The 57,671-nt window shown below is 59.4% G+C and carries 47 protein-coding genes and 1 riboswitch (2 of these 48 running past the window's edge); of the genes, 19 read left to right on the top strand and 28 right to left on the bottom strand.

Going from position 1 to position 57,671, the window contains the following annotated elements; translation table 11 throughout:
* Positions 1-657, top strand: the 3' portion of a protein-coding gene (locus tag EDC30_RS12205; protein ID WP_132259118.1) for an outer envelope protein. Its footprint begins 162 nt before the window's first position; the window shows 657 of its 819 coding nt (coding positions 163-819); its start codon lies off the left edge, out of view; the stop codon is at positions 655-657.
* A gap of 96 nt (positions 658-753) precedes the next feature.
* Here the strand turns inward: EDC30_RS12205 and EDC30_RS12200 are convergent, their stop codons facing one another.
* A complete protein-coding gene (locus EDC30_RS12200) occupies positions 754-1,644 on the bottom strand; it encodes a LysR family transcriptional regulator (RefSeq protein WP_165973809.1) in 891 nt (296 codons plus the stop codon).
* 96 nt (positions 1,645-1,740) lie between these two features.
* Here EDC30_RS12200 and EDC30_RS12195 point away from each other — a divergent pair, with 96 nt between their 5' ends.
* Positions 1,741-2,691, top strand: coding sequence for a DMT family transporter (locus tag EDC30_RS12195; protein ID WP_132259116.1), 951 nt, complete (start codon positions 1,741-1,743; stop codon positions 2,689-2,691).
* A gap of 24 nt (positions 2,692-2,715) precedes the next feature.
* On the opposite strand, the gene EDC30_RS12190 is transcribed toward EDC30_RS12195, so the two are convergent.
* Positions 2,716-3,192, bottom strand: a complete 477-nt coding sequence (locus EDC30_RS12190; RefSeq protein WP_132259115.1) for a response regulator — start codon at positions 3,190-3,192, stop codon at positions 2,716-2,718.
* A gap of 244 nt (positions 3,193-3,436) precedes the next feature.
* Here EDC30_RS12190 and EDC30_RS12185 point away from each other — a divergent pair, with 244 nt between their 5' ends.
* The 3 genes from EDC30_RS12185 to EDC30_RS12175 all read left to right on the top strand — a co-directional run bounded on the left by EDC30_RS12185 (position 3,437) and on the right by EDC30_RS12175 (position 6,589).
* Positions 3,437-5,779, top strand: a complete 2,343-nt coding sequence (locus EDC30_RS12185; protein WP_243656756.1) for a hybrid sensor histidine kinase/response regulator — start codon at positions 3,437-3,439, stop codon at positions 5,777-5,779.
* Between the two features lie 146 nt (positions 5,780-5,925).
* Positions 5,926-6,159, top strand: a complete 234-nt coding sequence (locus EDC30_RS12180; protein ID WP_132259114.1) for an oxidoreductase-like domain-containing protein — start codon at positions 5,926-5,928, stop codon at positions 6,157-6,159.
* A 22-nt stretch (positions 6,160-6,181) separates the two neighbouring features.
* Positions 6,182-6,589 (top strand): hypothetical protein, encoded by a 408-nt coding sequence (locus EDC30_RS12175; RefSeq protein ID WP_132259113.1) that lies wholly within the window; start codon positions 6,182-6,184, stop codon positions 6,587-6,589.
* Positions 6,590-6,657: 68 nt separating this feature from the next.
* On the opposite strand, the gene EDC30_RS12170 is transcribed toward EDC30_RS12175, so the two are convergent.
* On the bottom strand, positions 6,658-7,200 hold the full coding sequence (locus EDC30_RS12170) for a hypothetical protein (RefSeq protein WP_132259112.1): 543 nt from the start codon (positions 7,198-7,200) through the stop codon (positions 6,658-6,660).
* Positions 7,201-7,355: 155 nt separating this feature from the next.
* On the opposite strand from EDC30_RS12170, the gene EDC30_RS12165 reads away from it, so the two are divergent.
* Positions 7,356-8,390, top strand: a complete 1,035-nt coding sequence (locus tag EDC30_RS12165; protein ID WP_207907269.1) for a hypothetical protein — start codon at positions 7,356-7,358, stop codon at positions 8,388-8,390.
* Positions 8,391-8,392: 2 nt separating this feature from the next.
* Here EDC30_RS12165 and EDC30_RS12160 read toward each other — a convergent pair whose 3' ends face one another.
* From EDC30_RS12160 to EDC30_RS12100, 13 genes are all read right to left on the bottom strand, one after another.
* On the bottom strand, positions 8,393-8,890 hold the full coding sequence (locus tag EDC30_RS12160) for an adenine phosphoribosyltransferase (RefSeq protein ID WP_132259111.1): 498 nt from the start codon (positions 8,888-8,890) through the stop codon (positions 8,393-8,395).
* A 16-nt stretch (positions 8,891-8,906) separates the two neighbouring features.
* A complete protein-coding gene (locus EDC30_RS12155) occupies positions 8,907-9,872 on the bottom strand; it encodes a DMT family transporter (protein WP_243656755.1) in 966 nt (321 codons plus the stop codon).
* 54 nt (positions 9,873-9,926) lie between these two features.
* Positions 9,927-10,796: a c-type cytochrome gene (locus EDC30_RS12150; protein WP_207907268.1), complete on the bottom strand. Its 870-nt coding sequence runs from the start codon at positions 10,794-10,796 to the stop codon at positions 9,927-9,929.
* Positions 10,793-12,562 carry a GMC family oxidoreductase gene (locus EDC30_RS12145; RefSeq protein ID WP_132259110.1) on the bottom strand — a complete coding sequence of 590 codons (1,770 nt, stop codon included), beginning with the start codon at positions 12,560-12,562 and terminating at the stop codon, positions 10,793-10,795. Before EDC30_RS12145 ends, EDC30_RS12150 begins: the two co-directional genes overlap by 4 nt.
* 2 nt (positions 12,563-12,564) lie before the next feature.
* Positions 12,565-13,341, bottom strand: coding sequence for a gluconate 2-dehydrogenase subunit 3 family protein (locus tag EDC30_RS12140; RefSeq protein ID WP_132259109.1), 777 nt, complete (start codon positions 13,339-13,341; stop codon positions 12,565-12,567).
* Between the two features lie 261 nt (positions 13,342-13,602).
* Positions 13,603-14,160, bottom strand: a complete 558-nt coding sequence (locus tag EDC30_RS12135; protein WP_132259108.1) for an SRPBCC family protein — start codon at positions 14,158-14,160, stop codon at positions 13,603-13,605.
* A 108-nt stretch (positions 14,161-14,268) separates the two neighbouring features.
* Positions 14,269-15,654: an HlyD family type I secretion periplasmic adaptor subunit gene (locus EDC30_RS12130; RefSeq protein WP_165973808.1), complete on the bottom strand. Its 1,386-nt coding sequence runs from the start codon at positions 15,652-15,654 to the stop codon at positions 14,269-14,271.
* Positions 15,647-17,356, bottom strand: a complete 1,710-nt coding sequence (locus EDC30_RS12125; protein WP_132259106.1) for an ATP-binding cassette domain-containing protein — start codon at positions 17,354-17,356, stop codon at positions 15,647-15,649. The genes EDC30_RS12130 and EDC30_RS12125 overlap by 8 nt, the downstream gene beginning before the upstream one ends.
* 71 nt (positions 17,357-17,427) lie before the next feature.
* Entirely contained in the window at positions 17,428-33,423 is a 15,996-nt protein-coding gene (locus tag EDC30_RS12120; RefSeq protein ID WP_165973807.1) for a Calx-beta domain-containing protein, read from the bottom strand.
* Between the two features lie 77 nt (positions 33,424-33,500).
* Positions 33,501-35,270 carry a TolC family protein gene (locus EDC30_RS12115; RefSeq protein WP_132259105.1) on the bottom strand — a complete coding sequence of 590 codons (1,770 nt, stop codon included), beginning with the start codon at positions 35,268-35,270 and terminating at the stop codon, positions 33,501-33,503.
* A 412-nt stretch (positions 35,271-35,682) separates the two neighbouring features.
* On the bottom strand, positions 35,683-36,270 hold the full coding sequence (locus tag EDC30_RS12110; RefSeq protein ID WP_132259104.1) for a phosphorylase family protein: 588 nt from the start codon (positions 36,268-36,270) through the stop codon (positions 35,683-35,685).
* 22 nt (positions 36,271-36,292) lie between these two features.
* Positions 36,293-36,619, bottom strand: a complete 327-nt coding sequence (locus EDC30_RS12105) for an AzlD domain-containing protein (protein ID WP_132259103.1) — start codon at positions 36,617-36,619, stop codon at positions 36,293-36,295.
* Entirely contained in the window at positions 36,616-37,320 is a 705-nt protein-coding gene (locus EDC30_RS12100; RefSeq protein WP_132259102.1) for an AzlC family ABC transporter permease, read from the bottom strand. The genes EDC30_RS12105 and EDC30_RS12100 overlap by 4 nt, the downstream gene beginning before the upstream one ends.
* Before the next feature lie 137 nt (positions 37,321-37,457).
* Here EDC30_RS12100 and EDC30_RS12095 point away from each other — a divergent pair, with 137 nt between their 5' ends.
* From EDC30_RS12095 to EDC30_RS12080, 4 genes are all read left to right on the top strand, one after another.
* Complete coding sequence (locus tag EDC30_RS12095; RefSeq protein WP_165973806.1) at positions 37,458-38,645, top strand: MFS transporter; 1,188 nt, start codon at positions 37,458-37,460, stop codon at positions 38,643-38,645.
* Positions 38,646-38,647: 2 nt separating this feature from the next.
* A complete protein-coding gene (locus EDC30_RS12090; protein ID WP_424446916.1) occupies positions 38,648-39,148 on the top strand; it encodes a c-type cytochrome in 501 nt (166 codons plus the stop codon).
* Positions 39,149-39,338: 190 nt separating this feature from the next.
* Positions 39,339-39,755 carry a nuclear transport factor 2 family protein gene (locus EDC30_RS12085; protein WP_132259099.1) on the top strand — a complete coding sequence of 139 codons (417 nt, stop codon included), beginning with the start codon at positions 39,339-39,341 and terminating at the stop codon, positions 39,753-39,755.
* A gap of 45 nt (positions 39,756-39,800) precedes the next feature.
* On the top strand, positions 39,801-40,274 hold the full coding sequence (locus EDC30_RS12080) for a metallophosphoesterase family protein (protein ID WP_132259098.1): 474 nt from the start codon (positions 39,801-39,803) through the stop codon (positions 40,272-40,274).
* Between the two features lie 25 nt (positions 40,275-40,299).
* Here EDC30_RS12080 and EDC30_RS12075 read toward each other — a convergent pair whose 3' ends face one another.
* The 3 genes from EDC30_RS12075 to EDC30_RS12065 form a co-directional block, all read right to left on the bottom strand.
* Positions 40,300-40,548 (bottom strand): hypothetical protein, encoded by a 249-nt coding sequence (locus EDC30_RS12075; protein WP_132259097.1) that lies wholly within the window; start codon positions 40,546-40,548, stop codon positions 40,300-40,302.
* A gap of 176 nt (positions 40,549-40,724) precedes the next feature.
* Positions 40,725-41,276 (bottom strand): hypothetical protein, encoded by a 552-nt coding sequence (locus tag EDC30_RS12070; RefSeq protein WP_132259096.1) that lies wholly within the window; start codon positions 41,274-41,276, stop codon positions 40,725-40,727.
* A 36-nt stretch (positions 41,277-41,312) separates the two neighbouring features.
* Positions 41,313-42,035, bottom strand: coding sequence for a CBS domain-containing protein (locus EDC30_RS12065; protein WP_132259095.1), 723 nt, complete (start codon positions 42,033-42,035; stop codon positions 41,313-41,315).
* Positions 42,036-42,447: 412 nt separating this feature from the next.
* Between EDC30_RS12065 and EDC30_RS12060 the strand changes: the two genes are divergently transcribed.
* Both EDC30_RS12060 and EDC30_RS12055 read left to right on the top strand, forming a co-directional pair.
* Entirely contained in the window at positions 42,448-42,864 is a 417-nt protein-coding gene (locus tag EDC30_RS12060) for a secondary thiamine-phosphate synthase enzyme YjbQ (protein ID WP_132259094.1), read from the top strand.
* 130 nt (positions 42,865-42,994) lie between these two features.
* Positions 42,995-44,074 (top strand): tartrate dehydrogenase, encoded by a 1,080-nt coding sequence (locus tag EDC30_RS12055; RefSeq protein ID WP_132259093.1) that lies wholly within the window; start codon positions 42,995-42,997, stop codon positions 44,072-44,074.
* Between the two features lie 29 nt (positions 44,075-44,103).
* Here EDC30_RS12055 and EDC30_RS12050 read toward each other — a convergent pair whose 3' ends face one another.
* The gene (locus EDC30_RS12050) at positions 44,104-44,847 is read right to left on the bottom strand and encodes an SDR family oxidoreductase (protein WP_132259092.1); all 744 of its coding nucleotides are present in this window, start codon (positions 44,845-44,847) and stop codon (positions 44,104-44,106) included.
* Positions 44,848-44,869: 22 nt separating this feature from the next.
* Positions 44,870-45,517 carry a DsbA family oxidoreductase gene (locus tag EDC30_RS12045; protein ID WP_132259091.1) on the bottom strand — a complete coding sequence of 216 codons (648 nt, stop codon included), beginning with the start codon at positions 45,515-45,517 and terminating at the stop codon, positions 44,870-44,872.
* A 91-nt stretch (positions 45,518-45,608) separates the two neighbouring features.
* Between EDC30_RS12045 and asd the strand changes: the two genes are divergently transcribed.
* A complete protein-coding gene (gene asd, locus EDC30_RS12040; protein ID WP_132259090.1) occupies positions 45,609-46,490 on the top strand; it encodes an archaetidylserine decarboxylase in 882 nt (293 codons plus the stop codon).
* A 113-nt stretch (positions 46,491-46,603) separates the two neighbouring features.
* On the opposite strand, the gene EDC30_RS12035 is transcribed toward asd, so the two are convergent.
* A complete protein-coding gene (locus tag EDC30_RS12035; RefSeq protein WP_243656754.1) occupies positions 46,604-46,963 on the bottom strand; it encodes a cupredoxin domain-containing protein in 360 nt (119 codons plus the stop codon).
* Positions 46,964-46,965: 2 nt separating this feature from the next.
* Positions 46,966-47,502, bottom strand: a complete 537-nt coding sequence (locus EDC30_RS12030; RefSeq protein WP_132259089.1) for a DUF4142 domain-containing protein — start codon at positions 47,500-47,502, stop codon at positions 46,966-46,968.
* A gap of 146 nt (positions 47,503-47,648) precedes the next feature.
* On the opposite strand from EDC30_RS12030, the gene EDC30_RS12025 reads away from it, so the two are divergent.
* Complete coding sequence (locus EDC30_RS12025) at positions 47,649-48,296, top strand: helix-turn-helix transcriptional regulator (protein WP_132259088.1); 648 nt, start codon at positions 47,649-47,651, stop codon at positions 48,294-48,296.
* A gap of 144 nt (positions 48,297-48,440) precedes the next feature.
* Here EDC30_RS12025 and EDC30_RS12020 read toward each other — a convergent pair whose 3' ends face one another.
* Both EDC30_RS12020 and EDC30_RS12015 read right to left on the bottom strand, forming a co-directional pair.
* On the bottom strand, positions 48,441-49,019 hold the full coding sequence (locus EDC30_RS12020; protein ID WP_132259087.1) for a TMEM165/GDT1 family protein: 579 nt from the start codon (positions 49,017-49,019) through the stop codon (positions 48,441-48,443).
* Positions 49,020-49,152: 133 nt separating this feature from the next.
* Positions 49,153-49,303: riboswitch (yybP-ykoY riboswitch) on the bottom strand.
* Between the two features lie 77 nt (positions 49,304-49,380).
* Complete coding sequence (locus EDC30_RS12015) at positions 49,381-50,508, bottom strand: pyridoxal-phosphate-dependent aminotransferase family protein (RefSeq protein WP_132259086.1); 1,128 nt, start codon at positions 50,506-50,508, stop codon at positions 49,381-49,383.
* A gap of 27 nt (positions 50,509-50,535) precedes the next feature.
* On the opposite strand from EDC30_RS12015, the gene EDC30_RS19765 reads away from it, so the two are divergent.
* Together EDC30_RS19765 and EDC30_RS12005 are read left to right on the top strand one after the other, a co-directional pair.
* Complete coding sequence (locus EDC30_RS19765; RefSeq protein ID WP_243656753.1) at positions 50,536-51,174, top strand: PA2779 family protein; 639 nt, start codon at positions 50,536-50,538, stop codon at positions 51,172-51,174.
* 86 nt (positions 51,175-51,260) lie between these two features.
* Positions 51,261-52,124, top strand: coding sequence for a PA2778 family cysteine peptidase (locus tag EDC30_RS12005; RefSeq protein ID WP_165973805.1), 864 nt, complete (start codon positions 51,261-51,263; stop codon positions 52,122-52,124).
* Between the two features lie 62 nt (positions 52,125-52,186).
* Here EDC30_RS12005 and EDC30_RS12000 read toward each other — a convergent pair whose 3' ends face one another.
* On the bottom strand, positions 52,187-52,912 hold the full coding sequence (locus EDC30_RS12000) for a hypothetical protein (RefSeq protein WP_132259083.1): 726 nt from the start codon (positions 52,910-52,912) through the stop codon (positions 52,187-52,189).
* 385 nt (positions 52,913-53,297) lie between these two features.
* Here EDC30_RS12000 and EDC30_RS11995 point away from each other — a divergent pair, with 385 nt between their 5' ends.
* On the top strand, positions 53,298-54,752 hold the full coding sequence (locus EDC30_RS11995) for a hypothetical protein (protein ID WP_132259082.1): 1,455 nt from the start codon (positions 53,298-53,300) through the stop codon (positions 54,750-54,752).
* Between the two features lie 203 nt (positions 54,753-54,955).
* Here the strand turns inward: EDC30_RS11995 and EDC30_RS11990 are convergent, their stop codons facing one another.
* On the bottom strand, positions 54,956-55,549 hold the full coding sequence (locus tag EDC30_RS11990; RefSeq protein WP_132259081.1) for a hemerythrin domain-containing protein: 594 nt from the start codon (positions 55,547-55,549) through the stop codon (positions 54,956-54,958).
* 201 nt (positions 55,550-55,750) lie between these two features.
* On the opposite strand from EDC30_RS11990, the gene EDC30_RS11985 reads away from it, so the two are divergent.
* Together EDC30_RS11985 and EDC30_RS11980 are read left to right on the top strand one after the other, a co-directional pair.
* A complete protein-coding gene (locus EDC30_RS11985) occupies positions 55,751-56,290 on the top strand; it encodes a CinA family protein (protein WP_132259080.1) in 540 nt (179 codons plus the stop codon).
* Between the two features lie 169 nt (positions 56,291-56,459).
* Positions 56,460-57,413: an endonuclease gene (locus EDC30_RS11980; protein WP_207907267.1), complete on the top strand. Its 954-nt coding sequence runs from the start codon at positions 56,460-56,462 to the stop codon at positions 57,411-57,413.
* Between the two features lie 63 nt (positions 57,414-57,476).
* Here EDC30_RS11980 and EDC30_RS11975 read toward each other — a convergent pair whose 3' ends face one another.
* Positions 57,477-57,671 carry the end of a hypothetical protein gene (locus EDC30_RS11975; protein WP_243656752.1) on the bottom strand. Its footprint extends 381 nt past the window's final position, so the window shows 195 of its 576 coding nt (coding positions 382-576); its start codon lies off the right edge, out of view; its stop codon occupies positions 57,477-57,479.

Here is a 57,671-nt window from a genome sequence, read left to right as displayed (position 1 = left end):
GTCAATTTCACGCACGCCAGCGGCAACCAGTACGGTTCGAATTACCTGAATATCGATGTGCTGCAATCCGACCGCCGCGACGACGATGCCACCGAAGCCTATCTCGTGTATCGCTACACGCTGGATGTGGGCAAGGTGAGCGGCAAGGATTTCCGCTTCGGCCCCGTGCGCGGCTTCGGGCTGACTGCCGGCGTCGACCTCAACACCAAGAACGATCCCGGCTACAGCTCAAGAAAGCGCATGCTGGTGGCCGGTCCGACCCTGATGTTCGACGTGCCGGGCTTTTTGAATGTCAGCGTGCTCGCCCTGTGGGAAAGCAATCGTCCGGTGGGAGTCTCGTCACGCTATGAATACGATTTGCATCCGATGCTGGCGGCGTCATGGAATATCCCGCTGTGGAATGAAAAATGGTCATTCGAAGGCTACCTCAACTACATCGGCGCCAAGGGCTTGAACGAGTTCGGCGGCCCGACCGCGCCGGAAACCAATATCGACATGCAGCTGATGTATGACGTCAGCAGCGCGGCAAACCTCAAGCCGAAATCATTGAAGGTCGGCCTCGAGTACCAGTATTGGCGCAACAAGTTCGGCAACCCGTCGAATGTGCCCGGCAGCACCGCGAGCACGCCGATGGTCAGGGCAGAGTATCACTTTTAATCGCGTCTCCGGATTAGCGCGGAGCACTCTTCCGGGCCAACATTCTTGCGGCACTGTCTTCAGACTATTGCCAGTATAGTTGTTGGCCCCGATCGTTCAGAGATAGGAATGGAAGATCTCCTGGATGAATTCGCGCATCGCAATCACGCGCTGGCTCGCTTTCAGGTCACGGTGATAGACGAGCCAGATAGCGCGTGACAGCGGCGGCTCCCTGGAGCCAAGCCTTTGCAGCGCCGTATCCTGGTCGCCGACGAAGCAAGGCAGCATGCCTACTCCCATGCCCGAGCGGATGGCGGCATGCTGCACCTGCATGCTATTGCAGGACAACACCGGCGCCTTGCCCGGAAATGCGGCGCGCAACCATTTCGCCATCGGCAAGTCCGCCCATGACTCATCCCAGGATATGTAATCCAGCTTTTGCCAGGCTTCCGGATTGTTGCTCTTCTTCGGCGAGACAAGGTTAGACAGGCAGTACGGCGCACAGTCGAGCTTCCCGACCTGTTGAGCAATGTAATCGCCTGCGCCATCATCCCTGCTGGGCTCCACCATCCGCAGCGCCAGATCGGCCTCGCGCCGCGACAAGTTGGCGCGCGAGAGCGAGATGCCGATTTCCAGCTGCAACCGGGGATGCCGTTGCTGAAGCGCGTGGAGGTGCGGCGCGATCAGATGCACGGCCAGCATTTCGGTGGTCGCCAGCCTGACTTTGCCAGTGACTTCCTGCTGGATCGACCCGAGCGCATTGCGTTCCGCCGCCATCATGGCTTGCTCGACGTTTTCCACATGCTTGAGCAGCGCGGAGCCATCGTCCGTCAGCAGATAACCGGTTTGCTGACGTAAAAACAGCGTGGCCTGCAAGCGTTGTTCCAGGGTCGTGATATGACGCGACACCGTCGATGCGCTGGTGCGCAATGCTTTGGCGGCGCCGGTAAGACCGCCTTGGCGGGCCGCGGCCAGGAAGAACTTCAGATCGTTCCAGTCAAAATCCATGTTTTTCATTTTTAGAAAACAGATTTCCGAATTCACTAAACATATACCATATTCAAAAAACTATACTAGCCCTGTACTGACAAAGGAGCAACCACCATGAAACAGGCAGGGATCTATGTGAAGCTGGTATTGACCACGGCATGCTGGGCAGCGGTTTTCCATGCGGGGAAATACGCCGTGGCGTATGTCACGCCCCTCTATGCCAGCGCCTGGCGATTCCTGCTGGCGGCGCTGGTGCTCATCCCGCTCATCGCGGTGATGGAAGGATGGTCTGTCGATGCGCTCAGGCGCAATGCATTCGGGCTGCTGGTGATGTCGGCAATCGGCGTATTCGGCTTCAATGTCAGCATGTTTTACGGATTGCAGCACACCTCCGCCGTCAATGGCGCGCTCATCATGGCGTTCAGCCCTGTGCTGACTGCCGCATTTTCCGCGATGATCAATCGCGAACCGCTGGCCCGGCACCAGTGGATCGGGCTCAGCTTCGGCCTCGTCGGCATTATCGTGGTCGTCAGCAAAGGCTCCTTGCATACATTGGCCACTCTTTCGCTTTCCCTCGGCGACTTGCTGATCCTGATCGCGGCGATTTGCTGGGCGATTTATCCAGTCATTCCTAAGCGCTTTGTAAAGGGGATGTCGACGCTGCAAATCACAGGCAGCACCATTGCCGGCGGCGCCTCGTTGCTCGCGTTCTTTGCGATACAAACCACGCCGACGTTTTTCGTGGCGCCTTCGTGGCCTATCGCGCTGAGTATCGTTTTCATGGGACTGTTCGGGTCGGCGCTTGCCTATCTCTGGTGGAACCAGGGCATTCAGCGTCTGGGGGCAACGACCGTTGCAGGCTTTCTGAATCTGGTGCCCTTGTTTACCACCCTGATCGGGGTTGCGCTTGGCCAGCCGGTTTCACTGGCCCAGCTTTGCGGCGCGGCGCTGGTGATCGTCGGCGTGCTGTATTCGTCCGGAAGCTTGTCGCTGGCCTCATTGATGAGTGTTCAGCGCTCATATTCAGTCGCTGCTCCAGATGCCACGCCGTGCAATAAGGGATGAAGCCAGGCGCCCGCGCCCGACTACTCAGTGGAGCGTTGGGCGCGGCCTCAGGGTCAATCCCGGCGCACCGGCATCCTGTTCTTTGTGCTTCTGGCCATGACGCAACTGCGCGAGTTTGCAGATCGCGTCGATCAGGTTGGCGCAACCGGGCGCTTTCACGATGTAGGCATCGGCGCCGAGCGCATTGCTGCGCAGGATATCCGCTTCTTCCCTGGACGAGGTGAAGATGATGACGCGCAGTTTTTTTAGATCCGGATGGGCACGTATCGCGGCCAGGACTTCCATGCCGTCGACCTTCGGCAGCTTGAGGTCGAGGATCACGAGCGAAGGATGCGCCGCGGGACGATCCTGATATTCGCCTTGGCGAAACAGATAATCCAGGGCTTCCGCGCCGTCGCGGGCCACGTGGATTTCCTTTGCCAGGCCATTCAGCTCTAATGCCACCAGCAGCAATTCCACATCGTTGGGATCGTCTTCAACAAGTAAAATGCGGTCAGGCATGATGCACTGCGGTCCATGACAGGGATAGAACGGCAATTATAGTCGATGACATACCGGACCTAGTCCAAACTGTCTGCCCCTTCAGCTTTGCGCATCGTGATCATCCATCCCTTACCCAAGCCTCCCTCCTTCACACAGTCGCAGCGCAGCGCAGCGCAGCAACATAACGCCTCAACAGGCAGCTTTCCAATACAAGTCAGCCATGCATGCTGTTATAGTTAATCTTTTTCGAAAGCAGCGGGAAATGACTCATAAATCAGCCCCTCAGCAGGGCGACTTCAATGCGCTTCGCCGTATCCAGCTGCTAGTCGAGAAAGTCGCGGATTACGCGATTTACATGCTCAGCCCGGAAGGCGTCGTCACCACCTGGAATGCCGGCGCCCGCCGTTTCAAGGGCTATATGGATGAGGAAATCATCGGGCAGCATTTTTCCCGTTTCTATACGCCGGAAGACCAGTTGGCCGGACTCCCCGCCAAGGCGCTTGCCACGGCAATCAGGGAAGGCAAGTTTGAAGCCGAGGGATGGCGGGTACGCAAGGACGGCAGCCGCTTCTGGGCATCTGTCGTCATCGACCCGATCATCGATGATGCCGGCACCCTGGTCGGTTTTGCCAAGATCACGCGCGACATCACCGACAAAAAGCGCGTAAAGGATGCCTTGCGCGAGACGGAAGAACACTTCCGCTTGCTGGTTCAAAGCATCGTCGATTACGCCATCTATATGCTGTCGCCGAGCGGCGAGATCACAAACTGGAATGCCGGCGCAGAGCGCATCAAGGGTTACACCGCCGATGAAGTCATCGGCACCCATTTCTCGCGCTTCTATATGGAGGAAGACCGCGCCAGGGGCTTGCCGGAAATGGGGCTGGAAACGGCCAGATCCACGGGGCGGTTCGACGCGGAAGGCTGGCGCCTGCGCAAGGATGGAACCAAATTCTATGCCAGCGTCGTCATCGACGCGGTCCATAATGATGACGGCAAACTGATCGGCTTTGCCAAGATCACGCGCGACATTTCGCAGCGCATGCAACTGGAAGAGACGCGTGCGGCGCTGGAACACTCGCACCGGCTTGAATCGATCGGCAAGCTGACCGGTGGCGTGGCGCATGATTTCAACAACATCCTGCAGGTCATCGGCGGCAACATGCAGCTGCTCATCAACGCCGTGCGCGGCAATGAAGCGGCGGAGCGGTATGCCCAAACGGCGCTGAATGCCGTCGAACGCGGCGGCAAGCTGTCTGCGCAACTGCTGGCCTTTGCCCGTCGCCAGCCGCTGCAGCCGCTGGTGGTCAACATGGGCCGTGTGCTGCGCGACATGGAAGAATTGTTACGGCGCGCGCTTGGCGAAATGATCGGTGTCGAGACGGTGGTGTCCGGCGGCCTGTGGAACACGCAAATCGACCCGCACCAGCTGGAAAACGTCATCCTGAATCTGGCCATCAATGCGCGCGACGCCATGCCAGGCGGCGGCAAGCTGACGATCGAGCTTGGCAATTCCGTGCTGGACGACGCCTATGTGACGTCGACGCTAGATGTCCCGGCCGGCCAATATGTCATGCTAGCCATTACCGATACGGGTACAGGCATGACGAAGGATGTGCTGAAAAAGGCGATCGAGCCATTCTTTACCACCAAGCCGGAAGGGCAAGGCACCGGCCTCGGCCTTTCCATGGCGTTCGGCTTCGTCAAGCAAAGCGGCGGCCATTTTCGCATCTATAGCGAGCTGGGGCACGGCACGACGATCAAGATGTATTTTCCGCGTTCGCATGAAGGCGAGGAAATTATCCACGCCCCGATCCCGACAAAAGTGACAGGCGGGACAGAAACGATCCTGGTAGTTGAAGACGATCTGACCGTGCAGCAAACCGTGGTTGAAATGCTCAGCAGCTTCGGCTATAACGTGTTCAAGGCCGACAATGCCGAAGGCGCGCTGGCCGTGCTGAAAGCCGGCGTGCACTGCGACTTGCTGTTTACCGATGTCGTCATGCCCGGCTCGCTGAAGAGCACGGATCTTGCCAAGCAGGCCAAGGCCATGCTGCCTGCGCTGGAAGTCCTGTACACCTCCGGCTATACGCAAAACGCGATTATCCATGGCGGGCGCCTCGATCCCGGCGTGCAGTTACTGAGCAAGCCTTATCGCCGGGAAGAACTGGCAATGAAAGTCCAGCAGATCCTGAAAGGAAGGGAGCGCCAGGCGCAGACCCATGCGGCCATGACCATGCTGGCGGAACGCGGCAGCGCGTCCCAGGCAGACGCGCGACGCATCCTGGTGGTCGAGGACAATCTCGATTCCCAGGCCATGACGTGCGAACTGCTGCAGGTGCTTGGCCACTCCACTGCAAGCGCGGCCAATGCCGAAGATGCCTTGAAGATTTTGGCGGAACAACACTTCGATATCCTGCTGACCGATTACCAGTTGCCGGGCATGGATGGCCTGACCCTGGCCCGCAAGGCCAAGCTGGAACATCCCCTGCTGTCGATCGTGCTGTCTTCGGGGTATGGCAACGTGGCGGATGCGCCGGAACTAGGCGCCAAGATCTTGAAGAAGCCCTTTGACCTGGCTTCTCTGCAAAAAGCGATCAAGTAAACAGAAAACGCTGCATAGCCCTGCCATCGAGCCCGTTAGCGTAACGCAGCGGGCTTTTCGGGCAAGTGCCACGCGGCGCGTTCTCCTCGGTTATCCACTGATCGCGGTACAATCCCAGCTTGCAGCAGACCGATGGCATTTGACCGATGAACGACGAATTCCCGCCCCTTGCGCCCGATAATGCATTTCAAGCCAGGCAGTGGATTGCAAACCTCAGCGCCAAGCTGGCAGAGAAAGGCATCGCCATGCGCGAGCCGCCCGAAGAGCCGACCAGCTGCTGCGGCCGCGGCTGCAATGGCTGCGTCTGGGAAGGGTATTACGCTGCCGTAGGCTACTGGTGCGAACAGGCGCAGGAAGCCTTGCAAAAACAGGCTGAATAGCGCTTACCCAACAGGCACGCTCATGGAAAAACTTTATCTGTCCGCACGCGACATCGTCAACCTGATGACGAAACTCGATCGCGTGCGCGCAGGTGAAGTCAGCGCCTGCACCATCATCAAGAACGACACGGGGCATCCGGTCTATCCGCCAAGCTTGCGCAGGATCGCGGTCGTGGCCGTCGAAGGAGAAGACCGGTATATGCCCGGCGTGTCGCCACGGCTGCAATTATCGCGCGCCAGCCTGACGGCATTGCTTGATCAGGCTAATGATCAGGTTAACTCTCAGGCATGCGGCGCCATGCAGCTTCCCGGCCTGGAGATATTCGCCATACCCGACAGCCAGTACTATGTCGATCGTAGCGAGGCGGATGCCGCGCCGGTGGGGGACCTTGCCGCCGGATTTTTCTGGAAACGCGGCAAGCACACCTAGCGCGCCTGTGAAGATGCCGATGGCAAGATGCACCGGCGACGGCACAAGCGCCTATTTTTTTATACCACTCAAATCAGATCGACATCCTGCTCCAGCGTCGCGGCGGCGGATTCAAAGTCGCCGATGATGGTTTGCCAGTCGCCGGCACGATTGGTGTCGAGATATTCGAAGAATGAGGAAGTCGGATCATTCAGCAATACCGCCACGGCGTAATCCATCATGTTGTTGCTGAACTTGACCAGCGCATCGTATTTGGTGCCGGTAGCCAGCGCGTCATCGGCCACGACGGGCGCGACATCGAAGTAAATGCTGGGAAGCTTGCGCCGCAGGTCCACGCCAAAGTCGGACTGGATTTCATTTTTCGCCTGCGCGAAGCTGCGCAGCTCGGAATAGAAACCATAGGGGCGGATTTCAAAGTATTCCGCCACCGGGGGCGTGGCTCCGTTGTCTGCGGCTTTGTCGAACGAAGCCTCCACTTCGGCACGGTCCGCTTTCTTGAGACGAATCCGGATCACCAACGCTTCAGTAATGCCGCCAAATCCCGCTGCCTGAAAATGCCGGACAATGCGTTCTGCCGCGCTATTGGCGGGCAAGGAGGTGATGCTGTTCATGGAGCGATTCTTTCAAAAATAGGCACAACTTATATTTATTTGACAGGGCAAGTCTTTTTATTTGCCGCGTATTGCATTATCAAGATGGCATGCCCTTCTCTTTATGATAGGCGATCATTATCATAGCGAGATTTCCATCATTTTTAAATCGCTGCGTGCTAAGCATCCTACAGACTGCCCAACCCTATTTGACCAATCCATTGGTGCTGCTGGCAGGATTCATCGCCGCATCCTTTCTGATGATCTGGCGCTTGCATGCCATTGAAGGTAAAGGCTTTGAGGGCACGCTGCTCGGCACGCTCATCATGCCGTACTGCTCCGGTTTCGCCAACCTCGTCTTCGTCTATGTCATGGCCCAGGGAAGCGACAATGGCCGCCTGGTCATCGAAAACAGCCTGGTGAACAATGTCACCAACCTCACGCTGATCCTCGGACTCGCCTCCCTGTTCTTTGCCGCTGCGCCTGCTGCGGCAAAGAGTAGTAAAACGCCTGACAAGGCCGCCAAAAAGAAAGCGGTCACGCCAAAGGCCAGCAAGGGACAGTCGGATTACTATCGCTTGTACCGCCTGGACCTGTTACTGACCCTGGTTGCGATGTTTTTGTTTACCGGAGCGTTGTGGGCGCTGGCCAAGGATGGGGCGCTGGATTTTTATGACGGCCTCGTGCTCGTCGCCCTGTTCCTGTTCTGGCAAGTGCTGCATGTCTTCGAGGTATTGAAGAACAATGTCAGAAAAAACCAGACCATCCACTGGTCGATTGTCATCGACTTGATACTGATCGGGCTCTGCGCCTATCTCGTTTATCTGAGCGTCGATTACCTGGTGAAATGGGTCGAGACTGCTGACAATCGCTACATCAGCGCGGCGAATCTGGGCTGGTTCAGCGGCGTCATCATGGTGGTCCCTAACGCTTTTCTGGCGCTTTACTATGCGCGCACCGGGCGGCATGACATCGTCGTGAGCTCGCAGGTCGGCGACGGCCACATTTGCATTCCGATGTGTATCGGGCTTTTCGCACTGGCCGAGAACATCGCCGTGCCCGGCTTCTTCCAGTGGGGCGTATGGATCATCCTCGCAGCCGGCGTGCTGCACTTTCTATCGATCGCGATCTGGGGAAAGCTGCCGCGACTTGTAGGCGCCGTACTGCTGGGCGGGTATGGATTGTTTCTCTACAAAGGGCTGGGCGCCTGAGCTCAATACGTGAGCACGGCATGAATCGGTTCGCCGCGAAAGCGCATGGCGTTCAGATTTTCCAGATTGATGAGCACCGAGACATTGACGACTTCATAGCCGGCGCGTCCGCACAACTCGATCGCGGCGGCGAGCGTGCCGCCCGTGGCCAGCACGTCGTCCACTACCAGGATACGACCCTGCCCGGCCCGCATTTCCAGGGTCGCCTTGCCGTATTCGAGGTCATAGCTCATTGCCTCGACAGGCGGGGGTAGCTTGCCGGCCTTGCGTACCGCGACGAAGCCTTTGTCAAAGCGCGCGGCAAGCGCGGCGCCGAGAATGAAGCCGCGCGATTCGATCCCGGCGACGAGGTCGATGTCGTTCAGATCCATGTGCGCGACCATCTGGTCGAGCGCGGCATGGAGTGCGGTCGGCGATGCGAGAATCGGCGAGATATCCCGGAACAGGATGCCGGGAAGAGGAAAGTCTTGTACTTCATGTATCAGGGATTTCAAATCCATGGATCTATCCAGTTCTTTATTTTGCTTTGTCGCCCTGCGACGGCTGCCGCACGACCAGCAGCACGCCGGCGCCGCACAGCGCCATGCCGGCCAGCGCCCAGCCTGTCATGGTCTCGTTGAAGATCAGCCATGCCATCACGGCAGTCGCTGGCGGCACCATATAAAACAATGAGGTGACGCGTGTCGCTGCGCCACGTTGGATCAGCACGTATAACAACATGATCGAGGCGATCGACAGCACGACCACCAGCCAGCCCAAGGCAAAGATGAATTGTCCCGTCCAGCGCACTTGCATGTTTTCCGTTAACGGCGCGAGCAAGAGATACAGCACGGCGCAAGCGGAATACTGAATGACCGCGCCGCTCACGAGATTAAGATTCGGGCAATACCGCTTCTGGTACAGGGTGCCCAAGGTGATCGAACACAAGGCCATGAGCGCCAGCGCGTAGGACATGGAATCGGCATGCGTCAGGTTGCTCTTGCCGGACACGACCAGGGCCACGCCGATAAAGCCCAGCGTCAGCCCGATCCATTGCGTGCGCGTCACCTTATCCTTGAGCCATACAGCGGCAAGTACGGCGGTCAACACCGGCTGCAAGCCGACGATCAGGGACACCACGCCGGCCGACATGCCGTGATGGATCGCGCTGAACACGCCGCCCAGGTAGCCGGCATGCAGCATTAATCCGGCGACCGCCGTGTGAGCGTAGTCCGTCTTTGAAGCCGGCCACGTCGCCTTCATGAAAAAAGCCAGCGGCGCCAGGATGAGCAGGACGGCGATAAACCGGATTAGCAGAAAAGTAAGGGGGCCGGCATAGGGCAATCCCAGTTTGCCGCCGATAAAACCAGTTGCCCATAATCCGACAAAAGCCGCCGGCGCAAAGTTAATCAGTGGCGAAGGTGCCACACCTTCTGAACCGGCCTTATCTACTGTTTCCCTCATGCGCGAAGTGTAGCGCGATATCAGCGCCAGGTCACGCATGCCCCTCCAGTGACTGAGGTCATCGCAAGCCGGTTACCGCCTCGGCGACATTCTTTATGGCGTGCCCTTCGGCTTGCCCGGCGCATTCGTTCCCGTGCCCCCGCCACCGCCCGGCCCCTGGCTTCCGCCCGTGGTGGGTTGGCCTTGTTCAACGCCGGCACGTGGCTGGCCGCCTCCGGCTGGTGCACCTCCGCCCTGGGGTTGTGGCACAGGACGCGCAGCGGTTCCGGCCGGCATAACGGCGCGGCTCGATTCCGGTCCGGGCGGCGTTTGCGCGGCAAAGTAAGCGGATAATTCATTGATATCACTATCGCCCAGGCGCTTGGCAATGATATTCATCTGCATGCTGGGATCCGTCTTGCGATTGCCGTTTTTCCACTCGTTCAGGGCCGCCGTCAGATAGCCGGCATGCTGCCCGGCGAGGTAGGGATAGGTCGGTGGCTCGCCGCTTCCGCCCGGTCCATGGCAATTCGCACAAGCCTGCACGCCCAGTTTTTCATCGCCGACGTTTGCCAGTTGCTGGGCACGCCGTGAAGCCTGCGCCGCCGTTGCTCCCGCCGGCTTGGCAGCCGGCGCGCTCAATTCGGCGTAATAGCCTGCCACCGCTTCGATCTGCTGCCGCGACAATCCTTTCGCAATCGGCATCATCACGGGATTGACGCGCCGTCCATCCTGGTACGCGGTGATCTGATTGATGAAATAGGCCTTCGGCAAACCGGCCAGGCGTGGAAAATTGCCGGCGGGGTTGCCCTCGCCTTTGGCGCCATGGCAGCTGACACAAGCCGGCACATTGCCGCCCACGCCCTGGCTGGCAATTTGCGCGCCGTCGGCATTGCCGCCTGCGACTGGCTGGGCATGAACGGCGCCTGCTGTCAGCAGCATGGCGGACGAAACCACAGCAAGGGAAAAGGAGAGCGCGCTCATGCTTGCACCAATGGTCCGGGGGATTTGAGATATTGGCCGATGATGGCCTGTGCCGACCAATACGCCAGCGCGCCGACCGTCAATGTCGGGTTGTAGGCGCTATTCTGCGGAAAGGCGGAAGCACCGATCACGAAGACGTTATGCACGTCCCAGCTTTGCAGGAAGCGGTTGACTGCGCTGGTCGAGGGGTCCGTGCCCATGATGGCGCCACCGGTGTTATGCGTGCTCTGATATTGCGTGATGGTGTAAGGACCCTTGCGCGGCGTGCCTACGACCTGCTGGCCGCCCATGGCCTTGCCGATTTCGGTAGCCTTGCTCGTGCAATACGCCGACATCTTCAGGTCGTTTTCCGGAAACTCGAAGGTGATGCGCAGCAGCGGCTGTCCCCATGCATCCTTGTAGGTGGGATCGAGATCCAGATAGTTGTAGCGGGTCGATACCGAACTGCCCGACAGCAGCACCACCGAGGTATGGTTGTAATGGCGTGCCACGGCTTTTTTCCATTCCGCGCCCCATTGCGGCGTGCCGGGCGGGGTCGGATGGAATTCGATCGGTCGGCCATTGGTCATGATTTCGCCGATGTAGGCGCCACCGACGAAACCGAGCGGGCCGCGATCGTAATCGTCATGAACGAAATCCGAGATCAGCGTGCCATTGGCACCCGAGCGCATGAAGGGATTGATGTTGATCTTCTGATCATAGAACACTTGCACCGCGCTTTGCGTCTGGTACGCATAGTTGCGGCCGACCACGCCCTGCCCGGTTTGCGGGTCGTACGGCTTGCCGATGCCCGACAGGAGCATCATGCGCACATTGTTGAGCGCATAAGTGCCGATGATGACCAGCTTGGCGGGTTGCTCGAATTCGCGTCCGGCGCCGTCGATATAGGTGACGCCGGTGGCGCGCTTCTTGGTATTGTCGAGGTTGACCCGCTGTACCTGGCATTGCGTGCGCAGCGTGAAATTCTTGTCTTTCAAAAGTACCGGCAACAGGATGGTCTGCGGCGACGACTTGGCGTAATGCTCGCAGCCGTAGCGTTCGCAAAAACCGCAGAACATGCAGGTCTGCAGTTGCAAGCCTTCCGGGTTGGTGTACGGCTGGCTCATGTTGGAAGACGGCTGCGGATACGGGTGATAACCGAGGCTCGCGGCGGCCTTGCGGAAGATGGCTGAACCGTACGGCTCTTTCATCGGCGGCGTCGGATATTCGCGCGAGCGCGGGTCTTCGAAGACATTGCCACCCTCGATTTTCTTCCCCTTGACATTGCCTGCCTGGCCGGCCACGCCGAGCAGATACTCGAAGCGGTCGAAAAAAGGTTCGAGGTCTTGCGAGCTCACGCCCCAGTCCTGGATGGTGACGTCTTCCGGCAGAAAGTTCTTGCCGTAGCGCTGCGTGGTATTGCTGCGCATTTTGAAGTCATGATCCTGGAAGCGGAAGGATTGGCCATTCCAGTGGACCGCGGACCCGCCCAGGCCGGTGCCCGGCAGGAAGCTGCCCCAGCGGCGAATCGGCAAGGCAGTCTGATTGGCCTGGTTTCGGAAGGTCATCGCTTCCTTGGTGTTATCCTGCATGAGCGCCTTGCGCACGGAGTAGCGCAACTCATCGTGGATCTGCGGCCCCTGAAAATCGGGCACGGTAAAGCGCGGTTCGCCGCGCTCCAGCCCGACAACCTTCAATCCTGCGCGCGTCAGTTCTCGCCCCATGATCGTGCCCACCAGGCCGACGCCAAGCAGCACGACATCGACTTCGGGAAGTTTTGTCGCCATGCTTATTTCCCTCCCTTATGTTGATCTCGGTGACTCTGCTGGTCTTGATGAGGCGTCGACGCTTTTTTCGATGAAACCGGCTGGATGTGAATGACGCCGCGCGCATCTTCACCGATGCTCATGGGCGCGCGCGTGAACTGGATGCCATGCTGGTCGACGAGGTGGTAATAGTTGGCGTAGGCGCCGGGAAAACCGATCATCTTCCACGCCACCATATCCTTGTTGCCGCCATAGATCGGGTCGCTGAAAAATCCCTCGATGGTCAATTCCAGCAGCGACTGAAAAAACACTTTGGAGGGCACGCCATCCAAATCGACATTGCCGCCCTCGAGAGATTTCAGGTAGGCATCCTGGTCAGCCGCAGAGAGTTGGTGGAATGGCTTGCTGCCGCGATTCTTCAGATCGGCTTGAATTCCGCGCAGGGCATGACTGAACAATTCGGCCGGCGTGAAGGGTAATTGATAGCCCTGGGTCGGCGCTCCCTGCGCCCAGGGACCGCTGCGGTACAGCCGTTCGCCGGCTCCCCATGCGCCGGCCAGTTGCCGGTCTATGTAAGTCGGCACCCCCGCATCCAGCGCACCCGGCCCGACTTCATCCGCGGGAATTAGGCGCTCGACGGCCGCCTCGATGAAGCGCGCATCGTCGCCCTTAAGGAAAAGAAAAGGCGCAGCGGCTGATGCCGCCTTCGCGGGCGCCGCCGCATTCGCACCGGGAACTGTCAGGGCTGCGGCGGCGCCGCCCGCCATCTTGAAAAACGACCGTCGCGATATCTTGTCCATGCCAAGCCTTTGTCTGTCAGTGAACCAAGGAAGATTGAACAAGTGTCTGGGAATATCCGTCATGTCGCACGACATGCATCAAACCGCGACAGGCCATTAGCTTGAGCTGCCACAAATGGCATCGTCTCTGGCGTTAACGCCGGCAACAAGATAAATGACAGGAAAACTAAACGTTGAAGGGAGGCAGCTTAGGTGCCTGGGTGGCGTCATGGCCTGCGCAGGCTGACTTCACGCATCCAGTGCCCCTTCAACGAAGGTTGGCTAACGTATTCCCGGATCGTTGCCGGTTTCCGATTGCTCGAATTCTTGCGGAGAACCGGTGTTCGCCAATCGCATCGAATCGCGTTCGCAATACGGCGCCTCGATACCGTCGGCATTCTCTTGTGCGGCAAGGGATGTCGCGCCATGCGTTTCCATGAAATCCTTGAAGCCGGCCAGGTTGCGGCTGAGATGCCGGGTCATTTCGCGCTCTTCGCTGCCGATGGCCAAGCCGGCGAATTGCCCTGGCTCGGCTTCCATCGTGAAGGTCACGCGCGATGCGTCCGGCCCGAGTGCCTGAATGTCGATCCTGCCGTTGTTTATGAAGCCGGAAGTGGCATGCCAGGCGATGCACTGGTCCGGGTCATCCAGGACGATTTCGGTTTCCCATTCGACCGGGCGATTGCCCATCTTGGCGCTCCAGTGCAGGCGCGTGTCATCGACTTGCCGCACCTGTTCAACGTCGGCAATAAAGCGCGGGTAATTCTCAAACTTTTTCAGTTCGCTATAGACTGCGTGGGCAGGCAACTTCACGTCGACCGCATGCTGGACTCTGGGCATGACATTCTCCTTGCTCTATTGGCCGTGGCCGCCACGCTTGCTGCAGTGGCAAAACCCCGGCCGCAGGCATCATGCAAGTTCAGAGTCGGAAGTGAAGGACAAGTTGCGTCAGGGCTCGGAAATTGCCATCCCCATGCCATGCACCAATGGATCGGCAAGATAGCGCAGCACGGAACGCTCACCTGTGAGAATCGAGACGGATACCATGACGCCCGGCACCAGCGAATATTTACTGCTGCCATTTTTAAAGTCGAATTTTTCCGGTGCAATGCGTACCCGGTAATACGGCTCCTTGTTTTCCTGGATGACCGAATCAGGGCTGACCGACACCACCTTGCCGCCGATCGGCTGGAAGCCTCGTGCCGTTGCCGACATTAATTGGATGCGCGCATTCTGGCCGGCATGGACAAGGCCGACGTCGCCCACCGGAAGCCGTGCCTCGATCAACAGTGCATCGTTACCCGGGACCAGGCTCATCAGCGTGCCGCCCGGCGGAACGATGCCGCCTTCCGTGACGACATTGAGCGTCATGACGACGCCATTGATGGGTGAACGGATCAGGGTACGCTGCTGGCTGTCGGTATATTTGCGCGAACGCTCCTGGAATTCTGCCAGTTGCTTGCGGCTGTCTTCCAGATCTTTCTGGAGTTGCTCGCGATCGCCCGAAGCCAGCGTCTGCAGGGAAGCCGATTCCTGCTTTTGCGCCGCGCTCACCCGCCGCAGCGAAGCGTCCAGCTCGCTCAGGCTGCCCACCAGCGATTGCTCTTCCTTCAGCAAATTCAAATGCTCGTATTGATTGGCCAACCCTTCCTTGAGCAATTTTTTATTGATGTCGATTTGCTGGCGCAATAACTGCAAGCGGGACACGGTCTGATCGCGGCGCGCGCGCAATTCATTCAATTCCGCGGCACGTTGCGCAATCTTGAATTGCTGCGCATCGATGCTGCCGGATAAGCGGTTCTTTTGCGACTCCAGAAGTGCGCGGGCATTTTGTATCTGTTCCGGATAGCGCTTGGCCAGATCGGCAGGCGCGTCCAGCGTCGACTTGCCGGCCAATTGGCTTTCGAGACGCAGGATCTTGATCTGGAGGCCCGCCATCTGCGCTTCCAGTTCATTCATGTCGGCTTCCGAAGCGGTGCGCTCCAGTTCCGCCAGCGGGTCGCCCTGGCGTACCGCCTGTCCTTCCTTGACCAGGATCTTTCTGACGATGCCGCCTTCGAGATGCTGGACCAGCTTGGTTTGTCCGGCTGCGATCACTTCGCCGCTGGAATGGCTGGCGACATCGACAGTGAAAACCGCCGACCAGATCAGGAAGACCGCCAGCATCAAGCCGGTGATGCGGATAGTCAGGCGGCTCTGGCGGATCTCGCCCAGGCTTTCGTCCAGCTCGGCGCCCTTCGGCTCGAGCCATCCTTGCAGCCAGACGAGCAGCGGCTGCAGACGCGCGGCGATGACGTCTTTCGATGAATAGAGTTTGCCAAACAGCTTATGCATGTTGCACCTCGGCGACTGCCGATTCAACGCCAGAATCGGCGGCTTCCTTGCCGGCGGCGGCACGCACGATGCGCGGCGTCGGCTTGACATTCAGGTCAATCACGGCTTGCGCCGCGCTGATGATAAACGGCTCGTTGGTCATGACGATGATGGTTTTCTTTTCCCGCACCAGGCGGTTGAGCACCGCGGCAAGCGCGCGGCAACCTTCGGCATCGATGGCTTCGCTCGGATCGTCGAGAATGACCAGCTGCCCCTGGCCGAGCAATGCACGCACCAATGCCAGCCGGCGGCGGATGCCCGGCGGGATGGATTGACCCTGGTTGCGCACTACCGTGCCGAGCCCGTCGGGACTCGCATCGATATAGCGGCCCAGCGCCAACTCGCGACATAGAGCAATAATTTCTTCATCCTGCGCGGATGGGCGCAGGACAGTCAGGTTCTCGCGCAGGCTGCCATCGAAAAACTGGATATCCTGCGGCAGATACACGATTTGCCGGCGCCACCATTCGGGCAATGCCTGGCGCAAGTCCATGCCGTCAGCGAGGATGCGGCCGCGGCCGGGCTCGATCAGCCCCGCCAGCATGCGCGCGAAACTGGTTTTCCCGGAACCGTTGGCCCCGGTTACCGCGATCACGCTGCCGGCCTCGATGGTGAAGTCCAGGCGCTCGAACAAAGGCGTAGGCTGCTTCGGATAGGCGAAAGCCAAATCTTCCAGGCTGAGTTTTCCGGCAAAATGTCCCAGTGTCGTGCCTTCCGTGCGCTCCATCGGCAGCCGCGCCAGCTGGCCCAGCAACTCCAGCGATCGGTTGCCGCGGCCCAGCGCCTCGACCATTTGCATGACACGAGTCAGACTCGACAATGCCCGTCCTGCCAGGATGTTGGCGCCGATCAGCGAGCCGACATCCAGGTGTCCGGCAAACACTTCGCGCGCGCCCAGCCCCATGACGAGCATGCTCATCAGGATGCCGCCGGCATAGCTGCTGTTTTGCACCAGCGCCTGGATATGGCCCAGTCTTGCCCGGGCACCCTGCAATTCACCCAAGGTCTTGCCCCAGCCGGATTTCAGCAGCTCATCTGCCTGAAAAGCGCGCACCAGTTCCGTCGATGAAGCAAAAGTATGATGAAAGCCGGCGAGCTGAATTGACAATTTGCTCTGTTCCTCCGTCGGCTCCCTTCCCATGTTCTGGGTAACGAGGGACATGACGATCACGCCGCCGATCACCAACAACGCCACCACGGCCAGCGCCGGGCTCAGCATAAACAGCACCAGCAGGAACAGCAGCGCAAACGGGGCATCCAGCAAGGCCGCCACGTTCGCCGTGCCAAAGCTCTGGTGAATGGTGGAGAGGCCATTGAGCATTTCGCGTCGCGCCTGGGCCGGCAATTGCTCCACCGCGCCGTACTGGCTTTTCGTGCATGCCGTGATCGCCGCCTCGCCAAGTTGGCGGTCGGCCTTCGCGCAGCCCCATTGCGCCAGGCGCGTGCGCGCATTGCGCAGGGCGACTTCGAACCACAACGCGATCAGGCCGCCGAGGGTCAGGGTGAACAGCGTGGCGTCGATGCCCTGCGACAGATAGCGGTTGAGCACCTGCGTGCTATAGAGCGAGCTTGCCAGGCCAAGCATCGCGATGAGAAACGAGGCGACATACATTTCATTCGCCACTTTGGGATTGGCGCTGATCCGGCGCCAGAGTTCTTTCATTTTTACTGCTCCAATCTTTTAATGCCGCCGAAACTTTTACAGATGTTGCGTTCCGGCGGCTGGCCCTGCGTTTATCCTGCGTGAGGAATCACGATGTCGTGCGGCGCCGCATGCGCATCGGTCACCGTGGGCAATTCGGCGATGGCGATCATGCCGCTGCCATCCGTCCCTTGCGATGTATCGGCATCGTAGTAAAGGCGGGATGCCGTACCGTCGGAAATCAGGAAGAATGCGCCGCCGGTATGGTTGCCGCCGGTGATCGCCGCTTCCAGTTCATCCAAATGCCCACTGCTGCCGACGCCGAAGCTGAAGGTGCCGCCCTGGAAGGACACGGCATAGAAGTCGGCATCGGCCGACGCCGCAAGGCGAGACAGCGTGGTCGCCACATTGGTATCGAAAGCCTGGGAAACGGTCGTCAAGATGCCGCCGCTGCCAAGGTTGCCGAATCCGGCCGGATCGAATGCGATGTGATCGATTCCCGCCTCGAAGTCCTGGATCACGTCCATGCCTTCGCTCGGAGAGTTGTAGACGAACAGGTCCGCGCCGCTGCCACCTTGCAGAACGTCCCTGCCGGCGCCGCCGATCAGCACATCATCGCCGCTGCCGCCGCGCAGGATATCGCCGCCGGCGCCGCCGATCAGCGTGTCGTTGCCGCCGAATCCATCCAGCGAATCGCCGCTCGCGCTGCCTTCTATGCGGTCGGCGCCGGGTCCCGCCACGTCATCGTTCAAGACGGTGACTTCGGCGCGGCCGACCACCACGGCCGCGCTGCCATCCGTGGTGATCGTCGCCGCCATCAGTTCGTTCAGTTCCACGATCTGATCGCTCTTCACGAACACGGAAAAACTCTTGTCGGTTTCGCCGGCATTGAAGACGAGGCTGCCGGTCGGCAGGATGCCGCCCAGGAAATCCGCCGCATCCACCGCGACCAGGCCGCTGCCTGCCACGCTCCAGTTCACCGCAGTCGTGCCAACCGCATGGGTGCGGGACACATCAAACACGATCTCCGTCATGCCGCTTCCGGTTCCTTCAGTCACCGTGGCTGTACGTGCATGGATCGATACGCCGTTATCATCTTCGCGGATGACGCCGGCGACCGGCGTGCTGTCGATATTGACGCCGGAACCGGACAATGTGACGGTGAAGTGTTCATCGCCTTCCAAGTCCGTATCGCCGCGCGCGTAGAGCGTCAATACCTGGCTGTTGACGCCTGCGGGTATCGTGATGCTGCCGCTGAGCGCCGACACGAAATCGTTCGCGTCGACGCTGCCGGCGATCTGGTAATTGAACGTGACTGCCTGGGCAGTGGAGCCCGAGCGGATGATCTGGAAGGTAAAAGCCGTCTGCGCGCCGGCCTGGCCTTCATTGCGGTCGACATCCAGCGCCATCAGCGACACGCCGAGGTCGTCGGTCAGGATGGTGCCGGTCGCCGCGCCTCCAGTCGGGCTGATGCTGACGCCCGAGCCGGGATTGACCAGCTGCACGGTAAATTGCTCATCCAGTTCGGTCAGCGTATCGCCTGCCACCTGCACGGTGACGGTCTTGGATGTTTCGCCGGCGGCGAAACTCAGTAAGCCGGATGGCAATATGCCGCCGACGAAGTCCGCCGCGTTGGCTTGTTGTCCGCCGCTGCCGGCCACCTGCCAGCTGACGGTGGCGGTTTCATCCAGCGCGCCGATACGGGTCACGGTGAAGGTGAAGTTGGTGACGCCGCTATTGCCTTCCACCTTCGACGCGCTGTCTGCGGCAATCGATACCTGGCTGTCATCGTTACGAATGATGCCGTTGGCTGTCGAATTGATGAGGTTGGCGCCGACCGCATTCGACAAGACGACGCGGAAAGTCTGGTCGAAGCCGTACGTCTCGTCGCCCGCGACCTGGATCGTGATGTCCTTGTAGCTTTCGCCATCGGCGAAAGTGACCGTGCCCGAGGGCAGCACGCCGCCGATGAAATCGTCAGTGCCGGCGGGATAGCTGCCGGTTCCCTGCACTGCCCAGGCTACCGACGCGGTGCCGGTCGCCATGCCGACGCGCTCGACGCGGAAGGTGAAGTCGGTCGGACCGCTGTCGCCTTCGGCCTTGTCCGCGGACAGGGCGCTGATCAGGATGCCGGTATCGTCGTTGAGGATGATGCTCTGCGCAGTGCCCTCCAGGATCGTCGCGTTGGCCGGGTCGGACAGCACGACGGAGAAGGTTTCATCGTATTCGCCGGTAGCGTCGCCGAGCACGGTAAAGCTGATCTGCTGGGTGGACTCGCCTGGCTGGAACGCCACCGCGCCCGACGGGAACACGCCGCCGAAGTCCTGGGCGTTGGCCGGACGCGTTCCGCTGGCGATGGCTTCCCACAGCACGCTGCTGAAGCCCGAGATGTCGCCGCTGCGGGTGACGGTGAAAGTGAAGGTGGTCTCCTGGCCGTCCGCGCCTTCCGCAAGCGATACCTGATCCGCGCTGATGACCAGCACAGGATCGTCGTTGCGCACGATGCCGGACGCCGTCGTGCTGCTTGCGGTGGAGCCGTAACTCGGATTGCCGAGCGATACGGTAAAGCTTTCATCGTATTCGCCGACCGTGTCGCCGCGCACTTCCACGGTAAAGGTCTTGCTGACTTCGCCATCGGCGAAATGCACCGTGCCGGTCGTGGCGACGAATTCATCGGCGGAGACGCCGTGAATGCCCAGGCCGGCAACGTTCCAGTCGACGCTGGCGCTGCCGGTCGATGTGCCGGTGCGGTCGATGCGGAAAGTGAACACCGTGGTGCCGCTGTTGCCTTCGGCATGGTCGGTGGAAACCGCCGTGACCGTGAGCGTATCGTCATCATCGACGATGGTGCCGGCAACGTCGTTGACCGAGATATCGGCATGGGCGCTGGCATTCGACAGCTGCACCGTGAACGTCTCGTTGCCTTCATGCGCGCCGTCGCCGGCGAGATTGACCGTGATGGTCTTGCTGGTTTCGCCCGCCGCGAAGCTGACTGAACCGGAAGGCAGCACGCCGCCGGCAAAGTCGGCCGCGGTGGCCGTGCCTGCGACGACGCTCCAGTCCACCGAGGTCGCCACGGACAAGTCGCCGCTGCGCGTGACGGTAAAGGTCATCTGGCCGGCAGTGCCGTTGTCGCCTTCGACGACGCTTGCTTCGGAAACCGACAGCGCCAGGTCGACGTCATCGTTGCGGATCGTGCCAGCTGCCGTGGCGGCCGTGGGATCGATCGTGCTGCCGGCGCCTGGATTGACCAGTTCGACGGTGAAGTTTTCATCGGCTTCGACGTTGCGGTCGCCAATCGCGGCAATCGTCACTGTCGCGGTGCTCTGGCCATCGGCAAAGCTGACCGTGCCCGACGTAGCGGCGAAATCGGCCGCGTCGGTATCGCCATGAACGATGCGCCAGCCGACCGTGGAGGTGCCGCTCAGGCTGCCGGTACGAGTGACGGTAAAGGTCAGCAATGCCCCGCTTCCCGATCCTTCGGCGGCGTCGGAAGCCAGGGCAGCAATCGACATGACATCGTCGTCATTGGCGATCGTGGCGCTGGCGGACTGGGTGGCATAGCTGTGCGTGAGGCTGTCCGCAGGCGAGCTAAGCGTCACCGTGAAGCCTTCGTCTGCTTCGCGCACGCTGTCGCCGGCGACCTGCACCGTGAAGTCCTGGTAGGTTTGGCCCTGGGCGAACACCAGGCTGCCCGATGGGAAGAAGCCGCCGATGAAATCGTTGACATCCGCCGCATCGGCGCCGCTGCCGGCAGTGCTCCAGTTGACGGTGGTGGCGGCCAGGCTGCCGGTGCGCGTGACGCGGAAGACGAAATTGCTGGCACCATCGCCTTCGCTGCCCGGAATGGACAAGGCAGTCACGGTCCATTCGACGTCGTCGCTGACGATGGTGCCGATGGCGCTGCCGACAACGATATCGGCGCCGATCGAGGCATTCGACAAATTGACGCTGAAGCTTTCATCGCCTTCCACGGCAATGTCGCCCTTTACGGCAATCGTGATCGTCTTCGACAATTCGCCGCTGGCAAACGACAGGCTGCCGGAAGGGATCACGCCACCAACGAAATCAGCGGCATCGATGTCCACGCCTGCGGCGCTCCAATCCACCGTGGCGGCCAGCGCGGTATTGCCGGTGCGCGTTACCGTGAACGTCAGGTTGGTGACATCGCCGTCGCCGCCTTCCGCCTTGCTGGCATCGGTGGCGACGATGCGCAGCGACGCTTCGTCATCGGTGATGGTGGCATCGGCCGTGTCGCGGGTGAATACCACGCCGTTCGGGCCGGTGAGCGTGAGGCGGAAGGTTTCATTCGCTTCGCCGATATAGTCGCCCTTCACCGGGACCTGGATGGTCTTGCTGGTTTCACCGGCATTGAAGGTCACAGTGCCGGCAATGAAATCGAAATCGCTCGCGGAAGTCGCGTCGGCGCCGACGCCGGCGACGCTCCAGTTGAGGGTTTGCGAGCCACTCAGGTTGCCGCTGCGCGTCACCACGAAGTCGAAGTAGGTGGTGGTGCCCGGGTTGCCTTCGACAAGCGTCGCCGGCGGGCTGACATCGAACACCACGTCATCGGCCTGGATGGTGCCGTCGGCGGTCGCCTGGGTGATGGTTACGCCGCTGCTCGGATTGGTCAGCGTGACCGTGAAACCCTCGTCCGGCTCGCCGTCGAGATCGCCGGTGACATAGACAGTCAGCGTCACGCTGGCCTGGCCGGCCGGCAGCGTCAGGGTGCCTGATGGCAGGCTGCCGCCGAAGTCGGCGCCGTTGGCGGGGTTCGCGCCACTGCCGGTGATGGCGTATTCCACCGTCTCGGCTTCACCCAGGTAACCGGTGCGCGTGACGGTGAAGGTGAAGGCGGTGGTGCCGCTGTTGCCTTCGGCTTTTACCGCCGAGGTGGCGCTGATGGCGATGGTCGAGTCGTCGTTGAGGATGGTGGAGCTGGCCGTGCCGTTCTGGATCTGGCCGCCGTTGGCGTTTGACAACGTGAGCGTGATGACCTCGTCGGCTTCCACATCGAGGTCGCCCTGCACCAGCACGGTGACCGTCTTGGTCGTTTCGCCATCGGCAAAGCTGACGCTGCCGCTGGGCAGGCCGCCATTGCTGCCAAGCGCGTCGGCGGTGGCGAAGTCCCCGATTGACGCCAGGGCCGAACTGAGCTTCCAGTCGACGCTGGCAGCGCCGTCGGTGTCGCCGCCGCGCGTGATCGTAAACGTGAAGGCCGTCGTGCCGCTGTGCCCTTCCTGCGCGCTGGCCTGCTCCGCGGCGATATTGAACACGGCATCGTCGTTTTCGATGGTGCCGGTGGCGCTGGCGGTGGTGATGGTGTCGCCGGCGGTCCCGGCTCCCAGCGTGATATTGACGGTATAGGTCTCGTCGGTTTCCGGCGTCGTGTCGCTCGTCGGCGTGATGGTGATCGTCTTGCTCAGCTCGCCTGGCGCAAATGTCACCGAGCCTGACGGCAGCGCGCCGCCGAAGTCCGAAGCTGTTGCCGTGCCTGCCGCCACCGACCAGTTTATCGTCTGGTTCTGCACCGTATCGTGGGTGCGCGTGATGGTGAAGGTCTGGCTGGAGTTCTCGCGCGAACTGGCGACCGCGCCTGCAATCGCGAAAGAAGCGTCATCGTTGTTGATCGTGCCCGTGGCGGAAACCTTGATCGCCTCATCCACGCCAACAAGGTTGGAAAGCTGGATATTGAAGGTTTCGGCATCCTCCCCTGCCAGGTCGCCGACCACGGTGACGGTGATGTTCTTGGTGGTCTCGCCGGCGGCAAAACTGATCGAGCCGCTGGTGGCGCCGGTAAAGTCGCCTGCCGAGGTGGTGCCATGCTGCAGCGTCCAGTTCATGGTCGAGCTGCCCGACAGATCGCCGGAACGGGTGACCACGAATGTCATCGTCTGGTTGGCATCGGTTTCGGTGACGCTGGCGTTGCCGATGCTGATGCCGGTGTCGTCGGTGACGATGGTCAGCGTGCCGCTGGCGACGTTTTGCGCATTGACGATGTTGGGCGACATGCTGGTGAGGACATCTTCATACAGCACGACGCGGAAAGTCTCGTTGCTCTCGGCAATCAGGTCGCCCTTGACGAGCACGCTGAAGTTGCCGGTCAAGACACCGTTGGCAAAGCTCACCGTGCCCGACGGCAGTCCGCCATTCGTGCCCAGCGTATCGGAGCTGGCAAAGTCGGCGGCGTTGGCAGGGTTGGCGCCAACCGCTTCGACGCGCCATTTGAGTACCGCCGCACCGGTATAGCCGGTTCCGCCGCGATTCACGGTAAAGGAGAAGGTTTGGTTCGCGCCCTGGTCGGTTTCCACCAGGCTGGTGGAAGCTGGCGTCAGCGTGTAGCTGGAGTCGTCGTCGAGAATGGTGCCGGCGACGTCCAAGGTAGTGGTCGGCGAAGTGTAGCTGTTGGAGGCATCCAGGTAGTAGCTCTGAAAGCGCACCGCCGCTCCGGCCGTATCCGCCGGAGCGGAGAGCCGCAGAATGAACGTCTCGTTGGCCTCCACCGTGATGTCGTCGGCGAGAATGTTGGCCAGCGGGATGCTGTAGGTATATTCGCCGTAAGCAGTGGGGCGCGCGGCCAGCGTGAAGCTGCCCGTGGTGGTCTGAAAATCGCCTGCCGTGGTGCTGCCGTGGATGATGGTGTAATTCACCACCACGTCGCAGTCCAGTCGTCCGCCGCGCGTGACGTTGAACGTCAGCGGGTTGCCCTCGTAGGCGGTGACAGTGACGTTGTTGTTATAGCCGCCGTCACCGGAATAGGTATCCCAGCCATTGACCCACAGGCGAATATCGTCGTTCTTCAGCGTGGTGGTGACGCTGGCCAGGGCATTGTCGATGTTGGCCGGGCCGTAGGCATCGGTGCTCAGCGGCAAGTGTTCGGCGTCGTCGGGGTGAAGCACGCTGAAGGTGAGGTTCTTGTCTGTCTCGACGTAGCGGTCGCCCTGGAAGGTGACAACAACCGTCTTGGTGGTTTCGCCGGCGGCGAAGGTGACAAGGCCATAGGTGTCGTTGTAATACGGTTCCAGCACGCCGGTGGCATTGCCGCCAAAGGTCTGGATTTCGGCGCTGCCAGCGGCACTCCCCCAGTTGATGGCTTCGCCGGTAATGCGCCAGGCCACGGTAGTGGGATAGTTGAGGCTGCCGTCCCTGCCGCCCTGGTCGGTGCGCGTGATGGTGAAGGTGACGGAGTTGCCGGCGGCCGAATCGTTGGCGCCTGTACCCTCCCAGGTAGTGGCGCTGCTGACCGAGACGCTGATCAGCGGATCGGATTCGTTGTCGTATACCCGCGCGGTGGCCGGGCTGCCGACGACAGGCGTTTCCTGGTCGTGGTTGGCTTCGCCGGCATCGACGTTGAGCGGATTGTCCAGCACGAGCGTGAGTTCTTCCCGCCAGGATTCCGTCCAATTGTCGTCGATGGTCTGGACGATGACTGTCTTGGTGGTTTCGCCATCGAGGAAGGTCAGCTTGCCGGAATAGACGCCACCGGCATAACTGGCCCCGCCGTTGCTGGCCGTAACGCCGCTGATATCGCTGGGATCGAGCTTGTACCAGGTAGAGGTATTGCTATTGCCTTCGTTGGTGATTTCCGAGCCCGGCAGGGTCAGTGACCAATCCACCGTATCGGTGCCACGCGAGTCGCCGCTGCGGGTGATGGTATAGGTGATGATGCCGCCTTCCACCGTGTTGGTGGCGACGACATCGAAGCGCGTGTCATCGTTGACGATGATGCCGATGTTGTTATAGCGCTCGGCGGCGGTGTCGCCCGGGTTGATCGATGAACCGGCGCTCGGATTTTCGAGATAAATGCTGTAGTACTCGTTGGCCTCGCCGACGTCGTCCACCCTGGTGTAGAACTTCACGTATGCCCATTCCTGGCCATCGGCAAAAGTGACCGTACCGGAAGGGAAAGCGCCAGCCGTGGCGATGGCCGTGATATTGCCGTTACCGTCGCGGGTAATCGTCAGGAAATCATCCGGGGTAACGGCCGCGCTGTAATAGGTATCGATGCGCCAGCCGACGGATGCCGTGCCGGCGGTTGCCACCTGGCGTTGCACGGCGAAGATATGCTCGACATAGCCATAGTCGACACCGCCGATGTTGACGATCGTGGCGCCGGCGCCGCCGTCGCCCGGCGTATCGCCTTCGTTGCGCATCAAAAGCGCGTCGCCAGGGCTTAGCGTACGTATGCTGGTGTTGGCGACTTCGCGGTCGCTCAGGAAAAACACGGCTTCGTCGCGCTGGATTTCCGAGAAAATATAACCGTTCGTGGCTGAGTTGTAAGAGTTGCCGTTATAGATAACTCCGACAACGCCATTGTCACGGAAAATGTACTGGCCGTTGGCAAAATCCGGATCGGTGTAAGTGGAACGGATGTGGTCGTAACCGCTGCCGCCATTCAATGACAGCACGAACCATTCGTCGTTTTCCGGCGTATTGTCGCCGGGGACAGTCACCGTGATGGTCTTGGTAGTTTCGCCGGCGGCAAATGTCACCGTGCCGGACGGGAAGCTGCCGCCGAAATCTGTAGCATCGGCAGATCCTGACCAGCCGTCGCCATCGGTGGGGTCGTACACCTGCAATGCTCCGGTGGCCGCTCCCACCTGCCAGTTGATGGTGGTGGTGCCGGACGTGTTGCCGGAGCGGGTCACCGTATAGGTAAAGGTCGTGCTCTCGCCGGTCACTTTCTCGGCCATGCGCATGTCGTTGGCCGTCACCGTCAACAAGGTGTCGTTCTCGATGATCGTGCTGGCATAGGTCGTGGTCGCTCCCAGCGAGCTGCCGGCATTCGGATTGCTTAACGCAATGCTGAAGTTTTCATTATTCTCGACGCTATTGAGGCCCGTATCGCCGTAGACATAAACGGTGATGGTCTGGGTCGAGACGCCCGACGCGAAGGTCAGCGTGCCGCTGGGCGTGATATTCGCCCCCACGCCATTGGTGAAATCGTTGGCATTGGTCGTGCCGTGCACCACGGTCCAGTCGACGGTGCTGGTCTGGCTGAGGTTGCCGGTGCGCGTGACGGTATAGGTCATGGCGACGCCGGTGCCGTGGCCGCCATCGCCTTCGGTTGCGGTCGCGGTGCCGGTAGTGATGTTGAATTGCGCATCGTCGTTGCGCACAGTGCCAATAGCATTGCCTGTGCCGATCTCAGTGCCAGCAGAAGCGTCGGACAGGTTGATGCGCAGCGTTTCATCGCTTTCGAAGGCACTGTCGCCCGCCACCCGTAGCGTGATGGTCTTGCTGGTTTCGCCATTGGCGAAGCTGACCGTGCCGTAGGGAATGCCGTTGCCGTCCTTGTTCACGCCTGTCGGCTGCGTTGCATAAAAGTCGGCGCCGTTGACGGCGTTCAGCACGCTGGCATCGACCGTCCAGTTGACCGTGCTGGTCTGCGCGGTATTACCGGAACGTGTGACGGTGAACGTGAAATCGACATAGCCCGCATTGCCTTCGCTCTTATCCGCAAGCAGCGGCGCGATGGAGACGCTGGCATCGTCGTTCGTGATCGTGGTCGATGCCGTCGCCGTGCCGATGACCGAGTTGGGCGGCGGCGCGGACAGCGTCACGGTCATGATTTCATCGGCTTCCACCGTGGAATCGCCCTTGATCGTAATGACGATAGTGGCCGTGGTCTGGCCATCGGCGAAACTCACCGTGCCGCTCGCCGCCTGCCCGGCTGCCAGATCGGTCGCCGCATTGAAGCCGTTCGTGCCGCCGACAGTCCAGGTCAGATCACGGGCGCCGACAAGCGAGCCGGTGCGCGTCACCGTATAGGTGATGGTGCTGTCGGTATTGCCCTCGACACGCGTAGTGGTAAGCGTGCTGATGCTGAAACTGTCGTCGTCGGTCAGGATGGTCGTGCTCTTGACGCCATCTCCGGCTTCGATGGTGCCGCCAATCGGGTTGGCAAGCACGACCTGCAAGGTCTCGTTGTTTTCCAGGGTAACGTCGCCCTGGACGTTGATCGTGATGGTCTTGCTGGTTTCGCCCGCGGCAAAGTTCACGATCCCGCTGGGCAAGCCGCTGTTGGTGCCGAGCGCATCCTGGTTGCCGACGAAGTCGCCGCTGGTCAGGCCGGCGGCGGCGCTGACGGTCCAGCGCACGCTGCCGCTGCCGGACGTGTCGCCCGTGCGGGTCACGGTGAAGTTGACTGCCGTGGTGCCGGATGAGCCCTCGGCGATCGCCGCCGGCGCGCTCAGCACGAAGTTGGTGTCGTCGTTCAGCACGACCGTATCGGCCGTCGCCACCGACAGGATGCCCGCCGACGGATTGGCGAGCGTAAGCGTGAAGGTTTCGTTGCCTTCAGCCAGCGTGTCGGCTATCACGTCGAAGGTGACGGCCAGCTGGTCCACGCCGACGCCGAAGGTCAGCGTGCCGCTGGGCAGAACGCCGCCCAGGACGTCGGCCAGGTTGGCGCCATTGCTGCCGGCGACGGCGTAATCCACGGTCGCCGCGCTGCTGAGGTCGCCGCTGCGCGTGATGATGAATGCCACCTGGGTATTGCCCGCCGAGCCTTCGGCCAGCGATGCGTTGGCGGCGGCGACGGCGAAACTCTGGTCGTCGTTGCGAATGACGGCGCTCGCCGTGGCGTCGACGATCAGTTGCGGGGTCGCGTCATCCAGCTTGGCATTGCTGATGGTGACCGTGAACCCTTCATCCAGTTCGACAGCGGTGTCGCCGGCGACGGTGATGGTGAGCGTCTTGCTGGTTTCGCCGGCGGCAAACGACAGGGTGCCGCTTGGCAGCGAGCCGCCAAAGTCGGCCGCGTTCGCCGGCGCCATGCCGCTGCCGGTCACCGCCCAGTCCACGGTCGCCGCAGAAGCGATGGCGCCGGCGCGGGTGACGGTGAAGGTATACGTCGTGCTGCCGCTATGGCCTTCGACCTTATCGGCGTCGGTGGCGGCGATCGAAAAGCCGGTGTCGTCGTTGGTGATGGTCACCGTGGCAGTCGTGCCGGTCAGCTCGGTATTGCCGTCGGCGCCCTGCAGGACGATGCTGAAGCTTTCATCCAGTTCGACCTGGTCGTCGGTAGCGATCAGCACCGTGATTTGCGCGGTGCTGGCGCCGGCGGCAAAGGTGACGGTGCCTGAAGGCAGGCCGCCATTGCTGCCGAGCTGATCCTGGCCGCCGATGAAGTCGCCGGATGCCGCCGATCCGACGCCGCCCGGCAGCTGCAATACCCAGTCGATGCTGGTGGCCGCGCTCAGGTCGCCCGCGCGGGTGACGGTGAAGGTCACCGGCGTCGAGACGCCATCCCCGGTATTGCGCTCGGCGACCGTGGAAGCGTCGGCGCTAATCGTCAGCGCCGCATCGTCATTGACCACAGTGGTCGTGGCGGTCGCGTTGGTGATGTAAGTGCGCGCTTGCGCCGGATTGCTGAGCGGGTTGGTCAGGGTAACGGTGAGCGTTTCATCCGCCTCGTTGACGTTGTCGCCGATCTGCGTAAGGCTGATGGTCTTGCTGGTTTCGTTGGCGGCAAACGAGAGCGATCCGGACAAGACGGTGCCGTTGGCGAAATCGGCCAGGTCCATGCCGGTGGCGGCCCAATCGATGACGATCGGCGAAGCCAGGTCGCCGCTGCGGGTCACCGTGTATTGCAACACCCGGCTCGTGCCGGCTGCGCCTTCGAGGACGCTGCTGGCGGCCGCGCTGATGGCGATGCCGATATCGTCGGCGACGATGGTGCCGCTGGCGGTTGGCGTGGTGATGTCGGCATTGCCGTCCGCGCCGGACAGCGTGATCGTGAAGCCTTCGGTCGATTCGATGGCGGTGTCGCCGCTGGCGTGCACCTGGATGACCTTGCTGGTTTCGCCGGGCGCAAAAACCAGCGTGCCGGACGGCAGCGTGCCGCCGAAGTCGGCGGCATCGACAGGATTGCCGCCGCTGCCGGCCAATGCCCAGCTGACGGTCGTAGTGCCGGTGGTGACGCCGGAGCGGGTGACGGTGAATTCATGCACTGTCGTGCCGCTGTCGCCTTCATTGTGATGCGTACTGGTGGCGGTAATGGCCAGGCCGGTATCGTCGTTGCGAATGATGCCGTCGGCGCTGGCGGTTGTCAGCGTCGTGCCGGCGGAAGGCGAAGACAGCGTCACGCGGAACGATTCGTCGGCTTCCTTGTTGTAGTCGCCATTCACGGTGATCGTGATGGTCTTGCTGGTTTCGTTGGCCGCGAAATTGACTGTTCCGGACGGCAGCACGCCGCCGAAGAAATCCGCCGCATCGGCAGGCGCGCCGCCGATGCCGGCCACGCTCCATTCGACGCTGCTGGCGCGGTCAAGAAAGCCGCTGCGCGTGACGGTAAAGGTAAAGTCGCGCGTGCCGCCGTTTGCCGCCTCGGTCAGGTCGGCATCGGTTGCCGTGATGGCGAGCGTGTCGTCGTCATTGAGGATGGTGACATTCGCCGTGGCATTGCCGATGCTGGTGCCTGCGCTGCCGTTGGACAGGGTGACTGTGAATACTTCATCGCTTTCCAGCGCCGCGTCGCCTTGAATCTCCACCGTAAAGGTCTTGCTCGATTCGCCCGCCGCGAAGCTCAGCGTGCCGGTCGGGAAGGCGCCGCCGACGAAATCGCTGCCGCTGGCCGCCGCGCCCGAACTGGCGCCGCTAATGGCGTAGTCGACGGTGTCGATGCCCGTCAGGTCGCCGGTGCGCTGCACGGTGAAAGTGAGCGTGGTGGTGCCGCTGTGGCCTTCGCTGACCGAGGTTTGGGCGACCAGATCGAACACCGCATCGTCATTGCGGATGACGCCATTGACCTGGCTTACCAGGATCTCGGTGCCGGCCGATGCGCCGCTCAACTGAATCGAAAATGCCTTATCGGGTTCGAGCAGATTGTCGGTGCTCAGCGGGATCGTCACGACCATGCTGGACACCCCGACCAGGAAGGTCAGGTCGCCGGATGGCAGAACGCCGGCAAGGAAATCGGCGGCAGTCGCGCCATTCAAGGCAGCCGGAACCAACTCCCAATGCACACTGGAGACGCCGGTTACATCGCCGGTGCGCTGCACCAGGAAGGATAGCTGCGACGCCGTGCCCGGGTTGCCTTCTGGCCGGTCCAGATTGCTGGCGACGAGAGTCAGGCCGGCATCGTCGTTGAGCACCATGCCGGAAGCGGTATCGGTTTGCAGCACGACGCCGGACTGGCTGGTCGTCAGCACGACATCGTAGGTCTCATGGAATTCGTAGAGGGCATCCGGGGTCGGCGTGACGGTGATGGTTTTCTGCGTTTCGCCGGGAGCAAAAGTAATGCTGCCAGACGGCAGGCTGCCGCCGAAATCCGCTCCATCGACCGGATGCAGGCCGGTGCCGACCACTTTCCAGTCGATCGTCACGGTGCTGTCCAGATAATCCGAACGCGTCAGCGTGAAAGTCTGCGGGCGCGTGGTGGCGCCGGAGCCTTCCTTGACCACGCTGTTGGTCGCCACGATATTGATCGCCGCATCATCCGGATCGATAGTCGCAATCGCCATGCCGGTGCCGATGATGGAATTGCTGTCCTGCGCCTGCAGCTTGACGGCATAGGACTCGAAACCTTCGAGCTGGCTATCGCCCTGCAATTGCACCGAAATGAGCTTGCTGGATTCGCCCGCGGCAAAGCTGACCGTGCCTGAAAACGCCATGCCGCTCGCGAAGTCGTCCGCCTCGGCCGGATTTTCGCCATACCCGGCGATGGTGTAGCCCACCGTACCGGCCTCGGCAACGTTGCCGGTACGCGTGACGAGAAATTGCTGCACGCCTCCCGTGCCATTGCCTTCCATCGTCGAAGCCGTCACGGCCGCGATGTTGAATATGGATTCGTCGCTGCGGATTACGCCATAGGCCTCGCCGAAGACGATTTGCGTGCCTGCCGGCGGATTGGCCAGCACCACGCCGAAGGTTTCATCGGTTTCCGCGATGGCATCGCCGTTGACATACACGGTGACGAGCTTCGATGTTTCTCCCGCGCCGAACGTGACCTGGCCGCTCGGCATGCCGCCGTTGTCGCCGAGTCCATCCTGGCCATTGACGAAATCTGCGCTATCCGCTGCATTGCTTCCCACCGGAATGAAGCGGTAGCTGACCGTCATGACCGCATTGAGATCTTCCGAACGGATCACGCGGAATGTGACTGCCGTCTGGGAGCCTGCCCCGCTTTCCACCACATCCATCGTTTGACCGATCAGGCTGAAGCCGACGTCGTCGTTGATGATCGTGGTCGAGGCAGTCGCCGTGCCGAGATTGAGGTTGGCGCCCGGATTGCTCAGGGTGACAGTCAGGGTCTCGTCCGGCTCGATGGTCCGGTCGCCGGTCAAGGTCAGGTTCACTTGCTGGCTCAGCACACCGTCGGCAAAGACCACCGTACCGGATGGCAGCGTGCCGCCAAAGTCAGCGGCATCCGCGCCGCTTACGGTCCAGTCCACCGAACTGGCGCCAACACCATTGGTACGAGTAACGGTAAAGCTCACCACTTGACTGGTGCCGCTGTCGCCTTCGATGACTTGCGACTGGTTGGCGGAAATCGACACCAGGCCATCGTCGTTGATGATCGTGGTCGAGGCAGTCGCCCTGCCGAGATTGAGGTTGGCGCCCGGATTGCTCAACGTAACAGTCAGGGTCTCGTCCGGCTTAATGATCCGGTCGCCGGTGACGGTCAGGTTCACTTGCTGGCTCAGCACGCCATCGGCAAAGACCACCGTACCGGATGGCAGCTTGCCGCCAAAATCAGCGGCATCCGCGCCGCTCACGATCCAGTCCACCGAACTGGCACCAACACCATTGGTGCGGGTGACGGTAAAGCTCACCACCTTACTGGTGCCGCTGTCGCCTTCTATGATTTGCGCCTGGTCGGCGGAAATCGACACCAGGCCGTCGTCATCGATCAGCACCATGCTGGCGGAAGGGTTTACGAGCTGCATCGAGCTCGACGAAGGCGCGCTCAGGGTAACGGTCAATGTCTTGAGCGCTTCGATTTCCTTGTTGCCGGCGATGCGAATCGTGATTTCCTGCTCGACCTGGCTTGCAGCAAAACTGACGGTTCCGCCTGGCACCACGCCGTTTTCGAAATCCGCGGGATCAAGCCCGGCTACCGTCCAGGTCAGATCGCCTGCGGTGCCCGGATTGGTGCGGCTCACCTTGAAGGTAATGATCGTGACCGCGCCATCGCTGCCCTCGGCAACCGACGCGGCATTGGCAACGATCGACACGGCGCTGTAGAGAGTGGAAGAAGCAGCCTGCGCACTCTCGGATGTGCGGTTGGAACCGAAGCCGCCCACTGGCTCGCCGGCAAGCCCGGATGGCCCAAGCACAAACACATTGGTCGTATTCTCATTGACGATCAAGGTGCGGGAGAACGAATCTCCCGTCAAGATAGCCAGTTCCGGTTGCGCGAGATCGCGGGCCAGATTAGGCGCGGTGGCATCGCCGGTCAGCAGCGTGATTTCAGGCTGGTCGGGCCGGCTTCCCAGCGGATCGTTTTGGTTGAACTGCCCCGAGAGCGCAGTGATCTCAGGGCGAACGGTCGCTCCATAACTGCGCGGCAGCGGGACGTCACGGATTCCCGACGCAATGTCATTCAACACTGAGCCAAAATCGAACGTGGCCGACAGGTGATTCTCAAACCGGAAGACGCTGGAGGAATCGTGATCGAGAGGCGGATTCCCGGCCGGCTGACCAGGCTTGCCCGCAACCGTTTCGGCGGCGGCTGGCGACAGCGCCTGCGTGGCCGATGACGATGCGTCGCGTCCATCGAGACCATGCCCTGCCTTGACCGAACCCTCATCTTTGGCCACGTGATCCGGCTGCGGCAAGTCAGGATTTGCCTGGTCCGTGATTGCGGTCATGCCTGGCAAGCTGCCGTCACGCGCGCTTGCCAACAGGATTTCCAATGGCAAGTTGCGCGAAATCGCGTCTGTCATTGCCTGCTCGATGAATGCCGCCACGCGAGCGGTCTGCTCGCCCGACATTCCCTGTGATGCCAGGAATGCCGAGGCTTGCGCACCTGCCGCCTTCAAGGCAAGCGCATCGCCTTGCGCTGCTGCTGACTGAAACGCCGATACAGCCTTTTCAATGGCTGCCTGAAGCAACGCCGCCGACATACCCGATTCGCCTGCCATTTTGTACTCCTCTTGCCTTCCTTAACCCGGCCTCCCTGAAGGCCCGGGCATTCGAATTTTTATGTTATTTGCGACGCTTAGCGACTGGATGCGGCCGACTCGACCCGCTCTTCGAGAATGCGCAGCTTGCCGCCTTCATCGACGAGCACCAGCGTTTTTCTTGTCGAGTCGGAGAATTGGCTGGAGGCGTACTTCTGCACAAAGCTGACCTTCAGGCGGTTGTTTTCCCGGCTGACTTGCGGATTGACGATCTCTACGCGAATGAAGCTTGGCTGGCTGATGCGCTTTGTACGCACGGTTTCCCACTCGGCGCGAGATTGGCCGGCCGGCTGGAAGCCGCCCGCATACGCGGCAAGATAGGCTTGCACGTCTTTTGCAGCCCATGCCGCGGCCCATTCCTTGACGAAGGCAATCGCTTCCCTGGCCTGGCCGTCCGCGACGAAATCGGCGGCATGCGGCGCGGGAGCGACATCCTGGGACCTCACCTCATGCTTCTTGGGCGCCACGTAGCTGGTCTTCACCAGGATATTGGGCATATTGAAAATATCCTGGGAAATGCGGCCGACCGCGCGCAACAAGCGATACGCCGCGATGACTTCATCGATTTTCGCGGCAGACGCCTCGCTCTGGGCATTGATCAGGCCGGTTTCGCCATTGAGCAGGTCCAGCAGGGAGCGGCGCCCCAGCTCGCGCTCCTTGCGCGCCAACTCCAGAAAGCGGGTGGCGATGTCCACCTGGTTGGACAGATACACGGCGCGTTCCTGCGCGGTACGCCAGCTGGTCCATGCGTTGCGGGCTTCCTCGGTTGCCTGCACGCGCACATAGTCAGCTTTTTCCTGCAGCGACTGCGCAGCCAGATCGGCTGCAGTCGTCACCTTCGTGGCGCGCATCCCGAGATCGAAATTCCAGTTAAGCCGCACCATGGCCTTGGTATCGTCGCGCATGCCCAGGGTGCCATCCCAATCCTTGTAACGGCTGCGCGTCAGCGCGAAATCCAGGCGCGGCGCCAGTTCGCGCGATGTGGCGACATCGCGTTCCGACCGTGCCACCTTGGTTCTCGCATCGGCGGCCAGCACGTCAGGATTGTTCTGGCTCACCATCCCGACGCTTTCATCCAGCGACTGCGGCATGATTTGCAGCGGTATCGCCAAGCCTTCGAGATTTGGGATGTCGATGGATACAACTTCGCCAAAGACCGCCTTGTAACGATTGACGGCTTCCATCAACTGGCCTTCGGCGGCCACTTTTCTCGCCTCTGCCGCAGCCAGTTGCACCTTTGCCTGCAATACGTCGGTCGTATAGCCGCGGCCGGCATCCATGCGCGCATTCTCCAGCGCGGTCTGACGCTTGATATTGTCTTCCGACTCGGTCGCGTAGCGGATGACCTGGTTGGCGCGAATCAGGCGCAATTGCGCCTCTACCGCTGCCAGCAAGAGATTCTGGCGTTGCAGGCTGCTCTCGAAGCCTTCTTTGCTCACGACAGTCTGCGCCGAGTTGATGCGCTTGGAAGTGGTGCCGAAATCCCACAACAACTGGGTCAAGCCGAAGGTGCGTTCTGCAGGGTCAAAGCTGCCATTCAGGCCCTGATCCCGATCGACCTTCTGATTGCCGGCCGATAGCTGCATATTAAATTTCGGGAACCAGGCCGTTTGCTCGACATCCACCTGCGCCTTGGCGGCATTGATATCGGCGTCGACCATGCGCATGAGGTTATGCTCGCGCAGCAAGCGCGTCACCTTTTCCGGAAAAGGCTCGGCATGCGTGCTCGCCGAAATAAAAAAACATACTCCTGCCGCCACTGCTTTCAAGCTGAATGGCAAGGCAAACCCGTCCCCTTTTCCGTACATACGACTCCCTCTATCGCCAACGTCACGCGCTAATCAACGCTCTGGCCGGCTCTTGTTGCTATTGATTGGTAAAAATGAAGAAAGCCAAAGACAGGGAATATGCTGACAAAAAGGAATAATTTCTTAAGGCAAATAATTCTCTGTGGCAATTGAAGTATATCAATCGCCTTTGCCTATATCCTTGATTTATAGACATTTTACAATCGGAACTTTTGCCTTAAGGCATCATAAAAAACCGATTTACAACACCCGGTCACAGATTTTTATTATTTAAGAAATAGAACTTTTATCTGATTGACAGGACAAGCGGGTTGCTGGGCTTTACTTGAAGCTGAAAAGATTAATTTGGCAATGTGCTGCCGGGGGATTTGGCATTAAAACGCAGAGTGATATGGCGCGGCGCGAAAAATAGTCAGATGACCTTCGCCACTTCACCATATATATTGATGAAGCTTGCGGCCGCCTTATGCAGATTCTCATTCCAGTCATTGTGCGCATTATGGTCGCAGCCATCGGTAATGTACTTTACCGACATGAACGGCACGCCTTCCAGCAGGCTAACCTTGGCCAGCGCATAGGCTTCCATGTCAAAGACATTGCTGTGCATGGTCCCTGCGCCATTTTCGAAACTGTCGCCGGTGCCGCATATCCCTGTCGGCAGCGCCGATAAACGCCTGGGCACTTCAAGAATGGCTGGAGTCTCTTCGAAAGGCGTCACGCCGTGCGCGAATCCAAGCGGCGTCAAATCCATATCGCGCTGCACGAAGCTGGCGCACTCCACCAGCTCATGCGTCTTGAAGACCGGGCTGCCCGCCGTGCCGAAATTGATCACGGCACGCGGCAAGCGTCCCACTTGCCTCAACCGCGTGAGTTCACGCGCCAGATAGTAGGCGGCATTGACCTTGCCGATACCGGTGTAGAGCACGGGAATACCGCCGTCTTCGAAGTGATGCTTCAATTCGTCCTTGAGCGCGGCCACGATCAGTACGTCAGTCGTCATCTTTCGTAATCCTTTTATCTGCCTACCAGCCCAGTCCAAACCGCAGCAAGGACAGCACGCCCATGCCCGCTATGAAAGGCAGCCAGGGATTACGCCAGGCCATCGCCGCCGCAACTGCCGCCGCAGCAGCCACCAGTTTCGGGTTGATCGGCTGTACCTGCCCGGCTACCGTCAGCACATCCGGCACGACGATCGCTGCCAGCGCGGCAGCCGGCGCATAGCGCAAGGCACGCTGGATAAACGGCGGCAGCGTCACGCGATTGCCAAGCATGATGAAACTGGCGCGCGGCAGCGTAGTCGCCAGCCCGATCAGCACAAAGACTACCCACAAGGAATCGTCGAATGTCATGCCGGCTTCCTTTTCATTTGCCACTGTTCGGCGAGTATGCCGGCGATGATGCCGCCCAGGATCGCCACGATGACACCCAGGCGCAGCGGCATGCCGCGCAACAGCAGCGCCAGGCCGCCGCCCACCGCCGCCGCCACTATCATCGGTCGCATCTTCGCCATCGGCACCATGATCACCATCAGCGCGATGGTCGCCATGAATTCAAGCGACCAGTTCTTGGGAATCGAGCCGGCCGCCAACACGCCGACAAGGGCGAATATCTGCCACAACAGCCATGACCACAGCGATGGCGTCAGATAGAAGCCGAGGCGCCATTGGCGATCGTCCTGCGTCAGCATCTTTTCCAGGCAAGCCGCGAAAATTCCGTCGATCAGCAGATAGCTGCAAACCAGGCGAAGACCAGCGCCCATGCCGCGAAAGCCCTGCGCAATGGCGGCGCTGAAGATCAGGAAGCGCAGGTTCAGCACCAGCGCGGTAAGGACGATCAGCCAAAGCGGCGCGCCGGCCACGATCAATGGCAAGGTGCCCAACTGGGCGACGCCGGCATAGACCAGCACATTCATGCCCATGGCCTGCAGCGGCGTAAATCCGGCGCTGATCATCGCCACGCCGGTGACCAGCGCCCATGGAACCAGGCCGATTGATTGGGGAAAGGCCACGCGAAAACCTTCCCTTCCTGCCTCCCGAAAAACTGACTGCATTCATTGCTCCGCATGTAAAGCGGAAAATGTATCATGAGGTAGAAATACTTGTCTTGACGATTCAATCCTCCTCATCCCTATCCCCGTCAGTGGCGCTCGCTTATCATTCTGTTTTTTCAAACAAGAAGGCGCCTGTCGTGTCCACCGCATCCGTCAAAACTGTCCTGCCCTTGTCCCTGCTGACCGGCGCCAGCGTTCTGGCCATGGATTTTTATCTGCCGGCCGTACCCAACCTGCAGGCGTCTTTCGGCATCGATGTCACGCTGGCGCAGGCGACGATTACGCTGTTCCTGGCCGGACTGGCGGCATCCCAGCTGCTGTGGGCGGATTTGCTGACGCGGCTCGGTCCGCGCAAGTCGGTGCAGATCGGCATCTGGCTGCTGGTGGCGACCAATATCGCCTGCGCGCTGTCGTCGAGCATCGAAGTACTGCTGCTGATGCGTCTCATCCAGGGCATCGCAGCGGGCTCGGCGATGGTGGTGGCGCCCAGCGTGGTGCGCGCCACGCTCTCCGACGAGAGCGCCGTACGCGGCATCGCCATGATCAGCATGGTCGAAGCGATCATTCCCGCGGCGGGTCCGGTGCTGGGCGCCGCGCTGCTGGGCTATACCGACTGGCGCGGCACGTTCTGGGTGCTTGGCCTCGTAACGCTCCTGGTGTTGCCGTTTGTGACAAAAGTCACGCCGCACGAATTGCCCGGCATGGACCGCAGCGTCAATGCCAGCTATGCAGCTGTCCTCGGCAAAAGCAAGTATCGCCGCCTGGCGATCTCGCATGCCCTGAGCTTTGGCGCGCTCATCACGTTCGTGGCCAGCGCCCCGCAATTGATGGTCAATGCGCTGGGGCTCGGCGCCTCAGCCTTCCCCATGCTGCAGCTTCTGGGCGTGTCCTCCTTCATCATCATGGCAAGCCAGTCCGGCCGCATCAGCAAGCGCCTGGGCGTGCCGGCTGCCATCCAGCTGGGCGCCTGCGTGCAAGCCGCGCTCTGTGCCGTCATGCTGCTTGCCAGTCTTTATATGCCGATGTCATTTGCCGCCATCGCGGCATTCTGGTGCGCCTTTTGCGGCGGCCTTGCCGTGCGCGGACCGGCCACGTTCAGCGAAGTGCTGGCGCTGCCGCCGGCGCAAATGGGCCGCGCATCCGGCTTGCTGACCCTGGCGGTCCTGGTGGCCGGCGCCTGTGGCACCCAGCTTGCCGCGCCCTACATGGATGGCAAATCGGCTTCGCCCTTACTGGGTGTGATGCTGACGGCTTGCCTGTTGAGCCTGGCCGCGGTTCTGCCTTTTCCGCGCACGCAAGAGAACACGAGTGTCGCCACCACATGAGCATGCCATTTAAGCGAAAGCATTGGATTATTACGGGTATTGTCGGCACGGCCTTGACCAGCCTGGCTTTGCTGGTCTTCGTCGATAGCAAGAAAAACGATACCGTTTCCGGTTTCATCAGTCCCGCAAACCAGGAACTCGTTTCACGCGGCAAGGTGATTTACGCGAATCATTGCGCCGCCTGTCATGGCGCCAATCTGGAAGGCCAGGCCAACTGGCGCGATCGACTGCCCAATGGACGTTTGCCGGCGCCGCCGCATGATGTCAGCGGACACACCTGGCATCACTCCGATGCAGTACTGGTTGATATCGTGAAGAATGGATTGGTGCCAGGCAGAACTGCGCCGGATGACTATGTCAGCGACATGCCCGCTTATGGCCAGGTACTGACGGACACCGACATCATTGCCGTACTGGCTTACATAAAAAGCGGCTGGCCAGCGGAAGCGCTGGCGGCGCAAAGAGCCGTGACCCTTGAATATCAGCAGCGCCCAAGTCATTGATGGGCCTTTCCTGACCGGACTTCATTTAGCCAGATTGATTGTTCGCGGGCGCAATTACTGCCCAAATGAATTTGGCGCTTGAGCAGGCACGCCGCGCATTCCCGGCAGCGAACTTTGCCACCCGCCTTCGATCAGACCGCAATAATCGATCTTATCCTTCGCATAACTAATCGACCCGAATGAGGCTGTGATGGACCAACAACAAGCAAGGCAGCTCGCCCAGCAATTCATCGACAAATTGCATCAACTGGAGGAACACAGTCCGGACAGCATCGATACGCTCGTCGGCATGTTCAGCGATGACGCTGAGTTGAGCAACACCGTGATTCAGCACCAGAAAGGCTGCCTGACCGGACGCGACAATATTGCCCGGTTCTGGCGAGAATATATCTCCAGCTTCGGCTCGATCCATTCGGATTTTTTCGATGTGACGACCAGCGATCATTCCGCCGGCTTGTTCTGGCGTTCCAGCGGAACGGGCCAGTCAGGCCAGCCTGTGTCGTACGAAGGCGTCAGCCTGCTGATGTTTGATGACGCCGGAAAGATACGGCAATTCAAGGGATATTTCGACCCGCGCCAGACGCAATCCAAGACGCAGGTTCACTGATGCGCTCGCCTTGCTGCCATGCCGGCAAACGCGCGAGGGTTTGCCATGCTTAGAGTCGGGTTGATTTCAGATACGCATGGCTTAATGCGGCCCGAAGCGCTGGACTTTTTGAAGGGCAGCGACCACATCATCCATGGCGGCGATATCGGCAAGCCGGCAATTCTGGAGACGCTTGCCGAACTGGCGCCATTGACGGCAATCCGCGGCAACAATGACAAGGATGCCTGGGCGGCAAACCTGCCCGAGACCGTATTGGTGAAGATCGGCGAGGTGCCGATCTACGTGCTGCACGATCTTTCGCAACTGGGCACCGACCTTCATGCCGCCGGCGTGCGCGTGGTGGTATCAGGTCACTCACACCGCGCGCTGGTCCAGGAAAGAGACGGCATTCTTTTCGTGAATCCGGGCGGGGCTGGTCCCCGCCGCTTTCGGCTTCCCATTACGGTCGCCGAACTATTGATAGACAAGCACTCCGTCACGCCACGCATCGCTGAGCTGAGGCTTGCCCAGTCGGCCTGACGAAAACGCCAGGCTGTATCGACTATTACTGACGACCGAAATAACGCAGTTCGGCAGCCAGGTTAGGGCTGACATCTTCATAGCTGCGCGCCAGACGAAAGAGTCCTTCGCGATCAGCCTTTTTCATTGCCACGGCTTTGGCCGGGACAGGCTTTGCGGCAGGTTGTGCAGCAAACAATGCATAGGCGACGTTACGCAGGGCGCCGGCGATGTTGGTCAGCAGGCTGTTGTGGGAATCGGCTTGAGAATAATGGGGCACATGCAGGATAGACATTTTTCACTCCTATGAAATTCGTTTTGCTGCATGCAGTATGTGCCCCTCAGCAAAAATAAACCAATTTTGAGTGGTGATAGATGTTATGCGTCTTGCGAATACCTTACGGAGAATTTCTTACAATTATTTATATTGCAATTGTCAGTCCCTCCTTGCCGGCAGCGGCAAGAACAGCTTCACGGCATGGCATGCAGCGCGCTGATTACCGTTTTCTTGCGCAGTCCGATCCAGGCCAGCAAGTCACGCACCGACCATGCGGCTGCAGCTAGGCCCAGCGCCGACAGGATCCAGGATATCGCCCCATGCTCGCGCACGACTAATGCAGTCGGACCTTGCGACCATTCCACCAGCAAGGGCACGCTCACGAGCGTGATAAAACCCAGGTTAAGAATGAGCATGAAATGCAGCATGCGCTCGTTTTGCGGCAGCACGCGCGTCTTGTTTTCCTCGAACTCGTCGGCGGCATCGATCACGATAGCACCAAGCAATAACGCCCCGATTACGATGACCCATGCGCCCTGCCACGTGATCCAGGCGACCGCGCCGAACAGCAAGCCATACACGGCTTCGCGCAAGACATGCAGTCCGATTTCCCGCTTCGCTTCCACGCGATGCGGCAAACGGACCAGCCATTCGTGATTCACCAGCGTATCGATGCCGCCGATTATTCCCTGCATGATGAGCAGGATGGGCAACAAGCCTTCCAGCGAGATGGATGAAAACGTCATGCGACTAGCCAGTTGCCCAGGAAGTGAAAACGGCGATCAACCAATATCCGCGCCTCTGGCGCCGCCGGTGGTTCCGGCGACGCCACCCGAAGCGCCGCCGATGCCGGCGGAGATATCCGACTCATCGGCTTCATCCTGCTCGGCGGATGTCGCGCCTCGCGCGCCTGCCAGGCCGACATCGCCTTCATATCCCATTGCTCCGGCAGTCGCGGCGCCGCTCGTGCCTCCGGTTGCGTTCTGCATATTGGCTTTATTGGTTTTATCGGCTTTACCGCCAGCCGTGCCGCTTCCAGCCGATGAACTTGCGCCCTGCGGCGACATGTCCGGCTCGGATGGCGAGGAAATTTTTTCGACCAGTTGCTGCGTTTCCATTCCCTGCGCATCAGTCTTGGTAGCGATATCACCGAGTGCGACAATGCCGATCAGCTTGTGCTGATCATCATGGGATACCACCGGCACCCGGCGAATCTGGGTATCCGCCATTTGCTGCATGACCTCGTCGAGCGACTGGTCTTCGAAGCACCAGCGCACATCGCCGCTCATGACTTCCTCGACCAGGGCTTCGGTCGGTGCCCGTCCCGCCGCCGTACCGCGCACCGTGATATCGCGATCGGTCACCATGCCGACCAGATTGTCGCCATCACATACCGGCAAGGCGCCGACATTCAGCTCATCCATCAACTGGGCAGCACGCTGCAGATTTTCCTGCGGCGTCACGAATCGGACATTTCGGGTCATTACTTCAGAAACCATCTGCATGGCAGTCTCCTGTAGAGGCGTTATCAAACCGTACCGCTCGCATTGATGCCGCCCCTTCATCCGGAAGACGACATGGCGGTGCGCACGGACAATCATCCTGTTGGAATAGGTGAGACCACGCGTGGCGAAAAGGATTTCCCGTTATTTGGCCGTGTTCGCTTCTGTGTTGCCCAACTCTTCCAGCTTGAAGCGCAATGAATAGGGATTCAGCGTCGCCGGCAATGACTTAGTGAAACACCGGCGTAGTCGGCCAGAGCCTGGTGGATTCCATTACTGTCGCCCGCAATAGCGGCAAGTTTTGCCTAGCCTCTTGACGACATCGAGAAAACCATCGGCCATTCCATGCTCTGCTTGGCGCGCGCCTAAGGCCAATTCCCCTATACTGATTGAACAGCAACAATCAATATCGACAATGCCCCATCAATCCATTCTCGACTTCTCCATGTCAGGCCGCGGCACCCGCAACATCACCGCTGCCGTCGCCCAGGTGGTCGCTGATTCCGGCGTGCAGACCGGTCTGGCGCACATCTTCGTGCAACACACCAGTTGCTCGCTGACGGTCACGGAAAACGCCGATCCCGATGTGCGCCGCGATCTCGAAACCATCCTCGCGCGCCTGGCCCCGGATGGTGACCCGGCCTATCGCCACGACCTGGAAGGACCGGACGATATGTCGGCCCACGCGCGCAGCATCCTGACCAGCACCGGGCTCACCGTCCCTGTCGGCAATGGCCGGCTGTTGCTGGGAACCTGGCAAGGCATTTTCCTGTGGGAGCACCGCACCGGCCCGCAGCAGCGACATGTCGTCATCACCGTCATGGGCGAGTAAATAACCGCCACCGTGCTTTCATCGCAAAGTCAGGCTCACCTGCCCTGCCCGACTGCCATCCTGCCGGCACCTGTCATGTCTGTCACAATGAGGATCTCACGCTTCACTGCTTTACTTCGAGGAATTGCTCATGAAGACACACAAGATCGCCGTCATCGCCGGGGATGGCATCGGCAAGGAAGTCATGCCGGAAGGCTTGCGCGTGCTGCAAGCCGCCGCCCGCAAGTTCAACATCGGCCTGGAACTGATGACTTTCGACTGGGCCAATTGTGACTATTACATTCAGCATGGAAAAATGATGCCGGACGACTGGTTCGCTCAATTGTGCGAATGCGAAGCCATTTATTTCGGCGCCGTCGGCTGGCCGGCCACCGTGCCGGATCATATTTCCTTATGGGGTTCGCTCATCAGGTTCCGTCGCGAGTTTGATGAATACATCAATTTGCGTCCCGTGCGCCTGATGCCGGGGGTGCCCTGCCCGCTCGCCAACAAGCAGCCGGGCGACATCGATTTTTATGTCGTGCGCGAAAATACCGAAGGCGAATATTCCTCCGTCGGCGGCAGGATGTTTGAAGGCACCGAGCGCGAGTTCGTGCTGCAGGAAGCCGTCTTCACGCGCCAGGGCGTCGATCGCGTGCTGAAGTATGCATTCGAGCTGGCGCAGCGCCGTCCCAAGAAACATCTGACCTCGGCCACCAAGTCCAACGGCATTTCAATCAGCATGCCTTATTGGGACGAGCGCGTGGAAGACATGGCGAAGCAGTATCCGGACGTGCAATGGGATAAGTATCACATCGATATTTTGTGCGCGCGCTTCGTCATGAGCCCGGAACGCTTCGATGTCGTCGTTGCATCCAACCTGTTTGGCGATATCCTTTCGGACCTGGGGCCTGCCTGCACCGGCACCATCGGCATCGCGCCGTCAGCCAACCTCAACCCGGAGCGCAAGTTCCCTTCCCTGTTCGAACCCGTGCATGGCTCGGCCCCGGATATCGCCGGCAAGAATATCGCCAATCCGATCGGGATGATCTGGTCAGGCGCGATGATGCTCGACTTTCTCGGCCAGGGCGACGCGACATACACGGCAGCGCATGACGCCATTCTCAAGGCGATCGAAACCAGCATTGCAGATGGCATCGTCACACCCGACCTGGGCGGCACGGCAAGCACGACGGACGCGGGCAAGGCGATCGCTGCCGCGCTGGTTTAGTGTTTATTGAGCGCTGATTTCGCGCCAAATCAGCCGCTCAATTCGCGCAAGTCGGCAACCGGCGTTTGCCCGAAATGCGCGCTCACTAAATACTCCACCAGGCGCTTTGCGCACTCGGCCGGGTCGAGCAACTGCGCATTGCGCTTGAGCTCGTCGAAGCGTTCACGCATCGGAAATCTTTCCAGCGACGTGGCACGGATTTCCGATTGCATATCGGTGTCGATCACGCCTGGAGCAAGGCTGCAGATGCGCACACCAGGCAGCTTGTCCAATGCCACGGCGCGGGCATGCTGGTCCAGCGCGGCTTTCGTTGCGCAATACACGCTCCAGCCGGCATAGGCACTGCGCCCGGCGCCGCTGGAAATATGCAGGATGCGCAACTCGCGCTCTGAGCCTGCCTCACGCGATGTCGCAGCCAGCGCGCTGGCCAGCATCAACGGCGCCGTGACATTCAGATTGACCGCTTGCATGATTCCGTGCGGGTCCTGGTCAGCGATGGCGCCGATCGGTTGCACGGTTCCCGCATTATTGATCAACGCCACTGTTCGGGACTTCGCGATGAAATCCTGCAATGCGCTGCTGGCGAGCCACTGCGACAGCGCTTCGGGATTCGCCAGATCGACTTGTACCTGCTGGAGTAAGCCGGCATGGCGCGACGCCAGATCGGCATTGTCGCGACGCGCCATGCCAAGGACGGGGATGTCACGTTTGAGTAATTCACCGGCAATAGCAGCGCCGAGGCCGCGTGTGTGTCCTGTAAGAATGGCTTTCATGATGGGCTTGTATTTGGCGACCTCAGCTTGAGGCGGCGATCTGCTGCAATGCCTGCGCAAAGACTTCCTGCGGCTGACCACCCTGGATCAGGTGGCGCTCATTGATGATGATCGATGGCACGGAATGAATGCCTAATTGCTGATAATACGCTTGCCGTTGCCGCACTTCATCGGCATAAGCGTTCGAAGCAAGAATCTCCCGCGCCCGCTCCTGGTCCAGCCCGACCTTTCCCGCCATGCGCACCAGCAGGTCATGCGCGCCCGGATTTTCACCTTCCGTGAAGTACGCCTCGAACAGTGCGCGTTCCAGTTCCAATTGCTTGCCTTCCAGTCCAGCCCAATGCAACAGCCGATGGGCATCGAAGGTATTGTAGATACGGCTGCGCTTGTCCATGTTGAAGGCAAAGCCGACCTGCTCGCCGCGCGCCCGGATCGCTTCGCGGTTGCGTTCCAGTTGCTCGGGCGGCAAGCCGTATTTTTCCGCGAGATGCTCATCGAGATCCTGCCCTTCCGAGGGCATGGCCGGATTCAGTTCGAATGGCTGGAAGTGCAAATCCACTTCTATCTGGTCGCCGAGCGAATGAATTGCCTGCTGCAAAGAACTCAATCCGATGATGCACCAAGGGCAGGAGATATCGGACACAAAATCAATTTTCAAACGTTTTTTCAATTGAAGACCCCACAATCAGTCGGTGCAATCCATCTTACCGCAAACACATCCAGCTATAATCGAGTCCAAAAAAATTTCCAAGAGGTGGTTCGTGCGCAGGCGTTTATCCGTATTACCCCAATATTTGCTACCGAAACAGGCGTTGACCACGTTTGCCGGGCGGATTGCCTGCGCCCAGGGCGGACGCTACACGCCGCAGCTGATCCGCTGGTTCGTGCGCCGCTACAAGGTCAACATGGAAGAAGCGCTCAATCCTAATCTGAGCAGCTATTCCAGTTTCAACGAATTCTTTACCCGGGCCTTGCGCGAGGATGCGCGTCCGCTTGCCGATGCGGACTTCATTTGCCCGGTCGATGGCGCGATCAGCCAGTTCGGCGCCATCGAAAACGACCAGATCATCCAGGCCAAAGGCCATCGCTACACCACCACTGCACTGGTAGGCGGCGACAGCAAGCTGGCTGCGCAGTTTGCGCACGGCAGTTTCGCCACCCTGTACCTGAGCCCGCGCGATTACCATCGCATTCACATGCCCTGCGACGGCAAGCTCACGCGCATGATTTACGTGCCGGGCGCGCTGTTTTCGGTGAACCCGACCACGGCGCGCGGCGTGCCCGGGTTATTTGCCCGCAATGAGCGCGTGGTATGCGTTTTCGAATCCTCCTTCGGCCCGTTTGTGCTGGTGCTGGTGGGCGCGACCATCGTCGGCAGCATGGCGACCGTCTGGCATGGCGTGGTCAACCCGCCGCGCTCGGCACGGGTACGCGAATGGCGCTACGACGACAAGGAAATCATTCTAAAAAAAGGCGAGGAAATGGGCCGCTTCCTGCTGGGATCGACCGTGGTGCTGCTGTTTCCTCAAGACGTGATGGAGTTCAATTCCGACTGGTCGCCGACGCGCTCTGTTCGCCTGGGCGAGGCCATGGCGCATTTCGGCCCACAACTCCGAGCGCGGCATGAGAATAAAGGCGAATAAGGGCTGATAGTCGCTAATGCCTAAGGCGAAGGCTATGCCATCCGCCCGTCATGGCGGCTGATGAGCATTGTTCTGCACATTAAAAACCCTGCGTCGTAGCGGGGTTTTGCATTTCATCGCAGGATCAATTTCGCTTTCATCGTTGGATGCAGTGTGCATAGATAATCATATTCACCTTTCTTACGCGCCGTGTATTTCCAGCTGCCTTCCGGCGAAATGGTAGGTGAATGGAATGCATGGTTTGCCGCTGTCACATTGTGCGGAACAATATCCTTGTTTCGCCATATCACGGTGTCACCGACCTGCACTTCCAATACGTCAGGCGAAAACTTCATGCCTTCGATGACGACCGTATGGACCGTCGATTCGGCAAGCGCCGCATTCCATCCCATTGCACCAGGCAGCGCCAAGGCCATCATGGCGGCAAGCCTGACGCAATGTCGTCTACCGTATCGAGAAAATACGGTGGCCATGCTTACGACTTATTCAGCGTGGACTGAATTTGCTTCGCATGCTCCAGATGGGCCGCAATCGCCGGACGCACCTTGGCGATCAAGTCCTTGAGTTCGGCATTCTGGGCATTCGGCAGCAGGGTCTTGTCGATCGCATCCAGCACTTGCTGGTGATACGTGACTTCCTGATCGACGTAGGCCTTGTCGAATTCCGCGCCTTTCAATGTCTTCAGGTGGGCAATGTTCTTATCGCCGCCTTCTTTCAGGCTCTTGCTGGTGGCATTTTCCTCTGGCGTGACCTTCAGTTTTTTCACGAGCGCGGTGGCTTGTTTGTTGACGCCGGTGTGATCCGTGATCATTTGCTGTGCGAAGGCTTTCACTTCCTTATTGTGTGCCTTGGACTTGGCAAGCTTGCCGGCATTGATATCGACCGTGTTGGCGGCGACAACGATAGCGGCGATTTGCGGGTCGGTCGGGGCGCCCCCCTTATCCTGCGCAAAAGAAACAACAGCGGTCAATGCGACAACACCAGCTAACAGCGTATTCAGTAAGTTTTTCATTGCACACCTCTGGAATTGGTTAATGAAGTCAAGACAGGAAAACAGGAATATACTTAAAACATATTTTTATGTTTTAATTATATTAACCGAATTTCTACCAAATTTGATATAAATCATGCTTGAAAGACCATTGCATCAAGGTAGCCATGATTGAACTGTTGGGAACGCGTCAAAAACATCTTCTGAAATTGCTGTTGCGCAATAAAAGCGGCATGACGGTAGAAGCGCTCGCGCAAGGTTTAGCAATCACCCGCACAGCGGTCAGACAACACCTGGCAGTGCTGGAAGAGGAAGAGCTGGTTAAAAAGAGCGAATCGCGCCAGACCGGCGGCCGCCCGGAGCATTTATATGTATTGACGCAAAAGGGTAGCGAGATTTTTCCGCGCCACTATTCCTGGTTCGCCAAAATGCTGCTTGAGATAGTGCTGAAGGAATTGGGCCAGACAGCCACCAGCGAGCGCCTGACGGCGGAAGGCGAACGAGTGGCTCGCCAGCTGCTAGGCAATGAACTGGAGAACGTTCCCGCCGAACTCAAGCTTGAAAAGCTGACAGCGGTCATGGAAGAGTTTGGCTACGACTTGAATCCCCTGATATGGGATGCCGGCAAGCGCATTCCGGTCATCGAAGCCAATAACTGCGTGTTTCATGACCTGGCCAAGGACAACCCGCAGATCTGCAGTTTCGATATTGCGCTGATCTCGACTTTCAGCGGCTGCACGGTCCAACACGAATCGTGCATGGCAACCGGCAGCCATGTCTGCCGCTTCCGCCTTGAGGAACACAAAGCGGAGTAGCTTCACGCCCACGCTGGTCATTGCCCATATGTCCGTGTAAGCCCGTAAGCAAATTGGACCAGGCTGGCAGAAATTGATCATGGCGGGGGCAGCGGAAAGGATGGCAGCATTCGCCTGCTTCCCGCCTCCCGCTTGATGCTTGCCTTACAGGCCGAGCCTTGCGCCGGCGCCCAGCAAGGTCGCCACACCCAGCACCGCAAAAACAGCTGCAGCAATCGAATGTACCAGCCGCATCGGAATCTTGCCCGCCAGCTTGTCACCGACAAATACTGCCGGCACATCGGCGATCAGCATGCCGAGCGTGGTACCGATCACCACCATCATCGGTGCCGCATAGTGCGCTGCCAGCGCCACCGTAGCGATCTGGGTCTTGTCGCCCATCTCTGCCAGGAAAAAGGTGACCAGCGTCGCGCCAAACACTCCCAGCCGTTTCGCCACCTGCGTTTCTTCTTCCTCAATCTTGTCCGGAATCAGCGTCCAGATTGCCATGCCGATAAACGACAAGCCGAGAACCCAGCGCAGGATTTCCGGGCTGACGGCAGCGGTGATCCAGGCGCCGACCGCGCCGGCCAGGCCATGATTCACAACCGTCGCACATAAAATGCCAAGGACGATCGGTAAGGGTTTCTTGAAACGGGCAGCGAGAATAAAGGCAAGCAATTGCGTCTTGTCGCCGATTTCAGCCAGGGCGACCACGCCGGTCGAGATGATGAGAGATTCCATACGAGGTTCCGGAGCCGGCATTAACCAAATGACCACGACGCCTCCCCGGCCCTTCCGGAAGCGATGTGGTCAAAGGTCTTGCCAAGCTAGAGCACCTTTCAACATGCTGGTGGCAAGGCGCGCCGACGAAGGCAGTACCGAGGTACGGCAAGGATGCGCAACGCTGCCAGCGACATGTTGAAAAGTGATCTAAGGGACCGCTTATGCCATGGCCTGTGGGCCAAGTGTGTTGACATAAGCCTCTTCGAGCGAAGAGCGGCTACTCCCCAATGACGCTGCAATGATACCGCATGGCATCTCGCCAGTCGAGAGCCATGCGGCAATGATGCTGATGTGATATTGCGTGACTGGCTATGAATCGCTATGCCAACCGATCCAGCGCCTTCGCGAAGTTCTGCAAGGTACGTTCGGGATTCTGCAGCTTATCCAGCCCGAACAGGCCCAGGCGGAAAGTACGGAATTCGGCAGGCTCGTCGCACTGCAGCGGCACGCCGGCGGCCGTCTGCAAGCCCAGCGCCAGGAATTTTTTACCCGACTGGATTTCCGGATCGCTGGTATAGCTGACCACCACGCCCGGCGCCTGGAAGCCTTCCGCGGCCACACTTGGAAAGCCGCGGCTGACCAGCAATTCACGCACCTGGCGGCCCAGGGCCTGCTGTTCGGCGCAAGCCCTGGCAAAGCCATGGGCTTCGGTTTCCAGCATCACGTCACGCAAGGCGGCCAGCGCATCGGTCGGCATGGTGGCATGGTAGGCATGCGCGCCTGTCTCATAGGCTTCCATAATCTGCAGCCACTTCTTGAGGTCGCAGGCAAAGCTGGTGCTTGTCGTGGCATCGATACGCTCGCGCGCACGGGAACTCAAGGCGATCAAGGCGCAGCAAGGCGAACTGCTCCAGCATTTCTGCGGCGCGCTGATCAGCACATCCACAAACTTGTCGGCCGTGTCGACCCATACGGTGCCGGAAGCGACGCAATCGAGCACGAACAATCCCCCTACCTCGCGCACCGCTTCGCCGACTGCCTTCAGGTAATGGTCTGGCAGGATCATGCCGGAAGCCGTTTCCACATGCGGCGCGAAGACCAGGTCGGGCTTTTGCGCATAAATGGCGCTGACGACTTCTTCCAACGGCGGCGGCATGAAGGGGGCCTGTGCGCCTGGCTCAACCTGCCGGGCTTTGAGAACGATGGTTTCGGACGGAATGAGGCCCATGTCGAAAATCTGCGTCCAGCGATAACTGAACCAGCCGTTTCGTATCACCAAGCATTTTTTATCCGTGGCGAACTGGCGCGCGACCGCTTCCATGCCGAACGTGCCGCTGCCCGGCACCACGACGGCACTGGCGGCGTTGTACACCGTCTTGAGGATGCGAGAAATATCGCGCATGACGCCCTGGAAGCGTTGCGACATGTGATTGAGCGCGCGGTCGGTATAGACCACGGAATATTCAAGCAGACCATCAGGATCTGGATGAGGCAGCAAGGCAGGCATGTGTGTCTCCAAAGATTTGAGGAGGCATTGTCCATCCGCAGCCGCCCTTCCTGGCTGCGCATGATCATACAAACGTGCAGCAATGATATTGAATTGATAATGGTCAAATTCAGGCACACCATTTTCAGTAAAAGTGAATGTCTACGTTTAATTTTCCATTTGCATTCCATCTCTGGAAGCGAAGATGTTGTCGGAATCTCTCAGCCGGAGTCATACAAAAGGCTCACGCATCTTTCAATTACAGTTTGCGTATTCCTCTACGACAAGGAGATAAGGATGGCCAAATTCAGGCGTTTCATTGCATCTCTAGTGATAGTGTGCCTCACCGCCGCCGGCTTTCCCCTGCATGCCTTCGCCGCCATTGTCAGTACCCACGAAGCGATGGCCGCGACAGGTATGACTGCGGAGCGCGAGCGAGTAACCAGCTTTTTCTCGCGCGATGATGTGCGCAAATCGCTGGAAGAACATGGCGTCGAGCCACAAGCCGCGCTGGACCGTATCAGTGCCCTGACCGACGACGAAGTGCAGCAACTCGCCGCCCGTATCGATCAGGCACCGGCCGGCGGCGAGATTATCGGCGTTCTGTTTGCAGTATTTGTTATCTTGCTGGTGACGGATATCCTCGGCCTGACCAAGGTTTTCCCGTTCACCCGATCTATTAGATGATTAGGCGCCCCGCTTACCGTTCACTACCGTTCCTCACGGTTCTTTTTACCCTGGCCTTGTTATTGGCCGGATGCGCGACGCCTCAAATGGCCTCGCTGCAAAAACGCTGGCCGGATGAATTACCGACCAGCGCCAAAGTCGAGCGCGTGCCCTTCTATCCCCAGGAAGATTATCATTGCGGCCCGGCTTCGATGGCCATGGCGGCAAGCGGCGCCGGAGTCAATCTGCAACCAGAGGATGTACTGGACAAGGTTTATCTCCCAGCCCGCAAAGGTTCGCTGCAAGTGGAGATGTTCGCCGCGGGGCGGCACTTCGGCCTGCTGAGTTATCGCTTGAAGCCGAATATGAAAGCCTTGCTGCAGGAAGTCGCGGCTGGCAATCCTGTCATCGTGCTGCAAAACCTGTCTTTCCCCATTTCACCCGTCTGGCATTACGCCGTGGTCACGGGATTTGACCGGGAGCGCAATACGCTGACTTTGCATTCAGGCCGAACCCGCGATATGGAAATGTCGCTCTATGCCTTCGAACGCACGTGGGAGCGAGCCGACCACTGGGCGATACTGGTTTTACCGCCCACCAAAATCCCGGCAACCGCTGATGTCGCGTCTTATGCATCCGCCGTCATGGCGATGGAGCTGGTCGCTCCCGCAGCAGCGCATTCTGCCTATATGACGGGCTTGCGAAAATGGCCAGGTCATCCCACGCTGCTGCTTGGCGCCGGCAATACTGCCTATGCGCTGGGGCGTCTCGACGTTGCGCTGTACGCGTACCGTGAAATGACCAGGCAGTATCCAGCCAACGCGGATGGCTGGAACAATATGGCGCAGACTTTGCTGGACATGGGCAAACTAGATGAAGCGGGAATGGCTATTGAACGGGCGGTAACGCTTGGCGGTGAGAGGCTGCCCCGTTACCTGGAACTCAGGAAAGAAATTCACGCGAAGCATTGACTGGGGAAATTGTGATCAATTGCCCCAGCCCTCATGATTGTTCACTTCAGCTACTAATAAGCTTAAAAGGATTCCAGCGCTTTCTTGGCATAACTGGCCACCTTGGAATCACGAGAATTACCGGCAATCTCCTGAATCAGCGGACGATACTTTGGATTCTTTGCATTTCCGAGAGCTTTTACCATCCAGGACGTGGCATCGCTGTAAGTCGTATCGGCTTTCGGATAAGCTGCTTTCAGATCCTTAGCTAGCAATTCCAGCAGCACGTCGTCCTGGTGTGCGAAATAGATCCGCTTCGCCGCTACTCGCTTGAGCAAGGGGTCGTCAGACTTAAGCATATTCATCACCCGGTTAACATCGTCGCTATAGCGAGGGTCGAATGATGCGCGATTCGAGATAATCGGATTCCATTTTCGGTAGTCGTCCATATCTTCCAGCGCGGTTTTGGCATAACGCTCATAAGTGCGATCGGCCAGATACTGGCGGATTGTTGGCTCGTATTTGGACTGGCCAGAAAACCCGAGTGCGCGAATATACCGGGCGACACGATTCTTCTCATCCTTATTATTCCGAAATCTGTCTGCTTCGTCTTTAACGCGGCGCTCGATCACATCGAAAAGCCGCGTATCGGAAAGACCCATCCAGGCAAGCGACTCCACTGCTTCCTGGTGCGCATGGGTATCGCTATTGAAAATCTGAATATAGCGCGCCACATCTTCATCCAACGTAGCTGCTGTCGCCGGCATCAAGACAATTGTTGCAAGCAGCATTACTAAGAATTTTCGCATCCCATCCCCCCGAGAAGTTTTATATTTGAATTTACACAACAATTATAAGCTTAGCGCCCACAAAAATTGTAAATGCAGACACTTAAAATTCCACTACGGGTCGGTTCGAAATAGCGGCAATTTCCGCCTATGCGCGACCTCCATCTCCCATAAATATGGGATATCCGCATCCACGGAGTTCGGCTGTAATAAGCGACTTCTGCGATAACGGATAACGACCATGATGAGTCCGCATCATAATCGGCTTGCCAAGCGTAGCGCCCTCATACCGGCATGTCTGCTGGCCTTAAGCTTATTGGCATGTGGCGGCGGTGGCGGTTCAATGTCGAATTTCAGCGCGGCTGCTGGTACAGGCTCGACAATCACAGCGACTACCACAACCAGCATGTCGACAACGACAGTCACCACGGCGCCGGTCAGCGAGCCTGACGTCTATTCTGCGCAGACCGCTTATGCCACGACGTATTGCAGCACCAATGCGTATCCGACGCAATGGGCCTGGAACCCGGACACTGCGCTCTCTCAGCCGGCACCGGCAAATTCCGGGATGCCGCTGATGAAGCAAATCCGCAACGGGGTCGTAATCGCCACATTCACCAGCCTTGGCGGTGATGCGGGTTACTCGCTTCCCAATAGTCAGGATGGCCGTGACACCACTGTCGGCCCCTTCCGCCGTTTGCCTTACACGCAGTGGCGCAATGGCGATATCTTTGAAATTTATCCGGCGGTATATAGCGGCGCCACCATGCAAATGTACATCGGCCCGAATGTCGCTAATGATGCAGCCTTTAATGCTGGAAATGTAGATGTCCCGGCCAACATCACGATTCGCGGCGTCACGGTGAATGGCAAACGCCCGGTCATCGTCAATCCGCCGACCGGCGCATCGAATGCCAACTACGGCCAGTCGCTCATCTATATCAATGGCCGCATCGATGCGATGGATACGCTGGTGGCGCCGGCATCAAATATCACCATTGAAAATATCGACATTGTCGACTCCCCTACCGGCGGCAATCTTGGCAAGGCCGCCGTGTATGTCAATGGCGCAGCCAACCTGACATTACGTAACGTCAGAATTTCCGGGTTCAAGCAGCACCAGGTCAATGGCATTTTCGCCACCGGAAATAATACCGGTACGCTGCTGCTCGATAATGTAGAACTGGATGCCAATGGCGGCAACAGCGGCCCGGAACACAATGCCTATATCAATGCCAGCAAGACCGACCCCAACTACACCTTCATGGTGAAAAGCTCATGGAGCCATGATTCGTATTACGGGCATGCGCTGAAGTCGCGGGCGCAACGAACCGTCGTCGAAGGCAGTTATCTGACAGGCAGCAAGGCCGCTGCTGGCCAGCAGACAGAGACGTATCTGCTGGATGTGCCTGATGGCGGCGTGCTTGTCGCGAGAAACAATATCTTTGTGAAGGGTTACTCGGGCAATAATTCGAATGGCGCTTCGCTGACGTTTGGCGTGGAAAGCGCCAACCCTGCGCGCACCTGGGGCCTGACGGTGGAACACAATACCTTCGTCGCCCTCGCCAAATATTATGACGACACCCACCACCAGCTTTTTCCGCTCTTTATCAATACCAGTGCGCCGGGCACGAAAACCGTGGATGCCAACGTATTCGTCGGCTACTGCCCGACCGGCAATCCGACTGGCGACTATCGCGGAACGAATTTCGCGTCATTGAATTTCAATGATATTGATTTGGCATATCGGCCGCGCCTGCCTTCTCTTACCGGAAATTCCTCGATCATTGGCACACTGCAGTACCGCCATCTGGCGAGCGGATCGGTGCGGAAGACGAATGCGCTGGGAGCACGAGACTAGGCGAAAAGTTAGCGCAAGGTTCAGTCGTGCGTCGTGCGTGGTGAATTGCGAATTTTAAGTCGTGATTTGTGATTCGCGAGTTGTTAAATGTACTCTTGGCATGCCGTCAGCGCCCTATCACGATAGGCGAGCCACGGCGGTGCTCGGCGTCTTAAACAACGCCGCCGGGCACCGCAGCGATCGACATCTCGCCAGCTTCAGACTCACATATGCCTGCGGAATTGCCAGCCGCGAGAACGCTTCAGCAAGTAACCGCCTGCCAGCAAGGCGCCGGCCGCCATCAGCATGGAACTGGCCGGCATGGTGCGCATCGTATTCATTGCAATTTCACCCGAATGCGGCGCCATCAATTGCAAACGGCGCTTGGTCATTTGCGCGCCCAGCTCATTCAAACGATCTGCCAGCAGGCGCTCGGCTTCCGGCAGCAGCACGGTTTCTTCGTCTGCCACATGGTGCATGACGTCGCGCATCAATTCCATGAAGGTGCTGTCGTAGGTCAGATCGTCCGGTGTCATGCTGCGCAGGCGCGCGATCAGCTTGCGCATCTCGTCATGTTCCGGAACGCTCTTGGTCAGGACATCGCTGCTGCCGGCCACCGAGCGCATCTCCGGGTAAAAGATTTCTTCTTCCAGTTGCGCATGGATTTCCAGGGCCAGGCAGACTTGCTGCACCAATGCCTGCTTGGTGTTGTCGCTGGCATTCGGATCATATTGATGGAAGGTCGCGAGGACGGTGGTATGGTCCATGCGAATCATGTTGGTGATGGAAGGCGACAACTTGCTGGTCAGGGCATTCATGGGCAAATCCTTTGTGTTGAATGACAATGGATGATATTGCACAAATCACAACGTTTCGAATTCGACCCAGGCGATAAAGCTTAGTTCTTGAATCTGTCTCGCAGCAAATGGCACGGCACTTGCATTTCTGGCATATCGGCTCTGCTGTCTTACCGACCGCGCCCGTTTCTACGGAGCATGACACTCCCGCTAGGATCTCTCATGGAAAACCTGAAAACCGCGACAGAATTTTTTGACAAGCATGATTTGACAGTGGTAACGGCAGAATCCTGCACGGCCGGCCTGATCGCCGGCTCGCTGGCGGACTTGCCGGGCTGCGGCAAATGGTTCAAGTCCGGATACGTCACCTATTCGCCAGAAGCCAAGATGCATATTTTGGGAGTAAAAAAGGAAACGATCGAGCGCTTCAACCTGACAAGCGAAGAAGTTGCCCGCGAAATGGTCGAGGGCACATTGCGGATCAGTGAAGCCAACGTGGCGGTGGCGAATACCGGCGTGGCCGGACCGGACAAGGGCGAAGGCGGCATCCCGGCCGGCACGGTATGCTTTGCCTGGGCATTCCGCATGAAGGACAGGCCGCGCATTTTTTCCGAGAAGCGGCATTTCGGGGGAGATCGCAATGCCGTCCGCCAGGCAGCCGCCGAATATGCCATTACCCGCATTCCGGCCTTGTATGAATGCTGCGTCAACGATAGCGCTCAGTCCGGCAATCCGGGCAGCGAACCCGGCGGCCAGTTTTAGTATGGATGACTTTTACTCAATGTGACTTGGCAATATTTATATATGACGGAGCCGATTTGGCGGAATAAGAAACTTTTTCCCTGGAAAATTATCAGACTGCGGTCCACTGCCAGGTCACTGTCATGTTTTCCATGTCGCGGCGATCCTGGCCAACCACTTAGCCAGCATCATGCGTCCCAGAGTCACCTCGGTCGGCTTGCTCATGCCACGCCGGCCGGCAGAAGAATTTATCGCCCCTTCGCACATCGATCAGGAAAGCGTGGCGGCCTTGCCACCCAAGCCGGGCGTGTATTTTTTCCGGAACCGGTATGGCAAGCCGGTTTATATCGGCAAAAGCGTCAACCTGCGCTCGCGCGTGCTGGCGCACCTACGCACGCCGGAAGAAGCCCTGATGCTGGCGGAGACCAGACACATCGATTTCATCCGCACGGCAGGCGAGCTTGGCGCCTTGTTGCTGGAGTCGCAATTAATCAAGCAATATCAGCCGAGGTTCAACGTCCTGCTGAAATTTTGCGGCGAATCGTTCGGGCTGGCCATGACGAACGACGCCAGCTGCCCGCAAGTGATGGGCTATGGAGAGACGGACATGCTCGATGCCCCGATGACCATGCATGGCTTGTTTGCCTCGCGCGGCGAAGCGCTGCAGGGTTGGCAAAGACTGGTACGGCAGTATCGCTTGTGTCCGGCCCTGCTGAAAATAGAAGCCACCATAAATGGTCGCGCCTGCTTTTCTCACCAGCTCGGTCAATGTCGTGGCGCCTGCATCGGCCTGGAATCCCCGGAAGCACACTGGCAACGCCTGCGCTCGGCCCTTGAACAGCTGAACGCCACGGTATGGCCGTATGCCGGCCCTATCGCCATCATTGAAACCGATGGCAAATGGCGGCAGGCGCACCTCATCGATCGTTGGACCTATGTCGGCTCACTCGAAGGCCGCCGGCGCAATTTCGTGCTGCCGCCGCATCCGGGCATAGATATCGACACTTACAAGATTCTGTCCCGCCCCTTGGCGGAAGACAGCGTGCCCTACGTGACGTGCGAAACGAAATCCAGCCGCGACGGCACGCGTACCTGCGTGCTGCCGCCGCAGACCTCCGTTGCCCGCCTTGCTACGCTAAGCTGAAAGTCGAAAGTTATTGGCCGAAAATACGCATTGTCACGCCAATACGCATGGCACCGCGTGCCGTCAAGCGGACGGTGCGCGATTTTTCCGGTACGGGCCCGGCATAGGGATAACCGACAAAATTAGCTTCATCGTATAGATCACCACCAGCGTACCGAGCAAATCGCCGAGCACCATGACGAAAAAGGATGAGGTCAGGGGCTCGCCGCGCAGCAGCAGCCAGAAATGGTGCAGCACCGGACTGGCGACCGAGTAGGC

This window comes from Paucimonas lemoignei, assembly GCF_004342585.1.
GTDB lineage: Bacteria > Pseudomonadota > Gammaproteobacteria > Burkholderiales > Burkholderiaceae_D > Paucimonas > Paucimonas lemoignei.
Note: the sequence above shows the minus strand (reverse complement) of the source record. Positions and strands in the feature narration are given on the sequence as shown.

Excerpts from the sequence above, each read along its gene's own strand:
- EDC30_RS11990 (WP_132259081.1), bottom strand. The coding sequence starts at position 55,549 with ATGAATGCCCTGACCAGCAAGTTGTCGCCTTCCATCACCAACATGATT.
- EDC30_RS12195 (WP_132259116.1), top strand. The coding sequence starts at position 1,741 with ATGAAACAGGCAGGGATCTATGTGAAGCTGGTATTGACCACGGCATGC.
- EDC30_RS12020 (WP_132259087.1), bottom strand. The coding sequence starts at position 49,019 with ATGGAATCTCTCATCATCTCGACCGGCGTGGTCGCCCTGGCTGAAATC.
- EDC30_RS12035 (WP_243656754.1), bottom strand. The coding sequence starts at position 46,963 with ATGGCCACCGTATTTTCTCGATACGGTAGACGACATTGCGTCAGGCTT.
- EDC30_RS12085 (WP_132259099.1), top strand. The coding sequence starts at position 39,339 with ATGGACCAACAACAAGCAAGGCAGCTCGCCCAGCAATTCATCGACAAA.
- EDC30_RS11980 (WP_207907267.1), top strand. The coding sequence starts at position 56,460 with ATGCGTCCCAGAGTCACCTCGGTCGGCTTGCTCATGCCACGCCGGCCG.
- EDC30_RS12140 (WP_132259109.1), bottom strand. The coding sequence starts at position 13,341 with ATGGACAAGATATCGCGACGGTCGTTTTTCAAGATGGCGGGCGGCGCC.
- EDC30_RS12005 (WP_165973805.1), top strand. The coding sequence starts at position 51,261 with ATGGCCTCGCTGCAAAAACGCTGGCCGGATGAATTACCGACCAGCGCC.
- EDC30_RS12145 (WP_132259110.1), bottom strand. The coding sequence starts at position 12,562 with ATGGCGACAAAACTTCCCGAAGTCGATGTCGTGCTGCTTGGCGTCGGC.
- EDC30_RS12160 (WP_132259111.1), bottom strand. The coding sequence starts at position 8,890 with ATGGATTTGAAATCCCTGATACATGAAGTACAAGACTTTCCTCTTCCC.
- EDC30_RS12025 (WP_132259088.1), top strand. The coding sequence starts at position 47,649 with ATGATTGAACTGTTGGGAACGCGTCAAAAACATCTTCTGAAATTGCTG.
- EDC30_RS12070 (WP_132259096.1), bottom strand. The coding sequence starts at position 41,276 with ATGACGTTTTCATCCATCTCGCTGGAAGGCTTGTTGCCCATCCTGCTC.
- EDC30_RS12015 (WP_132259086.1), bottom strand. The coding sequence starts at position 50,508 with ATGCCTGCCTTGCTGCCTCATCCAGATCCTGATGGTCTGCTTGAATAT.
- EDC30_RS12115 (WP_132259105.1), bottom strand. The coding sequence starts at position 35,270 with ATGTACGGAAAAGGGGACGGGTTTGCCTTGCCATTCAGCTTGAAAGCA.
- EDC30_RS12135 (WP_132259108.1), bottom strand. The coding sequence starts at position 14,160 with ATGCCCAGAGTCCAGCATGCGGTCGACGTGAAGTTGCCTGCCCACGCA.
- EDC30_RS12120 (WP_165973807.1), bottom strand. The coding sequence starts at position 33,423 with ATGGCAGGCGAATCGGGTATGTCGGCGGCGTTGCTTCAGGCAGCCATT.
- EDC30_RS12050 (WP_132259092.1), bottom strand. The coding sequence starts at position 44,847 with ATGAAAGCCATTCTTACAGGACACACACGCGGCCTCGGCGCTGCTATT.
- EDC30_RS12125 (WP_132259106.1), bottom strand. The coding sequence starts at position 17,356 with ATGAAAGAACTCTGGCGCCGGATCAGCGCCAATCCCAAAGTGGCGAAT.
- EDC30_RS12105 (WP_132259103.1), bottom strand. The coding sequence starts at position 36,619 with ATGACATTCGACGATTCCTTGTGGGTAGTCTTTGTGCTGATCGGGCTG.
- EDC30_RS11995 (WP_132259082.1), top strand. The coding sequence starts at position 53,298 with ATGTCGACAACGACAGTCACCACGGCGCCGGTCAGCGAGCCTGACGTC.
- EDC30_RS12180 (WP_132259114.1), top strand. The coding sequence starts at position 5,926 with ATGAACGACGAATTCCCGCCCCTTGCGCCCGATAATGCATTTCAAGCC.
- EDC30_RS12090 (WP_424446916.1), top strand. The coding sequence starts at position 38,648 with ATGCCATTTAAGCGAAAGCATTGGATTATTACGGGTATTGTCGGCACG.
- EDC30_RS12185 (WP_243656756.1), top strand. The coding sequence starts at position 3,437 with ATGACTCATAAATCAGCCCCTCAGCAGGGCGACTTCAATGCGCTTCGC.
- EDC30_RS12100 (WP_132259102.1), bottom strand. The coding sequence starts at position 37,320 with ATGCAGTCAGTTTTTCGGGAGGCAGGAAGGGAAGGTTTTCGCGTGGCC.
- EDC30_RS12130 (WP_165973808.1), bottom strand. The coding sequence starts at position 15,654 with ATGCATAAGCTGTTTGGCAAACTCTATTCATCGAAAGACGTCATCGCC.
- EDC30_RS12200 (WP_165973809.1), bottom strand. The coding sequence starts at position 1,644 with ATGGATTTTGACTGGAACGATCTGAAGTTCTTCCTGGCCGCGGCCCGC.
- EDC30_RS12175 (WP_132259113.1), top strand. The coding sequence starts at position 6,182 with ATGGAAAAACTTTATCTGTCCGCACGCGACATCGTCAACCTGATGACG.
- EDC30_RS12065 (WP_132259095.1), bottom strand. The coding sequence starts at position 42,035 with ATGCAGATGGTTTCTGAAGTAATGACCCGAAATGTCCGATTCGTGACG.
- EDC30_RS12030 (WP_132259089.1), bottom strand. The coding sequence starts at position 47,502 with ATGAAAAACTTACTGAATACGCTGTTAGCTGGTGTTGTCGCATTGACC.
- EDC30_RS12170 (WP_132259112.1), bottom strand. The coding sequence starts at position 7,200 with ATGAACAGCATCACCTCCTTGCCCGCCAATAGCGCGGCAGAACGCATT.
- EDC30_RS12155 (WP_243656755.1), bottom strand. The coding sequence starts at position 9,872 with ATGCGTGACCTGGCGCTGATATCGCGCTACACTTCGCGCATGAGGGAA.
- EDC30_RS12000 (WP_132259083.1), bottom strand. The coding sequence starts at position 52,912 with ATGCGAAAATTCTTAGTAATGCTGCTTGCAACAATTGTCTTGATGCCG.
- EDC30_RS12110 (WP_132259104.1), bottom strand. The coding sequence starts at position 36,270 with ATGACGACTGACGTACTGATCGTGGCCGCGCTCAAGGACGAATTGAAG.
- EDC30_RS12190 (WP_132259115.1), bottom strand. The coding sequence starts at position 3,192 with ATGCCTGACCGCATTTTACTTGTTGAAGACGATCCCAACGATGTGGAA.
- EDC30_RS12060 (WP_132259094.1), top strand. The coding sequence starts at position 42,448 with ATGCCCCATCAATCCATTCTCGACTTCTCCATGTCAGGCCGCGGCACC.
- EDC30_RS12075 (WP_132259097.1), bottom strand. The coding sequence starts at position 40,548 with ATGTCTATCCTGCATGTGCCCCATTATTCTCAAGCCGATTCCCACAAC.
- EDC30_RS12150 (WP_207907268.1), bottom strand. The coding sequence starts at position 10,796 with ATGAGCGCGCTCTCCTTTTCCCTTGCTGTGGTTTCGTCCGCCATGCTG.
- EDC30_RS11985 (WP_132259080.1), top strand. The coding sequence starts at position 55,751 with ATGGAAAACCTGAAAACCGCGACAGAATTTTTTGACAAGCATGATTTG.
- EDC30_RS12080 (WP_132259098.1), top strand. The coding sequence starts at position 39,801 with ATGCTTAGAGTCGGGTTGATTTCAGATACGCATGGCTTAATGCGGCCC.
- EDC30_RS12055 (WP_132259093.1), top strand. The coding sequence starts at position 42,995 with ATGAAGACACACAAGATCGCCGTCATCGCCGGGGATGGCATCGGCAAG.